Source organism: Pseudomonas sp. GL_091 (genome assembly GCF_057837725.1).
The window spans coordinates 5577223-5633150 of record NZ_CM174451.1 but is presented as its reverse complement, the minus strand read 5'-3'; the positions used below and the strand labels follow the sequence as shown (position 1 = coordinate 5633150).

Sequence of the window (55928 nt, the reverse complement as noted above, 5' to 3'; positions counted from 1 at the left end):
GCCCTCGCCAGCCAGCTTGCGGTTCAGCTGATACCGCCACCGCACATACAACAGCGCCGAGCAGAACACCGCCAGGCTCGCACCCATCTCCAGCAAACCGAAGATTTGCCGGTTCGGGTCATAGGCCGCCAATGCGCCCTTGATGAAATACAGGTTCACCACAAAGCACATCCACGAATGCCCGCGAGGGCTGCCGATGATCATCCCCGGCGCCAGAATCAGCAGTGGCACCAGTTCGATCAACAGGATCACCCAAGGGCGTGCCCCATGCAGGTCGGCAATCGCCAGGTAGTAAACACACAGCAATCCCACCAGGCCGAAAAAGCACAATAGGCTGATGGCGCGCATCGCCTTCACGCGTGGTTCGAGCCATTCGAGGGCGGGTAGAATCTTCGGCTTCTTGGCCACCTCAGCTCTCCAGTTTTTGTGCGGTCTTGGCCAGGCGCATACCCAGCGCGCGGCACAGCGCCACTTCATGGGCATCCAGACCGCTTTTGCCGTCGGCACCAGCGTGGTGGCTGGCGCCGTAAGGCGTGCCGCCGCCCTGGGTTTCCAGCAGCGCCGATTCGCTGTACGGCAGGCCGGTGATCAGCATGCCGTGGTGCAGCAACGGCAGCATCATCGACAGCAGCGTGGTTTCCTGGCCGCCGTGCAGGCTCGCGGTGGAGGTGAACACACCCGCCGGTTTGCCCACCAGGGCGCCGGTCAGCCACAGGTTGCTGGTGCCGTCGAGAAAGTACTTGAGCGGCGCCGCCATGTTGCCGAAGCGGGTCGGGCTGCCGAGCGCCAGGCCGGCGCAGTTCTTCAGGTCGTCGAGGCTGGCATACAGCGCGCCTTCGTCGGGAATCTCCGGCGAAACGGCTTCGCACTCGCTGGAAATCGCCGGCACCGTGCGCAGGCGCGCTTCAAGCCCGGCCTGTTCGACGCCACGGGCGATCTGCCGGGCCATTTCGTTGGTCGAGCCGCTGCGGCTGTAGTACAGAACCAGAATGTACGGTGCACTCATGGCAACAGTTCCAGGATCTGTTCCGGTGGGCGGCCGATGATGGCCTTGTCGCCGACTTCGAGAATCGGTCGCTCCATCAGTTTCGGGTGGGCGGCGATGGCGGCGATCAATTGCGCTTCGCTCAGGCTGTTGTCAGCCAGGTCGAGGGTCTTGTACTCGTCCTCGCCGGTGCGCAGCAATTGCCGGGCGCTGATCCCGAGTTTGCCCAGCAGGCTCTGAATCTGCGCGGCGTCCAGCGGGGTTTCCAGGTAGCGGACCACGGTCGGCGTCAGGCCACGGGCTTCAAGCAGTTCGAGCGCACCGCGGGATTTCGAGCAGCGCGGGTTGTGATAAAGCGTCAGATCGGTCATGAGCGGGTCGCATCTTGCGTAAGGTGGCGGCTATTCTAACTGTGCAGCGCGCAATCCAGAACCGTGAGAGGCGATGGGTCGCAGGCGCAATCAATTTTTGACAAGGAACACGACATGACAAGGCGACTGGCAGCAGCATTGACGATCATCGGAGCGTTGATGCTGGGGGGCTGCGGTAATGACTATGGCATCGACCAGGACGGTCATAAAATCGCCTCTGACCGCCTGGACGGCAAATGGCTGGTGCTTAACTACTGGGCAGAATGGTGCGGGCCTTGCCGTACCGAGATCCCGGAATTGAACACCCTGGCAGAGCAACTCAAGGACAAGAAAATCGGTGTGTTCGGGGTCAACTTCGACAATGTCCAGGGGCAAGAGCTGAAGGGCGCGAGCGAGAAATTGGGGATCAGGTTCACCGTGCTGGCCCAGGACCCTTCCGAACTGTTCGAGTTGCCGCGCAGCGAGGCGTTGCCGGTGACGTACATCATCGATAACAAGGGCAAGGTACGTGAGCAGTTGATGGGTGAACAGACGGCGGCGGGGGTGATGGCGAAGCTTGAGGCGTTGCAGGCGAAAAACTGATCAGATGATCGATTTCACTGTAGCCAGGGGCTTTTTGTGGTGAGGGGGCTTGCCCCCTCGCCACAGGTTTCTCGGGATACCCAGTAAGGATCAACCCTCCTCAAGCCACCAACGCAGCGGCTTGCCTTCGGCTGGCCAGAAGCGCATCTGCTCGATCGGGGAGACGTCCCAGCGCTGGACGTTTTCCAGGGCCTGGAGGAAGCGTTTTTCCTGTTCCATCAGCGCAGGCGCGCACAGTTTGCGGGTGCTGCCGATTTTGCCAAAAGTCAGTTTGTCGCCATCGAGGGTGTAAGGCGCGAACCAGTGGTTGCATCCGCCATTGCCGTAGGCCCGGCCGTCTTCGCCGAGGGTGATGGTCAGGTGGCTGTAGTCCATCAACGGCCGCTCGCCGATCCACTCCAGAATGTAGCTGCGGTTCTGTTGCAGTTGCACCGGCTCGGAGGCGCAACCCAGCAGGCTGGCGCCGACCATAGTGGTCAGAGCGAGGCGTTTCATCACGCAGGCTCCTGGCATTTCGGGCACAGGTGTTTCTCGCCAGCGGTGGTCCAGCCCAGCTCGGCAATCCGCGCGGTGGCGGCAGGTTTTTCGGCCTTGTTGCCCAGCTTGGCATCGAAGGCGAACTCGAAGCTCAGCGCTTTGGCGCAGCTGTCACAGTTCACTTGCCAGGTGTGGATGGCCAGTTCGCCGAACACCGGGCCACTGGCCACCGCGACCCATTGGCCGGGCGGGTTGATCAGGTGGCGAACCGTTTCGACGGTCAGGCGCATGGACAAGTCCTTGGCACCCTTGAGGGTCACGACCAGCACGTCGTTGTTGCGAATCGAGCCACCGTTGCCGGTGACTTGATAGCGCCCCGGCACCAGGGCGCGGCATTCAGTGAGGGTGTGTTGCGGGTTCATCAGGCTGTAGCGGAAATCGTGTTCGACCATGGGTCCTCCAAATATGCGCGATATGCTATCACGGGCTTGCACGCCGCATCGCGCAGGCAGATGACCTTCGATCCGTTTCAGTCTCCCGTCACCTGGTTTTCCGGTGTGCCCGCCGTCCAGGCTGCAATGTTGCGCAATGTGGTGGTGGCAATCGCGTCCAGCGCTTCGCGGGTCAGAAAGGCCTGGTGCGCGGTGACGATCACGTTGGGGAAGGTCAGCAGCCGTGCCAGCACATCGTCTTGCAGCGGCAGGCCGGAGCGGTCCTCGAAGAACAACTGCGCCTCTTCCTCATACACATCCAGCCCCAGGTAACCCAGGCGACCGTCTTTCAAGGCATCGATCAGCGCCGGGGTGTCCACCAGGCCGCCACGTCCGGTATTGATCAGCATCGCGCCCGGTTGCATGTGCGCCAGGGATTGGCGGTTGATCAAGTGCTTGCTCTGCTCGTTGAGCGGGCAGTGCAGGCTGATGATCTGCGATTCGGCCAGCAGCTGCGGCAGGCTCAGGTAGCGCGCGCCGAGGGCTTCGACCTGCGGGTTGGGACAGGGGTCGTAGGCCAGTAGCTTGCAGCCGAAACCGTTCATGATTTTGGCGAAGGTGGCGCCAATCTGACCGGTGCCGACCACGCCGACGGTCTTGCCCACCAGATCGAAACCGGTCAGCCCCTGCAGCCTGAAATCCCCATCGCGGGTGCGGTTATAGGCTCGGGGCAAGCGGCGGTTGAGTGCGAGGATCAGCGCCACTGCATGTTCGGCCACCGCGTGGGGCGAATAGGCCGGGACGCGCACGATGGCCAGTCCCAGACGTTTTGCCGTCGGCAAGTCGACATGGTTGTAACCGGCCGAGCGCAGGGCGATCAGGCGTGTGCCACCGGCGGCGAGGCGTTCGAGTACCGCCGCGCCGAGGTCATCATTGATGAACGCACAGACCGCTTCATATCCCTGGGCGAGCGCCACTGTGTCGAGGTTCAGGCGCGCAGGCTGAAATTGCAGCTCGATGCCGGCAGGTTGTTCGGCAGCGAGAAAACTGTCGCGGTCGTAGTTCTGGCTGCTGAAAAGAATCGTACGCATGCAGTGCTCCTTGAAGGTGGCCTGCACCGTTGAGCAAGCCGGCATTCGACAGTCGTCAGGTTAGCTCGCCGGCAGCCCTTCGCGATTGCGCTGCATCAAGCATTAATGCGCGCCTGGGCTGCCAGGCGATTGATTGCCCGGTCGAGCTCTTCCAGTGCCACGCTGGCTTTCGGGTCCTGTTGCTTGAGCAGGGTTTCGCTGCGTTGGCAGGCCGCACGCAATTGCGGTACGCCGCAGTAACGCGTCGCACCATGCAGGCGATGGACCCGTTCGATCAAGGCGTTGTGGTCGTTGCTTTGTTGAGCGAGGCGGATGGCTTCGCGGTCAGCCTCCAGGGATGCGAGCAACATTGCCAGCATGTCCGCCGCCAGATCAGCCTTGCCGGCGGCCAGGCGCAATCCTTCGTCGTGGTCGAGCACCAATAGGTCATGGGCACCAGCATGCCCATCGCCGGAGCGCTCCGGGCTGTGATTGCGCAGCGCCAGGCCGCTCCATTTCAGCACCACCTGCGCCAATTGCCGCTCGCTGATCGGTTTTGTCAGGTAGTCGTCCATGCCGCTTTGCAGCAGCGCGCGTTTTTCGTTGGCCATGGCGTGGGCGGTGAGGGCCACGATCGGCAGCGGCGTGCAATGGCGTTCGCTTTCCCATTGGCGGATCGCCTCGGTGCTCTGGCGGCCGTCCATGCCGGGCATCTGTACGTCCATCAATACCAGATCGAATGTCTCGTTCTGCACCGCCTTGATGGCGGCATAACCGCTTTCCACCGCGAGCACCTTGGCGCCCATGTCTTCGAGCAGGGTCTGCACCAGCATCAGGTTGGCCGGATTGTCGTCGACGCAAAGCACCTTCGGGGCACGGCTGGACACCGGTTCGCCCGGCTCGCTGCGCATCGGGCGCGGGTTGACCAGGTCCGACAGGGAGCGTCGCAGCTTGCGGGTGCAGGCCGGTTTCGCCTGGAGCTGGCTGTGGGGGTTGGGCACGGAAAGATGGAACAGCGTCTGTTCCGTGGTCGGGCACAGCACCAACACTTTGCAGCCAAGATGCTCGAGGTCCCAGATGTGCTGGTTGAGGCGTTCCGGCGGCATGTCGTTGCTGGTGATGCCGAGCACTGCAAGGTCGATCGCCTGATCGGTCTGATGGGCGGCGGTGACGCCATTGGTCAGGCTTTCCAAGGTGTTGAACGGTGTGGTGCTGAGGCCGCAGTCTTCCAGTTGGTGCTGCAACGCCTGCCGGGCCAGTTCGTGGTTTTCCAGCACCGCCACCCGGCGCCCGAGCAGCGGCGCGGCGGGCAGGTCTTCGGCATCGTCGCGGGTTTTCGGCAGGCTCAGGCTGATCCAGAATTCCGACCCTTCCCCCGGCGTGCTGTCGACGCCGATCTCGCCGCCCATCTGTTCGATCAAGCGTTTGGAAATCACCAGGCCCAGGCCCGTGCCGCCGGGTTGCCGCGACAGCGAGTTGTCGGCCTGACTGAAGGCCTGGAACAGGGCGCGCACGTCCTGGTTCGACAGGCCGATGCCGGTGTCCTGAATGCTGATGCGCAGCTGCACGGTGTCTTCGTGTTCTTCTTCGAGCATGGCGCGGGCGACGACAGTGCCTTCTCGGGTGAACTTGATCGCATTGCTCACCAGGTTCGTCAGGATCTGCTTGAGCCGCAGCGGGTCGCCCACCAGTGACAGCGGCGTGTCCCGATACACCAGGCTCACCAGTTCCAGCTGCTTGGCGTGGGCGGCCGGGGCAAGGATGGTCAGGGTGTCCTGGAGCAGGTCGCGCAGGTTGAACGGAATATGGTCGAGCACCAGCTTGCCGGCTTCGATTTTCGAGAAATCGAGAATCTCGTTGATGATCCCCAGCAGGCTGTCGGCGGATTTTTCGATGGTGCCCAGGTAGTCGAGCTGGCGTGGGGTGAGCTCGCTTTTTTGCAACAGGTGGGTGAAGCCGAGAATGCCATTGAGCGGCGTGCGGATTTCATGGCTCATGTTGGCCAGGAATTCGGACTTGATCCGGCTCGCTTCCAGGGCTTCCTTGCGCGCCAGGTCCAGCTCGATGTTCTGGATCTCGATGGTTTCCAGGTTCTGGCGCACGTCCTCGGTGGCCTGGTCGATGCTGTGCTGCAATTCTTCCTGGGCATTTTGCAGGGTGCCGGCCATGCGGTTGATGCCGGAAGCCAGTTCATCCAGTTCCTGGCTGCCGAGGGGCGGCAAGCGGGTTTCCAGGTGGCCGTCCTTGAGTTGGGCCACGGCCTGCTTGATCTGGCTCAATGGCCGATTGATCGTGCGGCCCATGCGTACGGCCAGCAGTGCCGCACCCGTCAGTCCCGCAGCGATCAGCATCAGGCTGGCGAACAGGCTGCGGTAACCGCGCAACAGCATGCTGTTGTGGGACAGTTCGAGCTCGACCCAGCCGAGCAGGCGGTCGGCTTCTTCGGGAATCACGTCCCCGGCCAGGTTGCGGTGTTTGCCGAATACCGGCAGCAGATAGCGGGTCGCATCGCTGCCACTGCGGCGCAGCATTTGCGTGCCACTGCCGGAGGGCGTCTGATTGAGCATGGTCGGGCCGGCGTGGGCCAGCAACGTGCGGTTGGGAGCCAGGAAGGTCACGGCCCGTACGTCGGTTTGTTCCAGGGCCTGGGTGGCGATGCGTTCGAGCAGTTCGTTGTCCTGATGGCCCATGGCTGGTGCCACCAGTGGAGCCAGTTGCTCGGCGATCATTTCGCCGCGCTGCATGAGTTGGGTTTGCAGGTCAGCCTGTTGCATCCAGGTAAAATAACCCCCCAGCACCAACGCCATCAGGCTGGTTGGCAACAGGGTCAGCAATAGCACGCGGCCTTTGATTCCCAGTTTCTTGAGCACGCATCTCTCCTGCATCCCGCTATTTATAGGCCTGCACATGCATCCGCCATGCACCACTTGCGCAGTGTAGCGATTTGCTCGCGGGCAATCCTCGTAAAAATGGTGCCGTCTTTCGTCGGCCCGGACGACTCAATGGCGATACGGACAAACGGTGGGTTGCCCCGGGCGAGGCAATCTTGAATAATCGCTCAACTGAGAATTATTTGCAGATAGTCATGGCTCCCATCACTGCTGGCCTCCCCCGAATCCTGTCCATCGAAGACGACCTTGTGCTCGGAGCCTACGTTCATGAGCATCTGGACCGCAGCGGCTTCCAGGTGACCTGGTGCCAGAACGGCCAGGAAGGCCTGGACATTGCCCGCCGGCAACCGTTCGACGTGGTGTTGATGGATATTCTGCTGCCGGGAATGGACGGCCTGGCGGTACTGACCCAATTGCGCCAGAGCCATTCCACCCCGGTGTTGCTGATGTCGGCCCTTGGTGCCGAGGCCGATCGCATCAGCGGCTTTCGCCTGGGGGCCGATGATTACCTGCCAAAGCCCTTCAGCATGGTGGAGTTGCGGGTGCGCATCGAAGCCATTCTACGGCGGGTGGCACTCGACCGCCGGCCCGTACCCGCAGTGCCAGCCCCGTCGATGGGCAGCCTGCGTTTCGACGATGAAAACTTCGAGGTCTTTTACGGGGAACAGGCCGGTGGCATGACCCGCAGCGAGTATCGGTTGCTGGAGACGCTGCACCGCAGCGCCGACGAAGTACTGAGCAAAGCCTTCCTTTATCAACAGGTGCTGCAACGCGGTTACGCGGCCCATGACCGCAGCCTGGACATGCACATCAGCCAGATCCGCCGCAAGCTCAAGGCCATTGGCTACACCGAGCGCGAAGTGCGTACGGTATGGGGCAAGGGTTACATCCTGAGCGCCGCCGATGAAATGTAACTTGCCGGGCAGGCATTCGCTGTTCTGGAAGCTGGCTTGTCTATTGGTCGCATTCTGCCTGCTGATGATCTGGTTGAGTTGGTCCTGGGGGCGTTACATGGAGCAGCGCAACCAGTTCCTCTCCGATGAGGCCCGCGGCACCCTGATGCGCTACGCCGCCGAGGCCGAAAGGGCCTGGCAGCAGCGCCAGAGCGCCGGCATCGATGACTGGCTGCAGAGCATTCATCAGCGGGAAAAAGGCTGGGTCGGTGTCATCGGCGGTGATTTGCAGTCCTTGAGCAACCAATCGCTGACGGACAAGGAAGTCGAGCGCCTGACTTTTTTGCGCGGCCTCGATTGGCCCATCCACAAGAAAGGCCGGCCGTGGATACGCATACCGTTTCCCGGCGACCCGTCCGCCGGCAGCCTGGTGATCGAACTGCCCGAACGCTTTCTGCCTGGGCAATACCGGGTGTTCTGGCGGGTGATTACCAACGGCGTGATTCCGGGGTTGTTCACCTTGCTGCTGTGCGTCGGGCTCTACCGTTTGCTGGTGGTGCCGCTCAACCACTTGCGTGAGCAGGCCAACGCCTGGCGTGCCGATCAACTGAATGTGCGCCTATCGAGCCGCACCACCAATCGTTCGGATGAACTGGGCGAGTTGGGCAGGGCGTTCGATCACATGTCCGAGCGCCTGCAAAGCACCGTGGCCTTGCAGCAGCAACTGCTGCGCGACTTGTCCCACGAATTGCGTACGCCTTTGAGCCGCCTGCGGGTGGCCAGTGAAAGCGAGCAGGGGCTGGAGCCATTGCGCGAACGCATCGGCCGTGAAGTCGATGGCATGCAGCGCTTGGTGGATGACACGCTGCAACTGGCGTGGCTCGATACCGAGCGCACCCGATTGCCCGACGAAGCGATCCAGATCCAGGCCCTGTGGGAAATGCTCACGGAGAACGCCTGCTATGAAAGTGGCTGGCCCGATACGCAGTTGCAATGCACGGTGGATTCATCCTGCTGGGTTCGCGGTCATCTCAACACCCTGGCCCAGGCATTGGAAAACATTCTGCGCAATGCGATTCGTCATTCGCCGGCGGGAGGCATTGTCCAATTGGGCGGACGTCGTGATGGCGATTTCTGGCATCTGTGGCTGGAGGATCAGGGCGGCGGTGTGGCAGAAGCTGATCTGGAGCGGATCTTCCTGCCGTTCACCCGACTCGACGGTTCGCGGCCGGGGGATGGTGGGTTTGGGTTGGGGTTGAGCATCGCCAGGAACGCAGTGCAGCGTCAGGGCGGGCAACTTTGGGCGCAGAACACCGGGACCGGGTTGCGGCTGAATATGCGGTTGTTGGCGGATGTTAATAGCGCCAGTGCCGACGCCTTCGCGAGCAAGCCCGCTCCCACATTGGCCGTGTTTCAACCGCAAAACGTATGATCACCCCCGGTACCCTGTGGAAGCGGGCTTGCCCGCGAAGAGGCCCTCATGTTCACCGCAAAATATCTGCTTATTCCCATAAACCATAAGCACCACACTTTGCGTGATATGGCCTGCGAACGTTTGCCGGTATGATAGGCACCCCCGCAGTCTGGATTGCGAATACGCCATGACCTTGCAGTACCCAACCATCGCCGATTGCGTCGGCAACACTCCGCTGGTCCGTTTGCAGCGCCTGCCCGGCGCCACCAGCAATACCCTTTTGCTCAAGCTCGAAGGGAACAACCCGGCGGGTTCGGTCAAGGACCGTCCGGCGCTGTCGATGATCACCCGCGCCGAACTGCGCGGGCAGATCCACGCTGGCGATACGTTGATCGAGGCGACCTCGGGCAACACCGGGATCGCCTTGGCCATGGCCGCTGCGATCAAGGGTTACAGGATGATCCTGATCATGCCGGACAACTCCAGCGCTGAGCGCAAGGCAGCCATGACGGCCTATGGCGCCGAACTGATTCTGGTCAGCCAGGAGCAGGGCATGGAAGGCGCCCGTGACCTGGCGCAGAAAATGGAAGCCGAAGGTCGCGGCAAGGTGCTGGATCAGTTCGCCAACGGTGATAACCCCGAGGCGCACTACACCACCACCGGTCCGGAAATCTGGCGCCAGACCCAGGGCACCATCACCCATTTCGTCAGCTCCATGGGCACCACCGGCACCATTATGGGCGTGTCGCGCTACTTGAAAGAGCAGAACGACAACGTGCAGATCATCGGCCTGCAACCGATGGAAGGCTCGGCGATCCCGGGTATCCGCCGCTGGCCTCAGGAATATCTGCCGAAGATCTACCAGGCCGACCGTGTGGACCGTATCGTCGACATGGCCCAAAGCGAAGCCGAAGACGTGACCCGTCGTCTGGCCCGCGAAGAAGGCATTTTCTGTGGCGTGTCCTCGGGCGGTGCCGTGGCGGCGATGTTGCGCCTGTCCAAAGAAGTTGAAAACGCGGTGATCGTCGCGATCATCTGCGACCGCGGCGACCGTTACCTGTCGACCGGCATTTTCGACGCGCCCAACTGATGGCCAAACATGAAAGAGGCCTGCGCTTCCAGCCCACCGGCGGCAGCAAGGCCCCGCAAGTCCCGACCGGCAAAAAGCAGCGCCTGACCATCGAGCGCCTGGCCAATGACGGTCGCGGTATCGCGTTTTTCGAAGGTCGCACCTGGTTCGTCATCGGCGCATTGGCCGGTGAAGAGATCGAGGCGCGGGTGCTCGGTGCCCACGGCAAAGTGGTCGAGGCACGCACTGAACGGGTGTTCAAGGCCAGCGAATTACGCCGCCCGGCACCGTGTGCCCATGCCGGCCGCTGCGGCGGTTGCAGCGTGCAGCATCTGCCCCACAACGAACAGCTTGCCCTGAAACAGCGCATGCTCGCCGAGCAGCTGTCGAGGGTCGCGGGCGTCGAACCCGAAGAGTGGGCGGTGCCATTGAGCGGTGCGGAATTCGCGTACCGGCGTCGCGCCCGCGTGGCGGTGCGCTGGGACATGAAGGCGAAAAAACTCGAAGTCGGTTTCCGTGCCGCCGGCAGCCAGGACATCGTTGGTATCGATGACTGCCCGGTGCTGGTACAGCCCTTGCAACCGATCATGAGCCGTTTGCCGGAGATGCTGCGGCGCTTGAGCAAACCCCAGGCACTCGGGCATGTGGAGTTGTTCAGCGGCTCGACGCTGGCCGTGTTGCTGCGGCACATGGCACCGCTGTCCGACGCCGACCTGACGATCCTCAAGGATTTCTGCGCGTTCCACGAAGCCCAATTGTGGCTGCATGGCGACGGCGAACCGCAACCGGTCGAGGCCGGTCAGTCGTTGGGTTATCGCCTGGAACAGTGGGATCTGGAACTGGCTTACCGGCCAGGGGATTTCATCCAGGTCAACGCCGCAGTCAACGAAGCGATGGTCGCCCAAGCGCTGGACTGGTTGAAGCCGACAGCTGATGAACGTGTACTCGATCTGTTCTGCGGCCTGGGCAACTTTGCCTTGCCGCTGGCCAAGGCCGCTCGTGAAGTGGTGGCGGTCGAAGGCGTGCAGGTGATGGTCGATCGGGCAGCGGCAAATGCGGCTAGCAACAATTTGCATAACGCGAAGTTTTTTCAGGCCGATTTATCCCAGCCTTTGACGGACGCTGAATGGGCCGCTGAAGGCTTTTGTGCGGTACTCTTGGACCCACCGCGTGACGGTGCTTTCGAGGTCGTGCGCAAGCTCAAGACCCTGGGCGCCGAACGATTGGTGTATGTGTCGTGCAACCCGGCAACTCTGGCGCGCGACACGGCCGAATTGATCAAGCAGGGCTACCGGTTAAAACGTGCCGGGATTCTCGATATGTTTCCTCAAACGGCACATGTCGAGGCCATGGCGTTATTTGAAGCGAGCTAGGATGCTCGTCTGGTCCGACTGGCCCGCCCGTGCAGCCGCGCACCCAGCCCGACGTGGGCGCACGGGCAACGAAGGTCAGCGATTTGACGCATTGAATCTGCGTCGTAGGGAAGGTAAGCAAGATGGTACAGGTGAGAGCACACCAGCCGATCAACACCGACGGCAGTATCAATCTCGAGGCTTGGCTCGATCACGCGGTCAGTGTCGATCTGGCACTGGATCGCGAAGCCTTGAAAGAGGCCTGCGAGTACGCTCGCGAGGCCGAACAACAAGCCAATGCGGCACAGAATCTGTGGTCGGAAGGTAACTCGACTTTCCGTACCGGGCTTGAGATCGCCGAGATTCTCGCCGACCTCAAACTCGACCAGGACTCTTTGGTCGCCGCGATCCTGTATCGAGGCGTGCGCGAAAATCAGATCAAGTTGCCGGCGGTCAGCCAGCGCTTCGGTCCGCTGGTGGCCAAGCTCATCGACGGCGTGCAGCGCATGGCCGCGATCAGCGACAGCCTGAGCCCGCGCAAATCCCTGGTGCTGGGCACCCAGGGCCAGGTGGAAAACCTGCGCAAGATGCTGGTAGCCATGGTCGACGACGTTCGCGTCGCCCTGATCAAGCTGGCTGAACGCACTTGCGCAATACGTGCGGTGAAGACCGCCGACGACGAAAAGCGCAACCGCGTGGCCCGTGAAGTCTTCGACATCTACGCGCCACTGGCCCATCGCCTGGGCATCGGTCACATCAAGTGGGAGCTGGAGGACTTGTCCTTCCGTTACCTGGAGCCGGACCAGTACAAGCAGATTGCCAAGTTGCTCCATGAGCGGCGACTGGATCGCGAGCGTTTCATCAGCGACGTGATGAACCAGCTGAAAAACGAATTGCAGGCCACCGGCGTCGATGCCGACATCAGCGGCCGGGCCAAACACATCTATTCGATCTGGCGCAAAATGCAGCGCAAGGGTCTGGAGTTCAGCCAGATCTACGACGTGCGTGCCGTGCGCGTGCTGGTGCCGGAAATGCGCGATTGCTACACCGCGCTCGGCATCGTCCACACCCTGTGGCGGCACATCCCGAAAGAGTTCGACGACTACATCGCCAACCCCAAGGAAAACGGCTATCGCTCGCTGCACACGGCGGTGATCGGGCCTGAGGGCAAGGTGCTGGAAGTGCAGATTCGCACCCACGCGATGCACGAAGAAGCTGAACTCGGCGTGTGCGCGCACTGGCGCTACAAGGGCACCGACGTCAAGTCCGGTTCCAATCACTACGAAGAGAAAATCTCCTGGCTGCGTCAGGTGCTCGAATGGCACGAAGAGCTGGGCGACATCGGTGGCCTGGCGGAACAGCTGCGGGTGGATATCGAGCCGGACCGGGTCTACATCTTCACCCCGGACGGTCACGCCATCGACTTGCCGAAGGGCGCGACACCGCTGGACTTCGCCTACCGCGTCCACACCGAAATCGGTCACAACTGCCGTGGCGCCAAGATCAACGGGCGCATCGTACCGCTCAACTACAGCCTGCAAACCGGTGAACAGGTCGAGATCATCACCAGCAAGCACGGCACCCCGAGCCGCGACTGGCTGAACCCGAACCTGGGATACGTCACCACGTCGCGGGCACGGGCGAAGATCGTTCACTGGTTCAAGCTGCAGGCTCGCGACCAGAACGTCGCGGCCGGTAAAACCCTGCTTGAGCGCGAGCTCAATCGCCTCGGTCTGCCGGCGGTGGATTTCGACAAGCTGGCCGACAAGGCCAACATGAAAACCGCCGAAGACCTGTTCGCCGCCCTCGGCGCCGGGGATTTGCGCCTGGCGCAACTGGTCAACCTGGCGCAGCAATTGGTCGAGCCGGAGCGTGGCAACGAACAGCTTGAACTCATACCGCGCAAGGCCACCGGCTACAAACCAGGCAAGCGCGGCGATATCCAGATCCAGGGCGTCGGCAACCTGATGACCCAGATGGCCGGCTGCTGTCAGCCGCTGCCGGGGGATGCCATCGTCGGTTACATCACCCAAGGCCGTGGCGTGAGCATTCACCGCCAGGACTGCGCCTCGGTGCTGCAACTGAGCGGGCGAGAGCCGGAGCGAATCATCCAGGTCAGCTGGGGCCCGGTACCGGTGCTCACCTACCCGGTGGACATCGTCATCCGCGCCTACGACCGTTCCGGTTTGCTGCGTGACGTCTCGCAGGTTTTGCTCAACGAGCGGATCAACGTGCTGGCGGTCAACACCCGCTCGAACAAGGAGGACAACACCGCGTTGATGTCCCTGACCATCGAGATTCCGGGGCTGGATGCATTGGGGCGGTTGCTGGGGCGGATTTCCCAGTTGCCGAACATCATCGAAACCCGGCGTAACCGGACGCCGTGAGGCGAGAGGGCTTTTACTGTAGGAGCGAGCTTGCTTGCGAAAAACCTGAGGGCGACGCGTTCATTCAGACAGTACGCGTCATCGTTAACGTCCATCGCGAGCAAGCTCGCTCCTACAGAGAGCAAGCAGAGACAGATTGATGTATTCACTTGAAGATTTATTGCACCTGATGAACCGCCTGCGCGACCCGCAATACGGTTGCCCGTGGGACATCAAGCAAACTTACGCCACCATCGTCCCGCACACCCTTGAGGAAGCCTATGAAGTCGCCGACGCCATCGAACGCGGTGACTTCGATCACTTGCAGGGTGAGCTGGGCGATCTGCTGTTCCAGGTGGTGTACTACAGCCAGTTGGCCCGGGAAGAAGGACGCTTCGAGTTCGCAGGCGTGGTCGACAGCATCACCCGCAAGCTGATTCGGCGTCATCCCCATGTGTTCCCCACCGGCGATCTGTACGCACCGCTGGATGTCCCGCGCCTGAGTGAGGAGCAGGTCAAGCAGCGTTGGGAAGAGATCAAGGCCGAGGAGCGCGCGGAGAAATCTTCAGCCCCCGAACAGCTGTCATTGCTTGATGACGTCCCCGCGGCATTACCGGCGCTGTCACGCTCGGCCAAGTTGCAGAAGCGCGCGGGGCAGGTCGGCTTCGACTGGCCGGACGCCTTGCCAGTGCTCGATAAAGTGCGTGAAGAGCTCGATGAAGTCCTCGAAGCCATGTCGCAAAACGATCCCGAGGCCGTGGCCGACGAGATCGGCGACCTGCTGTTTTCCGTGGTCAACCTGGCGCGTCATCTCAAGGTTGATCCGGAAACCGCACTGCGTGGCGCTAACGGCAAGTTTGAAAGACGCTTTCGTTTTATCGAACAGGCATTGCGCGACACCCGCCGTCCCATGGAAGATTGCACCCTCGAAGAGTTGGACGCCTTGTGGGGCGAAGCCAAACGTCAGGAAAAGAATTTGCCCAGCTGCGGTTGAGCAGTGGCCTAAGTGAGTAATAAGCACCATGAGCATTTCCCTTCGCGACCAGTTGCTCAAAGCAGGGCTGGTCAACCAGAAGCAGGCCAAGCAGGTCAGCAAAGACAAACAGAAACAGCAACGCCTGGCCCACAAAGGCCAGATCGAGCTGGATGACTCCCAGCAGCGTGCGGCGCAGGAAGCCATGGCCGAGAAGGTCAAGCGCGACCAGGAACTCAACCGCCAGCAGCAGGAAAAGGCTGAGGCCAAGGCCCGTGCCGCGCAGGTCAAGCAATTGATCGAAGTCTCGCGCCTGCCGAAATTGACGACCGAGGATTACTACAACTTCGTCGACGACAAGAAGGTCAAGCGCATCTCCGTCAATACCCTGATGCGCAACAAGCTCAGCAGCGGTTCGCTGGCCATCGTGCATCACGCTGGCGGCTACGAAGTGATTCCGCGCGAGGCGGCATTGAAGATTCAGGAGCGCGACCCGCAACGCATCGTGCAGCTGAATGTGCAGACCGAAGAAGTCAGTACCGAGGACGATCCGTACGCCGCCTATAAGATCCCTGATGATCTGATGTGGTAATCGCTCCGCTGATGGTACATGTTTACTAGTACTTTTCCGGATTAATCAATTGAACCCGAAAGATCGTGTCGATACGATCTTTCGGGTTTTCTTTTGCTGAAATTAATCTCATTTTGAATGAGCGGTTAAATACCTTTCTGGTGTGCTGTTGTTCGTTTTGAGCGTGTTTATTGTTGAAGGAAAACGAATGGAATGAATTTTAATGGATAAGGATATCTTCAATGCTGGTAAGTATCGCTTCGTTGCGCCAACCCACTTTCACGTCGCCGTTATCACAGCCGCGACAGCCCGATCAAACCATTCACGATTACTTGGACGATGAGCTGGCCGTGCGTGCTGAGCTTGTACGCCGAAAAATAAAGATCGCTGCAAAGGCCGCCCGTGAGGATCATGGCGGGTCCGCTTGTGTGTTCTTTACCCTGCCTGAGTTTTTCTGGAACATTCCCTGGCGCGAAGTCCGCAGTGAGGAAGAACTCCACGAGTTGAACTCTGCCTATCTGCAAAAGGTGCCCGAGTGTGTGGCGTTGTTGATGAGCGATCTGCCAATGGAGCAGTACGGCAAGATCGTCTTGCTGGCGGGAAGTTGTGCGACGCTTATCAAAGTGGGAGAAGGGGAATCGAGTTATTACGATGTTATTAATTATTTGCTGACGGTTACCAATAAGGAATATGAAGTTGATGTGCCGCTGAAGTCAATGTGGCCGAAGCGCCATGTATCACGAATCGATTTCGGAAGGCACGTAGGGGTTGAAGGTGAGTACTGGTTATTTAAGTTGTTTGATGAAGTTGCAATGAAAGTTAAAAGGGTCAGTAGTGTACGGGCCGAGCACAGTTACTTTGGTGGTTACGAAGGAACGTTTATCAACAGTCTGGTTCCGGGCTGCCCATTCGGCATCAACTTGTGCCTCGATTATGCGGTGTTGAAAGACGGTGAGCGGGACAAGGAAGTTGAACTGGCGGGGGCGAAAATCGATTTTCTGATTGCTTGTGGCATGGACTTCGATTACGGCAAGCGACATCCATCTTCGCTCCAGTTTGCCATCCGCAATGACGGCATGGGCGATGGTGAGTGTGAGGTGGTGAAACTTGAGGCGGGCTGGATTGTCGGTGTTGTCCCTTCGGTGGAGATCGACGACTCCCTTTATTTAACGGCCATTCAGATTGCCTGAGTCGGGTGATCCGGTCGCAGCCTGCCCGTGCGGGAAGGGGCAGGCTGCGCGGTGGTGGAGTCTGTCTTCAACCGGTTGCGAGCTCGCGTTTGCGCTCGAGCATTTCCAGTTCGGCCCTGTAGTTTTGCGCGTCGGTCTCGGAATGAAACATCCCGACCAGCAGGTCTTGTTGATGCACGTCCCAGATGCGGATACCGGCGGCTACACCCTCGTGGGATTTATGTGAATCGTCGCGTTCAGTTACTTTTACAGTCATCTGCTAGCTCCAATCTCTGTTATCTGCAGCAAGGCGTGTGCAGGCCTTTGTTATATGTTTTGTTAGCTTGCTAAGTAAACGACTGAGTTTGGTAACGGTTTTTTGCAAAAACGGAAACAGTCCTGCAGCCCGCTAAACGCGCGACATTCAGTCGCAGGGCTTTTGGTTTCATGACAAAAGCTTCATCTTCAGAACGCACCGCAGACCCTTGTAGGAGTGAGCCTGCTCGCGATTGCGGTGGGTCAGTTACCAGTGATGTCGACTGGAATACCTCTATCGCGAGCAGGCTCACTCCTACAGAGGATTTGTGTGTGTCTTGAGGTTTTTCTTAAGGCAAAAAAAACGCCCCGAACCAGTCGGGGCGTTTTCTTGTGCGGCGTTATGGCGGGGGTATTACTTACCCTGCCAGCGCTTCAGTACCAGGGTTGCGTTGGTGCCACCGAAACCGAAGCTGTTGCTCATCACGGTGTTGATAGTGGCGTTTTCGCGGGTCTTGGTCAGCACCGGCAGGTCGGCCACTTCAGGGTCGAGCTCGTCGATGTTGGCGGAGCCGGCAATGAAGTTGCCTTCCATCATCAGCATGCAGTAGATCGCTTCGTGAACGCCGGCGGCGCCCAGTGAGTGACCCGACAGGCTCTTGGTGGAGCTGATGGCCGGAGCCTTGTCGCCGAACACTTCACGCACACCTTTCATTTCCGCGACGTCGCCGACCGGGGTCGAGGTGCCGTGGGTGTTCAGGTAGTCGATCGGAGTATCGACGGTGGACAGCGCCTGCTGCATGCAGCGGATCGCGCCTTCGCCGCTCGGGGCGACCATGTCGTAGCCGTCAGAGGTCGCGCCGTAGCCGACGATTTCCGCGTAGATCTTCGCGCCGCGGGCCAGAGCGTGTTCCAGCTCTTCAACCACGACCATGCCGCCACCGCCGGCGATGACGAAACCGTCACGGTCAGCGTCGTAGGCACGGGAGGCTTTTTCCGGGGTGTCGTTGCGCTTGCTGGACAGGGCGCCCATGGCGTCGAACAGGAACGACTGGCTCCAGTGCTCTTCTTCACCGCCGCCGGCGAAGACGATGTCCTGCTTGCCCATCTGGATCTGTTCCATGGCGGTACCGATGCAGTGAGCACTGGTGGCGCAGGCAGAAGCGATGGAGTAGTTCAGGCCCTTGATTTTGAACGGAGTGGCCAGGCAAGCGGAAACGGTGCTGCTCATGGTCCGCGTTACACGGTATGGGCCGACGCGCTTGACGCCTTTCTCGCGCAGGATGTCCAGCGCTTCCATCTGGTTCAGGGTCGATGCGCCACCGGAACCGGCGATCAGGCCGGTACGCGGGTTGGAAACCTGCTCTTCGGTCAGGCCCGAGTCGGTGATGGCGTCTTTCATGGCCAGGTAGGCATAAGCTGCCGCGTGGCCGACGAAGCGATAGATCTTGCGATCGATCAGTTCTTCAAGGTTGAGGTCGATGGAGCCGGAAACCTGGCTACGCAGACCCATTTCGGCATATTCCGGGTTGAACCGGATGCCAGGGCGGCTTGCACGCAGGTTAGCGGAGACGGTCTCTTTGTCATTGCCCAGGCAAGAAACGATGCCCAGACCAGTGATAACGACGCGGCGCATGCGGATAACCCTTAGAAGTTGTCAGTGGAGGTGAACACGCCGACCCGGAGGCCTTCGGCGGTGTAGATTTCGCGACCGTCGACAGTCACCGAACCGTCGGCGATGGCCAGGTTCAGCTTGCCCTTGAGGACGCGCTTGATATGAATGTTATAGGTGACTTTCTTGGCGGTCGGCAGAACCTGGCCGAAGAATTTCACTTCGCCCGAACCCAGCGCACGGCCACGGCCCGGCAGGCCTTGCCAGCCCAGGAAGAAGCCGACCAGTTGCCACATGGCGTCGAGGCCCAGGCAGCCCGGCATCACCGGATCGCCTTCGAAGTGGCAGGCGAAGAACCACAGGTCCGGATTGATATCCAGCTCGGCGACCAATTCACCTTTGCCGTACTTGCCACCTTCTTCGCTGATCAGGGTGATGCGATCAACCATCAGCATGTTCGGGGCGGGCAGTTGCGCGTTACCAGGGCCGAACAGCTCACCGCGACTGCAGCGCAGCAGGTCTTCCCGGGTAAAGGCGTTTTGTTTGGTCATGCGAGCTCCTCAATAGTCCCATGCGGCAGGTGGGGCAAATCTTCCCGGCCGATCGAAGCGTTCATGCCTCGAACCGGCAGCCTACTCATAGACTATTGCGTTGTGGTGAAAGTCACAGCACCAAGGACATGAATGTACACTTGTGCACTGAAATTATTATTCAAGCCCCTTTTCGGGCCTGTTCGGGTGCCTAAGACTGCCGCACTTTCGCCTTTCACGCCAGTCGCAGATGCTCGAAAGGCCTGTACTACTGCACCCATCGCTGCAGAATTTGCTGCAGATCAGTCCGTTTGAACGGCTTGGCCAGGTAATCGTTCATCCCCGCCGACAAACAGGCTTCGCGGTCACCCTGCAAGGCATTGGCGGTCAGGGCGATGATCGGCAGGTCGGTGCAACCGGGTAGCTTGCGGATTTGTCGGGTGGCTGCATAGCCATCGATGATCGGCAAGCGGCAATCCATCAGGATCGCTTCGAAAATCAGGCTCTCGGCACTGCGTACCGCCTGCGCGCCGTCGGCGGCGACACTGACCTTGAAGCCCAGGCTGCGCAACATGGCTTCGATGACCGTCTGGTTGACCGGGTTGTCTTCGACCAGCAGCACATTGCGCCCTTCGCCGTCGCTGTTGCCGGTTTGCGTGCGTGGGGGCAACAGTGGCTGCGCCTGCTGGTGCAGTGCCAGGGGAATTTCCAGGGTGAATACCGAACCGCGGCCTTCCTCACTCTGCGCGCGCAAAGTGCCACCCATGCGCTCGGCGAGGGTACGGGCAATCGGCAGGCCCAGCCCTGTGCCGCCGTAACGCCTTGAAATGGAACTGTCGGCCTGCTGGAAAGCGTTGAACATCAATTCCAGGCTTTGCGCCGGGATACCGATGCCGCTGTCGCGCACGGTGCAGGTGAACCACAGCAACTCGTGGTCCAGCGACTGCCACTGCGCCTCGATGGTGACGCGGCCTTGTTCAGTGAACTTCAGCGCATTGCCGATCAGGTTGACCAGTATCTGCCGGATACGCGTCGGGTCGCCCTTGACCTGCAAGCCGCGCATGTCATCGGGGACCATCAGTTGCAGGTCGAGACCGCGTTGCGCGGCGCTGTGCTGGAACGACTGGGCGCAACTGCCGATCAGTTCGACGAGGTTGAACGCAATGTGCTCCAGTTCCAGCTCCGAACGTTCGATCCGCGAGAAATCCAGGATGTCGTTGATGACCTTGAGCAAGTGCTCGGTGGATTCCGAGGCCAGCGCTGCGTACTCCAGCTGTTCCTCGGTCATGTCGGTGGTTTCCAGCAACTGCAGCATGCCCAGTACGCCATTCATTGGCGTGCGCAGTTCATGGCTCATCATGGCGAGGAAGTCGGATTTGGCGTTGTTGGCCTTTTCCGCTTCTTCGCGGGTCTGGATCAACTGCGCCATGGCCTGATGCTGTTCGCGGCTGGCCTGCTCGAGACCGCTGGCGAGGTTGTTGATATGTTGCGACAGCGCCCCCAGCTCGGTGTCGTCGACAATCGGCAGCGGTGTTTTGTAGTCGCCGTCCTGGATCGCCTTGACCGCATTGCCGATATCACGGATCGGTCGCGACAGGCTGCCCGCCAGACGCCGGGCCACGAAGAAGGTAAACAGCAGGGCAAACAGTGCCAGAATGGCGGCCTTGAGCATGATTTCCTGTTGGCGCCGGCTGAAGGCATCGTTGGACAGCCCGACGATCACCCGGCCGAGATAGTCTTCGGTGGGGGCCGCGCTGGCGGTTTTGCTGCTCTGGAAAAAATCATTGTGCAACGCGATGCGCTGGAGCCGTATCGGTGCCTGGAACACTTCGAGCTGTTGCGCGCGATTGTGGTGTTCGCTCGGTTGTTCGACGTACACCAGAACCCGGCTGGCGCTGTCCTGGATTTCCAGAAAGCTCACGTTGGGCGTGGCCAGCGTGGCCTTGAGCAAAGTTTCGAGCACTTCGATGTTGCCCGAAATCACTCCGTACTCGGTGGCCGGAGCCAGTTGATTGGCGATCAACTGGCCGGTGTGGGTGATTTCCTGACGCAGATCCTGGATGCGCACGAACGTGAAGAAGCTGATCAGTAACAAGGTCAGCAGCAGAGCAGGGCCGAGGCTGATGAGTTGGGTGCGAGTATTGATGTCCCAGCGACGGCGCAGGTTCATGGGCGGCGTTCTCCTTCAGCCAGCAATGTGGCGACCGACGCGTCGTTTATCTCTTCGATACCCAATGAACGTGCCACCTGCGGATTGCTCGCGACTTTGAATCGATGGGGATAGTGCGTGCGCGGCCAGGTGGCCGGTGGCCGGTCAAGCAATTCGTCGAGGATCGCCAGCCAGTCGCTCTGATCGCTGTAGGTGCTGGCCAGGCTTCCGGCCTTGACGAAACCTGCGTTGGGTCCGATCAGCGCCATTTGCCGTGAGTAGCTGCTCAGCAGCAGGTTCTTTGCGGTTTGCGGGTTGTACAGGTCGGCATCGTCCAGGCCCAGCAACACGTCGCTGTTATTCAGCAGGGCATGTAATGGACGACTGTCGTGAATGTTGTCCCAGCGCTGGGTGACCACTTCCAGACCCAAGGGGAGGGCGGCCTGACGCAGCTCATTCAAGAGGAATTCACTGTGGGTGTCGTAGAGCACGCCGATGCGTCTGGCTTGGGGCAACAGCGTGCGGGTCAAGCGCAACTGGCGGTCCAGTGGTGGATCGCTCCATAGCAGGGAAAGGCGCGCAGGCAGGGTGTTGTTCAAGCGTTGCCGGGCTTGCAGGCGGCTGATGCGCAACACCAGTGTCGCCGGGCCCTGGGGGGCCTGCAGGCGCCAGTCGAGGCTGGGCAGGTCGAGCAGTATCAAGCGGATGTTTTCCGGCAGTTTGTCCGGTATCGGCAAACTGGCCAGTGTCTGGAATCGTACGGTATCGCGTGGGCGCAATTCGCTCAGGGCCTGGGTAAACGCTCGCACACCGGGGCTGTCTTCGGCCCCCGTGAGCAAAATGTCGGCCGCGTTACTCGCCAGGCTGCCCAGCAGGCCGCTTAGCAACAGGCAAAGTCCTGCCAGCAGCCGGCCCAGGGTCGGCATTGTGCAGGCTGGACGATACGGCATCTTAAAGCTCCAGCTCTGTGCTGAAATACATCACGTGGCGCTGGTCATAATTGTTGTCGATGAAGGTGGTTGGCTGATTGTCCAGCCGTTGCTGGAGCACTCCGGCCAGTTCCAGGCTGGCCTTGCCCAAGGCGATACGTTTGGCGAGGCGCGCATCTACCCGTTCGAAGCGGTAGCCGTTGAGGGTGTCATCGCCATAATAGAAAAGCGCACTGTTCCAGCCTTGGCCCCAATCCCGCAGCCATCCGGCCGAACCACTGTTGCTTGCAGTCTGTCTGGCATCCAGCGGGTTGCTGGCGTCGGCATCGACGTAGGCATAGGTCAATCGCAGGCGATCGAGGCTGCCGACACGCCAGTCGAGCTGGGCTTCGGCTCCCGTAAAACGCGCTTTGTTGGCGTTGCTGGCGATGTACTGATTGTTGCGCAGGGGTTCACTGATCATGCCGGTGATTTCGTCGTCGAACAGCTTCACGTCGAGCGCCAGCCCCGGTTCGGGAAAATAACCGTTGTAGCCCAGCTCCCGGGAGCGCATGCGCTCTTGATCGAGGTCGCCGGGGCCACGGGTCTTGACGAAATAGCGGGCGCTGGACTGGCCAAAGGCACCGGGCCTGAGGTTGGTGACCTGATAACTCCAGTTGACGTTGTTCTCGAACATGTCCGGCGAACGGATGGCCTCGGAGTACACCGCACGCAGGCCGTTGCGCGGATTGATCAGGTAGTTGACCGCCATGCGAGGTGTCAGCGAGCTGCCGGTCAACCGGCTGTCCTCGAACATGGCACCGCCTTGCAGCAGCCAGTGTTCGCTGGCACGCCACTCGAACTGGCCGAACGCCCGCCAGATCGTGTCATCGAGAGTGCCATTGAAGTAGGTCTCGGAATCCGCCCGGTCGTAACGATAGTTCATCCCGCTGACCAGTCGCAGGTTATCGGCAAGGCTCAGGGTGTCCTGCAGTTCGAGGTCGTAGCGCGATTCCCGGGTGCTCTGGTCGATGTCGCCGCAAACGGTCTGGCTCGCGCCGTTGCGCCATTGATCGAGTACCTGGTTGGCCAGCGCCTGCTCGGCGGGCGTGCCGGCCGGCGCACCAGGACCGATGAAGCGCGTGATGTTGCGGGCCAGGCGTCCGGTGTAGTTCGGGTTCAATTGCCAGAGTTCGGTCAGTTGCGGACTGAACGAAATTTCAGCGTCGCAGGCGCGCCAGGTTTGCTGGCGATCCCAGTGTTGGGCCGAACCCTGGATATAAAGGCTGTGATCGGGATCGATATCCAGGTTCCAGCGCAATGACCCGGCGTAGTCCTTGGCGGTGACATCGGAATTGTCACCCGCACGGGTGATCCCCGAGAACACCGGGCGGTAGGTATAGGGCCGCTGGTTGGTGCCGTCCTTGGCATTCAATTGCCAATCGAGGCTTTGCCGTTCGTCAAGGCTCTGGCTGACGGCGAGATTGAAGCGATCGAGGCGACGACTGTCATGGTAGTGCGCGCCGGTTCGGTCGGTGTCGAAGCCATCGTCTTGCTGGCCAGACAGGGACAGGCGCATGTCACCATCCTCCCAGCCCGTGCCCTGGCTGGCGTAAAAATCGTTGATGCCGCGCTGGCCCTGGGTGACCTTCATGCGCGTACCGTGACTGTCGGCCGGCCGCCGGGTAATGATGTTGACTACCGCCATCAGGGCATTGGCGCCGTAGCTGACGGTATTCGGCCCACGGAAGACTTCGATGCGCTCGATGTCTTCCATGGCCACCGGAATGTCGCTCCAGTCGACGGTGGCCAGGCCGGCGCGATACACCGAGCGCCCGTCGATCAGCACTTGCATGCGCCGCGCTTCAGTAGCGTTGGTGCCGTGGTAGTTCACCGTCGCTTGATTGCCACTGATGTTGCCGACCATCATCCCCGGCACCAGGCGTAGCAGTTCACTGATGTCGCGGGCACCGCTGGCGTGGATCAGGGCGCTGTCGATCACCGTCATGCTTCCCGGAACGGCCGCCGGCGACTGCTTCAGGCGCGTGGCCGTGAGCACTTGTGGCAGCGGTTCGCTGTCAAGGAACAAGTCGTCGGCCAGCACCGGCGAGCTGAAAATCAGCGCCAGTACCAGAGGCGAATGCGGTGAAGGAGAGCCCGGAGACACAACACATCCCTGTCAGTGATTGATGGCGCGCATGTTAACCGAGCTGAATGACTTTTCCATTCACGATGTCTGCATTTTCCTCGGTTTTATTGGTCTTCTTCCTACGGGTGCAGGTATTTGATGTCGGGGCTGGCCGCCGATGGGCTGCCCCGTATAATGCCGACATCGCCACTGGTATGGATTAACGGATTGCATATGACTGAACAGCGCCCGATTGCGGTCCTGGGAGGCGGAAGTTTTGGAACCGCCGTGGCTAATCTGCTGGCCGAGAACGGGCATCAGGTCCTTCAGTGGATGCGTGACCCCGAACAGGCCGAGGCCATTCGGGTCAATCGCGAGAACCCGCGTTACCTCAAAGGCATCAAGATTCTGCCCGGCGTCACGCCGGTCACCGACCTGCAAGCCACCCTGGACGCCTGCGACCTGTGTTTCGTCGCATTGCCCTCCAGCGCGCTGCGCTCAGTGCTGGTGCCGTACGCCGAACGCTTGACCGGCAAATTGCTGGTGAGCCTGACCAAAGGCATCGAAGCCCACACGTTCAAGTTGATGAGCGAGATCCTCGAAGAGATCGCCCCACAGGCGCGTATCGGCGTCCTGTCCGGGCCCAACCTGGCCCGTGAAATCGCCGAACATGCACTGACTGCCACGGTGGTCGCCAGTGAAGACGAAGAACTCTGCCAGCAGGTTCAGGCCGCACTGCACGGCCGTACCTTTCGTGTGTACGCCAGCGCCGACCGTTTCGGCGTCGAACTGGGCGGGGCGTTGAAAAACGTCTACGCGATCATCGCTGGCATGGCAGTGGCGCTGGGCATGGGCGAAAATACCAAGAGCATGCTGATCACCCGGGCATTGGCGGAAATGACCCGCTTCGCGGTGAATCAGGGCGCCAACCCGATGACCTTCCTGGGGCTGGCGGGCGTGGGCGATCTGATCGTGACCTGTTCGTCGCCCAAGAGCCGCAACTATCAGGTCGGCTTCGCCCTCGGCCAGGGCCTGAGCCTGGACGAGGCCGTCACACGCCTGGGCGAAGTCGCCGAAGGGGTCAACACCCTTAAGGTGCTCAAGGCCAAGGCCCAGGAGGTTGGCGTGTACATGCCGCTGGTCGCCGGGCTGCACGCGATCCTGTTCGAGGGGCGCACGCTGGAGCAGGTCATCGGCCTGTTAATGCGTGGCGAGCCGAAAACCGACGTCGACTTTATTTCCACCAGTGGTTTCAACTAATCACGCTTGCCAGAAAAGCAGGGAGTTGCGCATGAACGATCCAAAAGTAGAAGCCAAGTACGAGTCCATCCTGCTGCGGGTGCTGTGGATGATCGTCTTCGTGCTGGTGTGGCAAGTGGCGCAGTTCATCCTCGGCGCTGTCGTGCTGGTGCAGTTGATCTATCGTTTGTTCTATGGCGCCCCAAGCGCCAGCTTGATGAATTTCGGCGACAGCCTGAGCCAGTTTCTGGCGCAGATCGGTCGTTTCGGCAGCTTTCACAGCGACCAGAAGCCCTGGCCGTTCGCCGACTGGCCGACGCCGCGTACACCGGAAGGTGAGGCGCCGCATGTCGTGGCACCGGCACCGCATCCGGCCCGAGATGAGGAACCCAAGCTATGAAACTCTGGGTATTGCGTCATGGTGAAGCCGAGCCTTACGGCACGCGACCCGATTCCGAGCGGGCACTGACCGACCACGGCCGCAAGGAAGTATTGAGCAGCGCGGCGCGGTTGATGGGCCAGCCGCTGACGGCGATCTATGCCAGCCCCTACCTGCGTGCACAGCAGACGGCGCAACTGGTGCGCGAGGCATTGGGCTTCGAGCCCGAGATCCGCACCGTAGATTGGCTGACCCCGGACACCGACCCGGACAAAGTGGCCGAGCAACTTGTATCGGTGAGCAACGTCCTATTGGTCAGCCACAACCCGCTGGTGGGGCATTTGTTGAGTTACCTGCAACATGGTGCCGGGCATCCGCCGGAAAAAGTCAGCACCGCCGGGTTGGCCGAACTCAAGGGCGATGAGTTACTGATCGGGTCGATGAAGCTCGACAGCATCAAGCACCCTTAACACCGCTTTTCTGTGGGAGCGTGGCTTGCCCGCGAAGGCATCGACTCGGTTTACCTGATAAACCGCGGCGCCTGCATCGCGGGCAAGCCACGCTCCCACAGGCACGTCATAACCCGAAAAGTTTTGTATGAAATAGTCAACCAAGCACTTGCTTGGTTGACTACGCTTGCTCCAGAGCAAAATCACAGGAGCGAGTCGCATGTCTGCTGCCTTTCGTTTGCCACTGGACGTTTTCTACGAGCGTGAGGCCCGTCATCCCCGCCAGCGCTTTCTGGTCCAGCCTGTCGGAGGCGGCCAGGTCGAGACCTTGACCTGGGCGGACGTCGGCCACCAGGCCCGTTGCGCGGCCCATTGGTTGCGAGCGCGGGAACTGCCGCAGGGCAGCCATATCGCCCTGATCTCGAAGAACTGTGCGCACTGGATCATTGCCGACCTGGCGATCTGGATGGCCGGGCATGTCTCGGTGCCGTTGTACCCCAACCTCACCGCCGAGACCGTTGCCCAGGTACTCGAACATTCGGAAGCGGCGCTGGCATTCATCGGCAAGCTCGATGACTGGCCGGGCATGTCCCGTGGCATCAGCCCTGACCTGTCGACCATCAGCCTGCCGCTGCATCCTCCCGGCGACTTTGATTTCAGCTGGGCCGACCTGCAACTCAGATCGCCGATCCAGGACGATCCGAAACCTGCCGCCGATCAACTGGCGACCATCATTTACACATCCGGCACCACGGGTATGCCCAAGGGCGTGATGCACAGCTTCGGCAATCTGGGGTTCGCCACCACACGCGGCACTGCGTTGTTCGGCCTCAACGAGTCGGACCGGTTGTTGTCCTACCTGCCACTGTGCCACGTTGCCGAGCGGATGTTCGTCGAACTGGCGTCGATCTATACCGGCCAAACGGTGTTTTTCGCCGAGAGCCTGGATACCTTCCTCACCGATCTGCAGCGTGCGCGGCCGACCGCACTGTTTGGCGTGCCGCGTATCTGGACCAAATTCCAGATGGGTGTGTACAGCAAGATCCCTGCAAAACGCCTCGACTTCCTGCTCGGCCTGCCGATCATCGGTAAACGGGTCGGGCATAAAGTCCTCGCCGGGTTGGGGCTGGATGCGTTGCGTATTGCGCTGTCCGGCGCAGCTCCGGTGCCGCAGACCTTGCTGCAGTGGTACCGCAAACTGGGACTTGATGTGCTGGAGGTCTACGGCATGACCGAGAGTTGTGGTTACTCCCACATCGGCATCCCGGGCCAGAACAAACCGGGCTGGATCGGCAAGCCGTGTCCGGAGGTCGAAGTGCGGATCGCCGAGACGGGGGAGGTCATGGTGCGCAGTGGTGCGACCATGCTCGGGTATTACAGGGAGCCGGAAAAAACCGCCGACACCATTACCGAGGACGGCTTCCTGCGTACCGGCGACAAGGGCGAGGAGGACGCCGAAGGCAATCTGCGCCTGACCGGGCGCCTGAAGGAAATCTTCAAGACCAGCAGAGGCAAGTACGTGGCCCCGGCACCGATTGAAAATCGCCTGGCCGTGCATTCGCGCATCGAACAGGTCTGCGTGGTGGGCGATGGCTTGAGTGCGCCGCTGGGCTTGTGCGTGTTGTCGGCGGTCGGCCAGCAGGACGCTGGCGGGGCCGCGCGCGCCGGCCTGCATTCGAGCCTGGAAAAACTGCTGGAGGAGGTCAACGGCGCCCTCGACAAGCATGAACAACTGCGGCGCCTGGTGGTGGTCAAGGACAGTTGGGCCGTGGAAAACGGTTTTCTCACCCCGACCTTGAAAATCAAGCGCAACGTGATCGAGGCGGCCTACGGTGAGCGCTTTGAGGAATGGAGCGAGCGCAGCGAAGCGGTGCTGTGGCAGGATTGATTCACCAACAAAACCAACTAGGAAACCCTGCGATGAGCCTGTGGCGCACCACTCCCAACATCGAGCAGTTGAACGCAATCCAGAAAAACACCATCGGCGAAGTACTGGACATCCGTTTCGAAACCTTTGACGACGAGTCCCTGACCGCCAGCATGGTCGTCGATCACCGCACCCATCAGCCCTACGGCTTGCTGCATGGCGGTGCCTCGGTGGTGCTGGCCGAATCGGTCGGCTCCATGGCCAGCTACCTGTGCATCGATGCCAGCAAATTCTATTGCGTGGGCCTGGAAATCAACGCCAACCATTTGCGCGGTTTGCGCAGCGGACGGGTGACGGCGGTGGCCAAACCGATTCACATCGGCCGCACGACCCATGTCTGGGACATTCGCCTGACCAGCGATGAGGGTAAGGCCAGCTGCGTGTCGCGACTGACCATGGCGGTGGTGCCGTTGGGGGAGAAGCCGCCGGCACGTTGAACCAAAGCCATAGCTTTGACCGGACTGTCATCATTCCTGTCAGTTACGGTCATTGCTGTAGGACGCGGTCTTGCGGACAATCAACGCCTGTTCTCGCTCATGGATTTGCAGGTATGTCGCAACAGATCTTTTTCGCCCACGCCAATGGTTTTCCTTCGGGAACCTACGGCAAGTTGTTTGCGGCGCTGGCACCCGAGTTTCAGGTGACACATCTGGAGCAGCACGCCCACGACCCGCGTTTCCCGGCGGACGACAACTGGTACAACCTGGTGGATGAGCTGATCCATCACCTGCAACAACAGGCCGAGCCCGTGTGGGGCGTCGGTCACTCCTTCGGTGGCGTGTTGCACCTGCATGCGGCCTTGCGCTGCCCCGAGTTGTATCGCGGGGTGGTGATGCTCGACTCGCCGGTGCTGACCCGAACCGATCAATGGGTGATTCGTGCGGCCAAACGCTTCGGTTTCATCGACCGCTTGACGCCGGCCGGGCGTACCCTGGGTCGCCGTGAAGAATTCGCCGACCTGGAAAGCGCCAGGAAGTATTTCGCCGGTAAAACCCTGTTTCGCGGCTTCGACCCGGAATGCTTCGATGCCTACCTGCAACATGGCTTGCATCAGGTCGGCGACAAGCTGCGCCTGCGCTTCGACCCGGCCACGGAAATCAGCATCTATCGCGGCGTGCCGCACACCAGCCCGGGCAGCACCCGGCAGTTGCAAGTACCACTGGCGGTGGTTCGCGGGCACAACAGCCGCGTGGTGATGCGCCATCACGCCAGTTCGGTCGACCGCCTGCCGCTGGGCGAGTCGTTGACCATGCCCGGCGGCCACATGTTTCCGCTGGAACGTCCCCTTGATACCGCTGACATGCTCAAAGGCCTGTTCTACCGCTGGGACGGCCGTCGTCAACAGGATTGCGCATGAGCCACGTCGTCGAAGAGGTCCGCCTGAGCCTGCCGCACATCGAACTGGCGGCGCACCTGTTCGGTCCCGAAGACGGTTTGCCGGTGATTGCCCTGCATGGCTGGCTGGACAACGCCAACAGCTTTGCCCGTCTGGCACCCAAACTCAAAGGCCTGCGCATCATCGCGCTGGACATGGCCGGTCACGGTCATTCCGGGCATCGTCCGCCGGGAGCCGGTTACGCCATGTGGGACTATGCCCACGATGTGCTGCAAGTCGCCGAACAGCTTGGACTGCGCAAATTTGCGTTGATGGGGCATTCGATGGGCGCCATTGCTTCGTTGATCATCGCCGGGTCGATGCCCGAGCGGGTCACCCACCTGGCGTTGATCGACGGCATCATTCCTCCTACAGACAAAGCTGAAAACGCTGCCGAGCGGATGGGCATGGCCCTGCAAGCGCAACTGGATCTGCGGGAAAAGCGCAAACCGGTCTACGACACCCTCGACCGTGCCATCGAAGCGCGCATGAAGGGCCTGGTGGCGGTCAGCCGCGAGGCCGCTGAGCTGCTGGCGCAGCGTGGTCTGATGCCGGTGCCGGGCGGTTACACCTGGCGCACCGACAATCGCCTCACGCTGCCATCGCCGCTGCGTCTTACAACCGAACAGGCCATGGCCTTCGTCCAGCGGATCAAGTGTCCTGCAACACTGGTGGTTGCCGCCGACGGCATGCTCGCCAAACACCCGGAATTGCTGGAGCGTCTACCCTTTAGCCGGGAACAGCTGCCAGGCGGCCACCATTTGCACCTGAATGACGAGTCCGGTGCCGATCTTGTCGCAGACTGTTTCAATCGGTTTTTCGCCATTCCTTGACTTGCGCCGGGCAACTGTCGAGGCTTGGCGGGTTGAAAAGGGAGACAACCATGATAGATCTCTACACCGCTGCGACCCCGAATGGCCACAAGGTCTCTATCGTGCTCGAGGAACTCGGCCTGCCTTACACGGTGCATGCCTTGAGTTTCGACAAAAAGGAGCAGAAGTCCGCGGACTTCCTCAAGATCAACCCCAATGGCCGGATTCCGGCGATTGTCGACCGCGCCAACGGCGATTTCGCCGTGTTCGAATCTGGCGCCATCCTGATTTACCTCGCTGAACAGACTGGCAAACTGATGCCTTCCGATCCGAAGGGACGTTCGCTGGTATTGCAGTGGCTGATGTTCCAGATGGGGGGCATCGGCCCGATGCAGGGTCAGGCCAACGTGTTCTTCCGCTACTTTCCGGAAAAACTCCAGGGCGCCATCGACCGCTATCAGCATGAAACCCGTCGCCTCTACGAAGTGCTCGACACGCGTTTGCAAAGCGTGGAGTTCCTCGCCGGCGAGTACAGCATTGCCGACATCGCCACCTTTCCCTGGGTGCGTGGCTACGAGTGGTCGGGCGTCTCGGTGGAGGGCTTGACGGCGTTGCAACGCTGGATGGCAACCCTGGAGGCCCGGCCGGCGGTGCAGCGTGGTCTGCAGATACCGATACGCGCCGATGAAGCCAGTGTCATCAAGGGTGCCCAGGCCATGCTGATCCGATGAGTCTATCCATGCGTTCATTCAGTTTGCTGGTGCTGTGCAGTTTCAGTCCCTTGTTATTCGCCGCTGATATTCCGGGCAGTCAGGACCTGCCGATAGTGCCGCGCATGACCGACGCCCAGATTGTCGACTATCGCCCCGCCGCCGAGCTGGAGCGGATCTATCCCTTGGGCTCGATCCGTAAAATCAGTGGCCAGTTACGTTTCGACGGCCAGGTCAGCGCTCGCGGCAACGTCACTTCGGTGACCTACGAGTTGCCGCCGGAGCATTCATCCATCGAGGCGTTCACCGCTGCCCGCGAGGCTTTGCAACAGCAGGACGCCGGGTTGCTCTTTTGGTGCCAGGCGCGCGATTGCGGCGAAAGCAGCCTCTGGGCCAATGAAGTCTTCGGCAACGCCAAGCTGTACGGCGCCGACGATCAACAGGCCTATCTGCTGCTGCGACTTGCCGCTCCACGGGACAACACGCTCGTCGCGCTGTACAGCATCACCCGGGGGAATCGCAAAGCCTACCTGCATGTCGAGCAGTTCGACGCTTCGGCACCGCTGGGCGAGTTGTTGCCGACCTCCGCGACCTTGCTGCGTGAACTCAAGAGCACCGGCGAGCTCGATTTTCCCACGTTGAACAGCGCACCTGACGAGACCTGGCTACGCCTGATTTCTCGCGGACTGAATCTGGACACCACCTTGCGGGTCAGTATTTCCGGCGCGAACGCCGAAGCCTGGCGTCAGGCACTGATTGCCCAGGGCGTGCGTGCCGCGCGGATGGAAACCGGCAGTGCCGAAGGCTCTGGCCTGCACATCGAGCTATTGCGCTAGGCTGTACCGGGCGAACGTGCACGCTGCGTTCGCCTACTCTTTTGCTGACTGACTTTTTCGAGACTTTTGATGATCAATAACGATCGCCTGTTGGTGCAGATCCTGCTCGTGGTGTTGTTCGGCGCGAGCTTCTGGGTGATGGCGCCGTTCTGGTCGGCGATGTTCTGGGGCGCGGTCCTGGCATTTGCCAGTTGGCCGCTGATGCGCTTGCTGACCCGTTGGCTCAACGGTCGCGAGTCGCTGGCGGCGGCATTGCTGACGCTGGGCTGGATGGTGCTGGTAGCGGCACCGCTGGTGTGGCTGGGTTTCAACCTTGCCGATCATGTGCGCGATGCCACCGCATTCATCAAGGATGCGCAGGTCGAGGGGCTGCCCGAAGCACCGGTGTGGCTGGGTTCGATTCCCTTTGTGGGCGAGCGGCTGGTAGGCATCTGGAACAGCATCGATGAGCAGGGCGCGGCGATGATGATGTCGCTCAAACCTTATCTGGGGCAGGTGGGTAACTGGTTGCTGGCGCGCAGTGCGCAGATCGGCGGCGGTATTCTCGAGCTGACCCTGAGCATCGTCTTCGTGTTCTTTTTCTATCGTGACGGGCCGCGTCTGGCGGCGTTTGTACACACGTTGCTGGAGCGGCTGATCGGTCAACGGGCCGGCTACTACATTGAACTGGTAGCGGGCACGGTACAGCGGGTGGTGAACGGTGTGATCGGTACAGCGGCGGCCCAGGCGATCCTGGCGCTGATCGGGTTCCTGATAGCCGGCGTGCCGGGAGCGTTGGTGCTCGGTATCGTGACGTTCATGCTCAGCCTGATCCCGATGGGCCCGCCGTTGGTATGGATTCCGGCGACCGCGTGGCTGGCCTGGAAAGGCGAGTACGGGCTGGCCATATTCCTCGGGATCTGGGGCACATTCGTCATCAGCGGTGTCGACAACGTGCTCAAACCGTACCTGATCAGCCGTGGCGGTAACCTGCCGCTGGTCATTGTGCTACTTGGGGTGTTTGGCGGGTTGATTGCCTTTGGCTTTATCGGTCTGTTCATTGGCCCGACATTGCTGGCAGTGGCCTACAGCCTGTTGATCGACTGGAGCAAGACTCAGGCGCGGGTCGAAGATCGTCGGCCCTGAATACCTCGCCACATCCATTGTAGGAGCCGGCTTGCCGGCGATAGGCCCTTGAACATGTATGGAGCTTCAAGACCGCCATCGCCAGCAAGCCGGCTCCTACAATCTGACTCGCGAGCTTTTTGAATCAGGTCGCCACGTTCAGGTGCTTGCCCACGCTCGCCACGTTTTCGAGTGAATACTGCTTGCTCAGGTTGGCGATCATTTTCTGCAATGCGTCGTTGACGCTCGATGAGTCGGAAGTGCTGCCGGAGTTCTGCTCGCGACCGGCCTGCAGGGCCGCCTTGAGTTCATTACTGCTCACGCTACCGCTGCTGTCGCTGTCGAGTGCCTTGAGCAGCGCGGCACTGGTGTCGGTGGTGGTCGACGAGTTGCTGTTGCTGTCCTGCAACGCGCTGCTCAGTTCGGTCGCGCTGACGCTGCCATCACTGTCGGCATCGAGCTGGCTGAACAGTTCGTCGCTGGACGCCTGTTGTGGCGGTGGCGGCGGTGGCGCCAGGCTGGCGACCAACTCGTCCTGGCTGACGGTACCGTCCTTGTTCTTGTCCAGGGCCGAGAAGATTTGCGAACTGTCGGCGCTACTGCCCGCGCTGCTCAGGCCGTTACTCAGTTCATCACTGCTGATGGCGCCATCGCCGTCGGCGTCCAGCGCGCTGATCAGTGCGTCAGCGAGGTCGGTGTTGGGTGCCTCATCGCCTGGTGGTGGCGGGGGAGCCATCGCGGCCATTTCTTCGCCGCTCAGGCTGCCACTGCCATCACTGTCGAGGTCGGCGAAATTCTTGCTCAGGCTGACGAGTAAACCGTCGTCGGATTTCTGCGACAAGGCGCTCTTGAGTTCATCCTGACCGACCGTACCGTCGCTGTTGCTGTCGAGTTTGGCCAGCAGCTCCTTCTGGAATTGCTGGCTACGGGCACTATTGGTCGTGGTGCTGCTGATGCTGGTGCTGGTGTAGTTCGAGTAATTGCTGCTGATGCTACCGATCATCGGGCTCACTCCCTGGAAAGATAAACCGGTGGTGTACCGGCTTATGCAGACTCAAGGGGCGAGTTGTCGCGGGTATGTGGAGTTTGTACCGAGTGATACACATGGCTGTCAGCCACACCAACACCCCTGTGGGAGCTGGTGTGGCTTTCAGGTGCGCGGCAGGCGGATAACCGCAGTCAGGCCACCACCCGGGGTTTCTTCCAGTGTCAGCTGCCCGCCCATTCGTTGCGCGGCCTCGCGGGCAATGGTCATGCCCAGGCCAACGCCGCCGGAATTGCGATTGCGTGAGCCTTCAAGGCGAAAGAAGGGTTCGAACACCGCTTCGCGCTGTTCTGCGGCGATGCCCGGGCCATGGTCGATGACCCGAATCACCAGTTGTTGACGATGGTCTTGCAGGGTAATCAGCGCCTGTCCGGCGTAGCGTAGGGCATTGTCCATCAGGTTGTTGATGCAAGAGCGCAAGGCCATCGGCTGCACCTGCAAGGGAGCGCAGTGACCGCTGGCCTGGACGTTCGCGCCCTGGTCCTGGGCATTTTCGCTCAGGGATTCCACCAACGCCTGCACGTCCATCCACAGCGGGGCTTCGCTGGTGCGTTGTTCATGCAGATAGGTGAGGGTGGCATCGAGCATGCTGATCATGTCGTCGAGGTCTTGGCGCATCTGGCCTTGCAGCTTGTCGTCGTCGATTTTCTCCAGCCGCAGCTTGAGCCGCGACAGCGGCGTGCGCAGGTCGTGGGACACGGCGCCGAGCATGCGCGAGCGCTGCTTGACCTGTTCCAGGATGCGGCGCTGCATTTTGTTGAACGTGTGCGCCGCTTGCCGTGCTTCCCGTGGTCCCGATTCATCCAGTGGCGGGCTGTCAAGGTCTTCACTCAAGCGCTCGGCCGCGTCGCTCAGGCGCTGGATCGGCCGGCTCAGCAGCTTGGCGCCATACCAGGCGGCAATGATCAGTGAGACCAATTGAAACGTCAGGGGCACCAAGGGGCCGCCGAACCACGGTCGAGGCGGCCGTTTCTCGAAACGCGGGTCCAGTGGCGGGCGTGGCCCGTCCAGGCCTTCGGAAAACTCCGGTGGAGGCGGCGGAGGCGGCGGCCCGTAATGGTGGAACCAGGCAAAGGCCAGCAGGTGCGCGAGGATAATCGCCAGCAACAGCACGCCAAACAGGCGGCCGAACAGCGTATCGAAGCGCCCTCGCATCAGCCGATGTCTCGGGCATCGAACAGGTAACCCTCACCGCGAACGGTCTTGATCAACTGCGGAGCCTTAGGATCGTCGCCGAGCTTCTGGCGCAGGCGCGACACCAGCAGGTCGATGCTGCGATCAAAGGCTTCGATCGAACGACCGCGAGCGGCGTCCAGCAGTTGTTCACGGCTGAGCACGCGGCGCGGACGTTCGATAAACACCCAGAGTAGGCGGAATTCGGCGTTGGACAGCGGCACCACCAGGCCATCGTCGGCAATCAGTTGCCGCAGCACGCTGTTCAGGCGCCAATTGTCGAAACGAATGTTCGCCCGCTGTTCGCTGCGGTCATCGCGTACCCGACGCAGGATGGTCTGGATCCGCGCTACCAGTTCGCGGGGCTCGAACGGCTTGGCCATGTAGTCGTCGGCACCGAGTTCGAGGCCGATGATCCGGTCGGTGGGTTCGCAACGGGCGGTGAGCATCAGGATCGGGATGTCCGACTCGGCGCGCAGCCAGCGGCACAGCGACAGACCGTCTTCACCGGGCAGCATCAGGTCGAGTACCACCACGTCGAAATGCTCCGCCTGCATCGCCAGGCGCATCGCGGCGCCATCGGTGACGCCGCTGGCGTGGATGTTGAACCGGGCCAGGTAGTCGATCATCAATTCGCGGATCGGGACGTCATCGTCGACGATCAGGGCACGAATGCTCCAGCGCTTGTCGTCACCGGGCGTCTTTTGGTCGTCGTTCACGGGTGCTTGGGTGTTGTGCATGCGTGCGTTCATCTGCCAGGTAGGCTGCCAACCACAAAGATAGGCTGCGAGGTTGTGGTTCCAGCATAGGCGTCCGGCCCAGAGGCGGGAAGTGCTGTTGCAAGGACCTGTTGCGGGTGCCGAGGGTAGCGGGCCGGGGTATTGCGGGCGTGTCGTGTGTGTATCGAACTCGACACAATGGCCTCAAGGGCTAGTCTTGCCTGAGCCGTCGCGACGATTTACCGATCATCGGGTCCCGCAGCGGCGCTGGTTCCGCTACAATGCGCGCCGATTTCGACTTGCCTGAGAGCCCACTCATGTCCGCCTGCCAGACTCCCATCATCGTCGCCCTGGATTTCCCTACCCGTGACGCCGCACTGAAGCTGGCCGATCAGTTGGACCCGAAGCTGTGCCGGGTCAAAGTCGGCAAGGAACTGTTCACCAGCTGCGCCTCGGAAATCGTCGGCACCCTGCGCGACAAGGGTTTCGAAGTGTTCCTGGACCTCAAGTTCCACGACATCCCGAACACCACCGCGATGGCCGTCAAGGCAGCTGCAGAAATGGGCGTGTGGATGGTCAACGTACATTGCTCCGGCGGTCTGCGCATGATGGCCGCGTGCCGTGAAGTGCTGGATCAGCGTACCGGTCCTAAACCACTGCTGATCGGCGTGACCGTGTTGACCAGCATGGAGCGTGAGGATCTGGCGGGCATCGGTCTGGACATTGAGCCCCAGGAGCAGGTGCTGCGTCTGGCCGCCCTGGCGGAAAAAGCCGGGATGGACGGCCTGGTGTGTTCGGCCCTGGAAGCCCAGGCCCTGAAAACGGCGCACCCGTCGCTGCAACTGGTGACCCCGGGGATTCGTCCGGCGGGCAGCGCCCAGGACGATCAGCGCCGCATTCTGACCCCGCGTCAGGCGCTGGATGCCGGTTCCGACTATCTGGTGATCGGCCGTCCGATCAGCCAGGCGGCGGATCCAGCGAAGGCATTGGCTTCGGTTGTGGCTGAACTGGCCTGATCTGACAACGCAGAACCCATTGTAGGAGCGAGCTTGCTCGCGATGGTCGTCAACGATAGCGCGCGTATTATGGATAAACGTGGTGTCATTGAGTTCTTCGCGAGCAAGCTCGCTCCTACATTCGGGTCAAACCTTCAACACCAACTTCCCGAAATTCTCGCCGTTGAACAATTTCATCAGCGTCTCCGGGAAAGTCTCCAGTCCTTCGACGATGTCTTCCTTGCTCTTGAGCTGCCCCTTGGCCATCCAACCGGCCATTTCCTGGGCGGCGCTGGCGTACTGGGCGGCGTAGTCCATCACCACAAAACCTTCCATGCGCGCCCGGTTGACCAGCAGTGACAGGTAGTTGGCCGGTCCCTTGACCGCTTCCTTGTTGTTGTACTGGCTGATGGCACCGCAAATCACCACCCGCGCCTTCATGTTCAGGCGGCTCAACACTGCGTCGAGAATGTCGCCACCCACGTTATCGAAATACACGTCGACGCCTTTCGGGCACTCGCGCTTGAGGCCGGCGAGGACGTCTTCGCTCTTGTAGTCGATAGCGCCATCGAAACCCAGTTCATCGATCAGGAACTTGCACTTGTCGGCGCCGCCGGCGATGCCAACCACCCGGCAGCCTTTGATCTTGGCGATCTGCCCGGCAATGCTGCCCACGGCACCGGCTGCGCCCGACAGCACCACGGTGTCACCGGCCTTCGGAGCGCCGACGTCGAGCAGGGCGAAGTACGCCGTCATCCCGGTCATGCCCAGTGCGGACAAGTAACGTGGCAGCGGTGCCAGTTTCGGATCGACTTTATAGAAGTCTCGCGGCTCGCCGAGGAAGAAATCCTGTACGCCCAGGGCGCCGTTGACGTAATCCCCGACCGCGAACCCGGGGATGTTCGAGGCAATGACTTTGCCCACACCCAAGGCGCGCATGACTTCGCCGAGCCCGACCGGCGGGATGTAGGACTTGCCCTCGTTCATCCAGCCACGCATGGCCGGGTCCAGGGACAGGTATTGGTTTTGAACCAGGATCTGACCCGCCGCCGGTTCGCCGACCGGTACTTCCTGGTAGGTGAATGTCTCACGGGTCGCCGCGCCAACCGGACGTTTGGCGAGCAGGAATTGGCGATTGGTCTGGGAGGTCATGGCAGGCACTCAAGATGAATGAAGCTTTGTTGATAGCCGGTCAGCGACGAAGCCGCAAGTTCGGCTGATGCGGCGAATGCAGGTTGATCCAGTGCAGTGATAGTTGGTACGGCAGTTCCATCACTGCAACTCATGGGTGCCCAACCGGAGCCTTGATAGTGCTGCCGTGTTCAAGACCTCCATGGCTAGACTGGTCCTACGCGATTCCCCGCATTCTTCTTTTCGAGGACCTAACAATGAGCATGACGTTTTCCGGCCAGGTGGTTGTGGTGACAGGCGGGGCGGCCGGTATTGGCCGCGCGACCGCCCAGGCATTTGCCGCCGAAGGCCTGAAGGTCGTGGTGGCCGATATGGACGTGGCGGGCGGCGAGGGCACGGTGGCGCTGATTCGTACCGCCGGTGGCGAAGCGACCTTCGTGCGCTGCAACGTTACCCTGGAAAGCGAGGTAAAAAATCTGATGGATGAGGTGATCAATACTTACGGTCGCCTCGACTATGCCTTCAACAATGCCGGCATCGAAATCGAGAAAGGCAAACTGGCCGAAGGCACGCTCGACGAGTTCGACGCGATCATGGGCGTCAACGTCAAAGGTGTCTGGCTGTGCATGAAATACCAGTTGCCGCTGCTACTGGCGCAAGGAGGCGGCGCGATCGTCAATACGGCATCGGTGGCCGGCCTCGGGGCCGCGCCGAAAATGAGCATCTATGCAGCCTCTAAACACGCAGTGATCGGCCTGACCAAGTCGGCGGCCATTGAATACGCCAAGAAGAAGATCCGGGTCAACGCCGTGTGCCCGGCGGTGATCGACACGGATATGTTCCGCCGCGCTTATGAAGCCGACCCGAAAAAAGGCGAGTTCGCCAACGCCATGCATCCGGTCGGTCGCATCGGCAAGGTCGAAGAGATCGCCAGCGCGGTGCTGTACCTGTGCAGCGATGGCGCGGCATTCACTACCGGCCATTCGCTGGCGGTGGATGGCGGCGTTACTGCGTTTTAAAAGGCGACGCACAGATTCACGAGTACACACGAAACCTGTGGGATCGCCACACCGCCGCTCCCACAGGTTTTTGGTTCCACAAAGGGACCGGGCAATGTGTTTCAAATGATTAGAACAAAGGGTTTTGGCGGCGTTGTCGCACATGTCTTCGAACACTCCTGTGATTAACTGCTTCTCGCAAAATCAACAGGAGTTTGCTTGCTCATGGAATTGAGAATCGACCGACAGGCGCTGGTGCCCGTCGTACAGCAAATTGTTGACGCGCTGACCTGCTGGCTTCATTCCAGTGGGGTATCGCCCGGTACTCGCCTGCCTTCGGTGCGACAGATCGCGCGGATCAATTTGCTCAGTCAGTTAAGTGTCGCTCAGGCCTGCGAACGCCTGGTGACGCAGGGGATGCTGGTGTCAGGCAATGGGGCCGGCTATACGGTTGCCGACCCGGCCTTGGCCGCGGGTGCAAAGCATGAGCCGGCGTGGTTCGAGGGTGCTGAGCCCGAGTACGGGCCCTGTTCGAGTGAGTTGAGGCTGGGCTGTGGCGGGCTGCCTGAAAGCTGGCGCGAGACCGACGATCTGATTTACGCGATTCGGCAAGTCAGTCGTACCGATACGGCCAGCCTGTTCAACTACAGCACGCCGCTGGGTTTGCCGGCCTTGCGACAACAGATACTCAAGCGCCTCAGGCAACTGGATATCCCGGTGCAGGACAACCGGATCATGACCACGGCGGGTGCCAGTCAGGGACTCGACCTGATTGTGCGGACACTGTTCAAGGCCGGTGACTGTGTGGTCGTGGAGAGTCCCGGTTATCCGGTACTGTTCGATCTGCTCAGGCTGCACGGCATCCACATGGTCGAGGTGCCGCGAACACCGCGCGGGCCGGACGTGAACGTGCTCGAATCGGTGCTGGTCAAACACCGGCCTCAAGGGCTGCTCGTCAATAGCTTCTATCACAACCCGACCGGCAGCAGCCTTGCACCGGTGGTGGCGCGCCGCGTGCTGCAGCTGGCCAGGACTTTTGGCGTGCAGGTGATCGAAGACGACGTTTATGCGGATTTGCACAGCGGTTCCGGTATGCGACTGGCTGCGCTGGACGACAACGTGATCTACGTGGGCAGCTACTCCAAGACCCTCAGCAGTTCCTTGCGGGTCGGCTTCGTAGTGGCCGGTTCCGAAGTCATTACGCGTCTGGCCGAGGTCAAAATGATCAGTGGCATGGGCGCCTCGCGATTTTGCGAGTCGGTGCTGGCGTGCCTGTTGGCTAACGGTGCCTACGGCAAGCTGGTGCAGCGTCAGCGCCAACGCTTGAACAGCGGCCGGCTGGCGGTGTTGCAATTGCTCGAAGATGCCGAGTGGGAGGTTTTCGGCAAGCCGACGGGAGGCCTGTTCATCTGGGCGCGATCACCAATCTCCGACTTCGATCAGGTGCGGACCCAGGCACGGCGTCTGGGTGTACTGCTGTCATCGAAGACCGCCTTCAACCCCTCGGGCGAGGCCAGTGACTGGCAGCGTATCAACGTGGCTTATGCCTGCGACCCGCGGGCCCGTGCGCTCTTTCAGGCCACTGCCCGGGATCGACCTCAAGCGTTCTGAAAACGACGTTGGTGTAGCTTTTTGCCATTATTCAGGCGCCAGAGCCTTGTGTTGCTACTGGCCCGTTGCGAATCTGCGTCTACAGACTTTGGCAGGGGACTAAGTGCAATGAATTCGGCCGTGCAAGGACGTTTTGCCAACCTCGGTATGGCGAAAAAACTGGGTGTCGGGTTTGTCCTGGTGTTGTTGTTGACGGCGCTGGTGGCGGGGATTGGCGTTTGGTCCCTGCAAACCATCAGCCAGCGCTTCGACGGGCTCAAGCAAATGTCATCGCTCAACAGCGGTTTGCTCAAGGTGCGGCTGCTGGAACAGGAGTACGCCTTGCACAGCAATGCGAAAACCGTCGATGCCCTGCACGAGGGCGTCGATGGCCTGATCGCCCTGGCCGGCCAGCTCAAGGCCGCGTCTGCGGCCAACGTGCCGGTGATGAATGATGTCGAACAGTCCCTGGGGGCCTATCGCAAGGCCTTCGACGAGTTTGTCTCGCTCACCCAGGCCAAGGACCTGGCGCTGGAAATGGCCAGTTGGTCGGTGTCCAGCGTGGCCAATAATCTTGATGTATTGCAATCCGGGCTCGCCGATGACGGCGCCTATACGCTGAAAGATTCTGAAGGCAAGGACGGTGCGCAATTCATCGAGCAGGCCAGTCAGGTCAGCCAGGTTTCACGCTTGATGCTGCAAGCCATGAATGAAGCACGCGTGCGTCTGGATCAAAGCCGCAAAGGCGACGACAGCGCGGGACAGGGCAAGATCGAACAGGCCAGCCAGGCACTGGCCCAGGCCGAGCAGCTCAAGACCACGGTCAAGGATGAGGGGTACCAGACCGTCCTCAATGAGGTGGCGGGCCATATCGCCAGTTTCAGTGACAAGCTCACCGAGTACACCGGCTTGCTGGAACAGGAAAAAACCGTCTATCAACAATTGCATCAACGTGCTGCCCAAGTGGTCGAGCGGGTGGATCAGGCTTATGTCGCGCAAGACCAGGCGATGCAGGCTGAACTGAAAAAGAACTCGCTGTTGATCATTGGCTCCTCGGCCCTGGCCTTGCTGGTTGGGCTGGTTGCCTCGTGGTTCATCACCCGGTTGATCGTGGCACCGCTGCGCAGCGTGATTCAGGTGGCGCAGCAGATTGCCTCGGGGGATTTGAGTGCGACCATTGATGTAACCCGCCGTGACGAAATCGGTCAGTTGATGCAGGCAATGCAGCAAATGGGCGCGGGGCTCAGCCATATAGTCAGCGGCTTGCAGTCGGGTATCGAGCAGTTGGCGACTTCCGCCCAATCGTTGTCGGCGGTGACTGAACAGACCAATCTCGAAGTCAGCACGCAGAAGGAGGAAACCGAACAGGTCGCCACCGCAATGAATCAGATGACGGCCACGGTGCATGATGTCGCGCGCAATGCGGAAGAAGCGGCCCAGGCTGCGCAAACGGCTGATGGCAAGGTTGAAAGCGGTCAGCAGGTGGTGCGCCAGAGCATGGCGCGGATCGAGCAGTTGGCGGATTCGGCCACTTCCGCCAGTTCGAGCATCGAAAGCCTGAGTGCGGAAATCCAGAACATCGGCACAGTGTTGAGTGTGATCAAGAGCGTGGCGGAGCAGACCAACCTGCTGGCGTTGAACGCGGCGATCGAGGCGGCCCGGGCCGGAGAGCAGGGCAGGGGCTTTGCGGTGGTGGCCGATGAAGTGCGTGCGTTGGCCAAGCGAACCCAGCAATCGACCGAGGAAATCGAACGCCTGGTCAGCGCCTTGCGCTCGGCGGCGCAGTCGTCGGTGCAGCAGATCCAGAGCAGTGGCGAGTTGGTGAAGCTGGCGGTCAGCGACGCCTTGCAGACCGAGAGTGCGCTGGGAAGTATTGCCGCGGCGGTGTCGTTGATCCAGCAGATGAACCAGCAGATCGCCGCAGCGGCCGAGGAACAGAGCTCGGTGGCCGAGGAGATCAACCGCAGTGTCACCAGTATTCGCGCCAGTGCCGACCAGTCATCGCTGGCGATGCAGGGCAATGCAGCGTCCAGTATTCAACTGGCGCAACTGGGGGTTGAGCTGAAGGGGATGGTGGGGCATTTCAGGCTTTGAAAGCTTCCTGTAGGAGCGAGCTTGCTCCGGGCGGCGTTCCGACGATGGTCGCAAAAGATAACGCGCGGTTACGGGTTGAACGCGGCGATCTGGAGTCCATCGCGAGCTAGCTCGCTCCTACAGTGGTTTTCGCTGATCAGTCGTAGATCACTTTCTTTTTCCAGTCTGCATCGGCCTCGACGTCCTTGAGGCCTTCGGTCAACTGGTTGACCTCGCCTTCGACCGGCGCGATGCGATCCATGACCTGGTCGTTGGCGCGGGCCAGGAGTTTTTCCAGGTATTCCAGTTGCTCGGCGTAGACCTGTGGTTCCTGTTGTTTGCGCAGGTATTGCACGCCACGCTCGAACGCCAGGCGAGCCTGCCCGGGCTGGTTCTGTTGCAGGGAGTGCTGGCCGAGGTTGTTGAAGAACTCGATGTGCAGCAACACGAGGATGTGGCGCACTTCACGAATCCAGCGCTTGGCTTCGTTGGGTGGCAAGAAGCCGTCCTGTGCCGCGCGGGTAATCTGGCCGTGCAGGGCTTCGAGCAGGAAGCGTACATCCTTGGCCTTGGCTTCGGTCTGGATCGGTGCTGGCGGATTGTTGACCGGGATGGATTCACCCTGGCCGACAAGGGCTTCCAGTTCGGCGATCCGAGCCTTGAGGTTGGCGCTGGATTTTTCCAGGTTAAGCAGGCGCTGGCAGACGTTCAGTTCCAGGCGGGCCAACAGCAGCTTGAGTGTCGGGGTCATCAGCTGGCCGGGGAACGTCTCGGTGATTTCGCCGCAGCGTCGCAGGCGATCGTTGAGCTCAATCTTGGTACGGGCCTTTTCCAGCTTGTTGTTTTCCACCACATGGTTCATGTAGCTAATGGCGATCAACAGGGCGATCCCGGCTACGACTAGCAGGGTGATCATGAGTGGCGTCACCGGTAAGACCTCTTTATAGGTTACGCATGCGAGTCTGGTGGCTTGGCATTTGAGCGCCCAGGCCCGCACGACGGGTTGGATCGGACATGCTTGTGCTTATATCGGCCGGAGCCCCGTTTCTATGAATGATGGCACTCGATACGCATAGTGCCATCATTGGATGGACTATAACGTCTTGGCGGGTGCCAGAATATAAGCGTCAAACGCCGGGCAGCGGAAAACCGCAACGGCTCCCAAAAGCAGGGTGAAGTCATTGATTTAAATAAATTTATATCAGGGGGTTGACGACCTCTCAATCCATCCATAGAATGCGCGCCACTTGCAGCGTAAAGCACACAGCGAAACGAAGCAGGGAGTGAATGTAGTATGTGTGTCCCCTTCGTCTAGTGGCCTAGGACACCGCCCTTTCACGGCGGTAACAGGGGTTCGAGTCCCCTAGGGGACGCCAATGCGGGAATAGCTCAGTTGGTAGAGCACGACCTTGCCAAGGTCGGGGTCGCGAGTTCGAGTCTCGTTTCCCGCTCCAATTTTAAACAGCGTTGCTTTCGGGCAGGGCTGAGTGAAACCAGAACCAAGTCTTCGGATGCGGCTCTGGACACCGAAACACACACCATGTGTTCCGGGTAGCGTGTCCCCTTCGTCTAGTGGCCTAGGACACCGCCCTTTCACGGCGGTAACAGGGGTTCGAGTCCCCTAGGGGACGCCATTTGCGGGAATAGCTCAGTTGGTAGAGCACGACCTTGCCAAGGTCGGGGTCGCGAGTTCGAGTCTCGTTTCCCGCTCCATATTTAACAAAAACGCCGCTCATTGAGCGGCGTTTTTGTGTGCGCGTAAAAAACCGGATCAACCGCTGAGGGTTTGTACGAGGCTTTCGAGCGCTTCAATGGTTTTTTCATCCTGCACCGGTTGCGTAGCGGCAGCCGCTTTGAGTTGGCGTGCCAGGCGGTATTCGCTGGGCGTGCAGTTGGCGAACTGCTTGAAGGCACGTGCGAAGTAGGAAGGATCCTTGAAGCCGGCCTCATAGCCGATGCTGGTAATCGGCATCTGGCTGTTGTCGAGCAGTTCTTTGGCGAAGTTCATGCGCTTGTCCAGGATGTAATCCGTGAAGCCAAGCCCATTGGCTTCCTTGAACAGGCGGCTGAAGCGAAATGTCGTCATGCCGCAGCGCTGCGCCAATTCCCTCTGATCGATGCTGTCTCGAAAGTGCTGTTCGATGTACAGCATGACATTGCTCAGCGCCTGGTGTTTTTGGTGTCCTGAGGTCCGACGGATGCTGTCCGGTAGGGTCGGGGAGTGGTCGATCTGCGATGACTTGCCCCGGCCGTGGGCATTTCGGCGCAGCTCGCAGAGCTGCACCACCGCCGTCAGGTAACGCTTCCTCTCGGTGGTCGAGAGCGGGAGCACCATGTATTCCCAGACGCTGGAGCGCATGGCCCATACGGCCAGTTCCTCTGAGTGCTGCACGGTGAACATGGTGATCGGGATGCTGGGGGTGGTGTGTTTGATCTCCAGCAATAGCCTCAAACCTGGGGTGTCGGGGCGATCAAAATGGATGCAGATCATGTCTGCCGGTTCCGCGATGGGCAACACGGAGTTTTTCGCCAGTCTGCAGTCGCAGGTACTCTCGAACTGCGCGACGAGTTCTTTCGTGGACCGATCATGAGTCAGATCGAACCACAGGAGCGATGGCCTTTTGGTCAAGTTGGACGTCATGTCTCTACTCTGGGGTTCTTGGTGACTCTCTTCGCTAAGGAGTATTGCCAAGGTGCCATCACTTTGCAGATTTAATCCTGATAGGAAAGGCGGTTTTTAGTTCTATTCGCTCTATGGGTTACCTGGAAGGCAGCCCCGGGCGAGTGTTTGTTGGTGTGTTATCGACGAACCCGGCTCGAACCGTTTGTCGCTTGTTAATCAATGACAATTGCCTTTGGTTTTCAACGCCTTGGTTTATCCCTCCCCGTGACTTCTGCAAAGGCCAATGACCCGTATTTGGCCAGCCCGCAAAAAAGTCCTAACGATGTGCAAAATCTTCCTAACGCCCATGCCTTGCCACTGACTAGGGTTGCATCAGGCAGCGCAGAAAGTACTGCCTCAGAAAAAACAACATTCGAGTGAGGTGGGCAAAATGATCATGCAAACAATCAAGGCTTCGGTAGTGAAGTTCGCCAAAGACGAAGATGGTCTGACCATTGTGGAGTATGCGGTGGCCGGTGGGCTTATAACCCTGGCGGTTGTCACTGCTTTTACCACGTTGGGCACCGCCATTATCGCCAAGCTCGGTAAGCTAGCGGCTTGTATGGGTGCCACGGTCGCGGGGCAGACTTGCACGTAAGCCTATTCCCAGTGAGAGATGCAGCGATGCCTATTGAGCAGATGTTTACATCAATAGTTCTGTTAGGGCTGCTAGGTATTGCGGTGGTGAGCGACCTTCGTCGCCACCGCATCCCCAACCTGCTGGTTCTTTTAGGACTTGTTTTGGGTTTGACCAGTCAGGCTTACGCAAGCGGAGTTGAGGGGCTTGGTAATGCTGTGCTGGCCATGCTGATCGGCTTTGCAGTGTTTCTACCCTTGTACGCCCTGGGCGGTATGGCCGCCGGGGACGTCAAGTTGATGGCCATGGTCGGATGTTTTTTTACACCGCATGACGCGTTGTGGACGGCGCTTTTCAGTCTGGCGGCCGGTGGTTTGTGCGGTTTATTGATCATCCTTTTTCATGGCCAGCTGCTGCAAACCTTAGCGCGCTACTGGTTGATATTAAGGGCGCGAACCTACTTGGTTCCGGCGGTAGATGAAGTGGCCGGAAAGCCTTTCCCATACACTGTCGCAATTTTGCTCGGAACCTTGGCCAGTGGCTATTGGCTGCAGATCGGCCCGTAGCCCAGGAGGCTAGTCATGCATGTCATCGTCGAAAGTGATGCCTACCCCAGCGATCGGAGCGCGGTGCAACGTCTGGCTCCTCAGCCCTGCACTATCCGCGAAACCGGCCTGACGGACAGTTTTCTCGGCGAGTTGGTGTGCAAGCATTTGTTTGATGCCGGTGTGCTGGACATGTCGCGGCTGGTGGACCGCCTGGCGCTGACCGGCGCGGTACTTGAAGAGGTCCTGGCGTTTCTGCGCAAGGATGGCCGTGTCGAAGTGCTTGGCCAGGGGAGTCAAACGGGCGGGCAGATGTTGCGTTATGGCCTGACCGAACGTGGTCGCAGTGTCGCCCGCGATGCCCTGTCGCGCAGTGGCTATATCGGTGCGGCACCTTTCCCGGTGAGTACCTACCGCTCCCTGATCAAACTGCAGACCATTCACCATGGTCGCATCAACGCCAACGATATGCGCAATGCCCTGGCTGGCGTAGTGCTCACGGAGGAGATGCTCGATCAGTTGGGTGTGGCGATGAATTCCGGGCGCGCGATCATGATTTATGGCCCCGCGGGTACCGGCAAGACTTATGTCAGCAGTCGGCTGATCCGTCTGTTCGCCGAGGCCATCTGGGTCCCTCATGCCATCGTCATCAACGAGGCGGTGATCGAGATCTATGACCCGCAGGTGCATCAGCGGCTCGATGAAAACGCTCAACAGAACAACCTGATGCTCAACGAAGGGATCGACCGTCGACTGCTGCGCTGCAAACGCCCGATCGTCATCACGGGCGGTGAGTTGAGCATGGAGCAACTGGACGTTCGCTATGACCCCTTCACCCGTCAATACCAGGCCGCCTTGCAGCTCAAGGCCAGCAATGGCCTGTTCATCATCGACGACATGGGGCGCCAGCGCATGGCCCCCGCCGAGCTGTTCAATCGCTGGATCGTCCCGATGGAAGAGAAACGCGACTTCCTCAACCTGGGCGGCGGTCGGCATTGCGAGTTGCCGTTCGATCTGATTCTGGTGTTTTCCACCAACCTCAACCCCCTGGAGCTGGCCGATGAGGCCTTCCTGCGCCGGATTGGCTACAAGCTGCAGTTTGGTTACCTGAAGCCCGAGCAGTACGAAAAGATCTGGCGTATGGAAAGCGAGCGTCTGGGCATTTCCTATGACCCGCTGCTGGTGCGTTACGCGTTGCAAAGGCTTTATGCAAACGAAGGCATGCCCCTGGTGCCCTGCCATCCCCGCGATCTCCTGAACATGGCACTCGATCGCCAGCGTTATATGGGCGGTTCCGGACCACTGTCACCGAAAGAGTTGGAATGGGCCTGGCGCAACTACTTCGTCCAGCTCGACTTTCTTTGATACGGAGATACTGACATGAGCTCTCGTACGCTTACCCTGATAGGTGTTTCTCTGGCCATGGGCCTTGGGGCTGCATGGATGGCCGACTCCTGGCTGAGCGCGCGGCTCAATGCCAGCCCGGATGACCACCTTCGAAATGTGGTGGTCGCCACGGTCGAGATTCCATTCGGGCAGATGGTCGAGGCCCAGCAGCTCACGACAGTACGCATGCCCATGGATACGATCCCGGACGATGCCTTCGATGCCAGCGAAAAAGCCGTGGGCAAGATCGCCACGTTCGACATTCTGCGGGGCGACATCGTGCGTGGTGCACGTCTGAGCGAGCACCTGGGGGGCAGCACCCTGGCCTCTTTGATTGCCCCCGACAAACGCGCCATATCGGTACGCGTGGACGATGTGGTCGGCGTGGGCGGATTCCTGTTGCCGGGTAACCGGGTGGACGTACTGGCGACCAAATCCACCAATGCCGGCAGTAACAGCGCCTCCTCCAGGACCATCCTCGAGAACTTGCGGGTGTTGGCGGTGGATCAGACCGCGGGTACCGACAAAACCCAACCGGTCGTGGTGCGCGCCGTGACACTGGAGATGTCGGCCGCTGAAGCGGAAGCCCTGGTCACCGCGCAGACGGAAGGCAAGTTGCAACTGGCGCTGCGTAACCCACTGAACCTCGAGAAGAAAAGCCCGGCCGTTGCGCCAGCTACGCCTTTTGCACCTGCTGCCCCGGCCATGGCTGTGGCCACCGTTGAGGCACCAAAACGCGTGGTACATCGCAGCAGTGGCGAGGGCGCGGGCATCACCGTTATCCGCGGGATCGAAGCCAAAGTAGTCAACATTCGCTGACAAGGCGCAACCGGTATCTGGACATCAGGGTATTGGCGGAGCCGATCCGGATCAGTATCGGCAATCGAGGGCTTGATGATGAATCTTCGTATTCAGCGGCCGTTCACTTCGACGCCAAGGCGCCAGGAAGGATCGGTGAGTGCATTGATGGTGATCGCGATGGCGGCGATGGCCATGATGGCGGCGTTGGCCTTGGATGGCGGGCATATGATGCTGAACAAAACGCGCCTGCAGAATGCGGTGGACGCCGCCGCCCTGAGTGGCGCCAAAACCCTGAGTCAGGTAGAGGGGGGCGTCAACAGTGTCAGCGCGGCCAACGCGACGCGTACCGCCGCGCTCAATACGCTGACACAAAATGCCAATGCCACAGGCAACAACGAATTGGCCACGGCGGTCGGCGGCAACGCCGGTGCATTTGCAGTGGTGGAACTGGCAAGCAGCGTCTATGGCCCGTTCACCTTTCCCGGGCCGACGGATGCCAAATACGTTCGGGTATCGGTAGCGAGTTATGGCCTGACGGGATTTTTCTGGAGCTTCGCCCAGTCATTGGGCGCCCTGGGGAACAAGGCGGTGGGGGCGATCGCCACCGCGGGACCCAGCCCTACCAGCCCCTGCGATCTCGCGCCTTTGATGGTCTGTGGCGATCCGGCTCAATACAACCCGGGCACCGGTATGTTCTGGGGCTTCCAGTTTGGTGATTTGAAGGTATTGAAGACGGCTTCCGGCAATCAGTCGCCTATTGGTCCAGGCAACTTTCAGTTGCTCGATTTTGGCTCGGGTGGCAATGCGGTCAGGGAGGAGATGGCCGGAGGCGGCAAGGTCTGCCGCAATGTGGGAGACAACGTCGCGACCGAGCCTGGCAACAAGGTCGGCCCTGCGTCTCAAGGCCTGAATACACGCTTCGGCATCTACGACGGCCCGGTCAGTGCCTCGGACTATCCGCCGGACCTGGTAACCACGTCCAGTAATCCCCCCATCACTGACGACGGCACAGGCCCGAAGTACCAAGGGCAAACCATCACCTCGAACAATGGCACTCTCACGGCAGGCGGCAACCCGATACTGGACTACAACGACTGGCGTACGAGCGTTGCTGCGTGTGTGGCAGGGGGCAGTGACTGTCAGGGCAATGGGGTGTTCGAGCGCCGGATGCTGAAAATCGTGGTGGGCAACTGCGCCGGGAAAAATAGTGGTTCAACCTCGATCCCGGTCCTCGGTTTTGGCTGTTATTTCGTGGTGCAGCCCATGGATGGCGGCGGCGGGGAAGCGGAGATCTTCGGCCAGTTCGTGAAGGAGTGCGAAGGCGACAATGTGGCCGGCCCCTCGCCGTCCACCGATTCCGGCCCGCAGATCATTCAGCTCTACAAAACCTATCTCAACGGCAGTGGCACTCCGAGCACTGACTCGTAGGGGGCGTCATGAGACATCATAGATTTAAACATCGGCAGCGCCAGCAAGGTCTGGCCATTGTGGAATTCACCCTCGTGTTGCCGGTGTTGCTGTTGCTGTTACTGGCCTTCGGTGAATTCGGCCGCATGTTCTATCAGTACAACTTGTTACTGCAGGCCAGCCGCGATGCCGACCGTTTTGTTGCCAGCCAGGCCTGGGACTCGACGCTGGGGGCGGTCGCTCTGAGCAATACGCTGCAGACCCAGACGAAAAACGTTGCGGTGTATGGCGTGCCGGCCAACACCGGGACCGCTGTGGTGTCAGGGCTGACGACTGGCAACGTGGTCGTTGCCGCCGTGGGCACCGACCATGTGCGGGTAACCATCACTTACACGTTCTGCCCGGTGATTGGCGCTGGCAATTGCACCGGATCGCTTCCCGGTTTTTTTGGCAATTCGATTGCACTGGGCATTCCGCTGGTCGCCACTACCGTGATGAGGGCCCTGTGATGAATAGAAAATACATGCGCGGCACCTATGTGGTGGAGTTCGCCATCGTTGGTCTGCTGGTGTTCACGCTGTTGTTCGGCGTAGTGGAAATGGGCCGCCTGTACTTCACGGTCAATGCGCTGGATGAAGCCGTACGCCGTGGTACGCGCCTGGCGGCGGTGTGCAATATCAGCGATCCGGTGGTGTTGCGGCGGGCGATCTTCAACGCGGCGGGCGATGCAGGTAATAGCCAGCTGATCGGCAATCTGGCCACCACCCATCTGACGCTGACCTATCTGGACGTAAACGGTGCTGTGGTGGCCAACCCCGCTGACACGGTCAGCGCCACCGGTTTTCGTGCTATCCGCTATGTCCGGTTGAGTCTGCAAAACTTCGTTTTCAATCTGTTTATTCCCGGGTTCGGTGTGCCCTTTACGCTGCCTACATTCAGAGCAACGTTGCCACGTGAAAGCCTCGGGCGTCATTCCGATTCCGGGGAGATCACGCCATGCTGAATACCAAGGAAAATCCACTCTCTACCTCGACCGGCAAAGCCGGGCTACGGTTGCTGATCAGCAGCCGTGATGCCACGTCGTTGCGCGACCTGCAGAGCGTCTGCCAACGCATGCCCAGCCTGGAGGTCAGCACTCGCCTGGTGAGCAATGGGCATGTCGACCCGCTCTACGGCCTGGACCGGATGCCCGATCTGTTGCTGTTGCGCGTCAGCCACCTGTGGCGTGAAGAGCTGTCGGCACTGTTGCAGCGCCCGGCCCATGAACGTCCGCCGATGTTGGTGTGCGGACTGCTGAGCGAACAGGAAGGCATGCGCCTGGCGATGCAGGCCGGCGCCCGTGACGTGCTGCCGGAGCCCGTCGCCGAGACAGAACTGGTTGCTGCCTTGAATCGGCTGGTCATGGAGGTTCGGACTGGCAGTGGGACAGAAGGGAAATTGCTCGCCGTGATCAGCGCCAAGGGCGGATCCGGCGGCACCATGCTGGCCTGCAACCTGGCTCAGCAGCTCAGCATGAAGGGTGGCAGTACCCTGTTGCTGGACATGGACCTGCAATTTGGCAGCGTGACGCATTACCTGGATGTGGCGCAAACCCACAGCCACCTGGAGGTGTTGCATCAGATCGACGGCATGGACAGTGTTGCGCTACGGGGTTTTTGCAGCCACTTCAGCCCGACCTTGCATGTGCTGGGTGGCCGGGCCGGTGAGCTGTGCCTGCCGCAGGATGCCCAACCCGAGCAACTTGACACCCTGATGCAGTTGGCCCGCGCCAGCTATGACTGGGTAGTGATCGATCTGCCACGGCAAATCGACCACCTCACCGGCTCTGTGCTGGAACAGGTGGATCGGGTGTACGTGGTGGTGCAGCAGAGCGTCAGCCATCTGCGCGATGCCAGCTCTCTGGTGCGGATTCTTCGCGAAGACCTGGGCGTGCGTGGGGATCAATTGCAGATAGTGGTCAATCGCTATGACAAGTCGGCAGCGGTCAGCCTCAAGGATATCGGCGAGGCGCTGCGCTGCACGAACCTGGCGAAGTTACCCAACGACTTCAACCTGGTCAGCCAGAGTCAGAACACGGGTGTGCCGTTGGCTCTGCATGCGCCGAAGGCGGCGATCACCGTTGCCCTGCGCAACGTGGCCGAGGAACTGGCCGGCAAGCAGATGGCTGGAAAAAAAAGCGTGCTCAAACGCGCCTTCAACCGTTTTTTCGGGGGGTGACCCATGATCAGCGACTTTCGTAACCGCTTGCGCAAACAGGCTGGTAAATCCGCCTCGTCGCAGGCTAACCAGCCGGGTGACGACCAACTGGATCCGGCAGAGGAAGTGATGGCGTGGGAGCGTGCAACGCCGGACGTTCTTTACGAAACCAAAAGTCAGGTCACCCCGGTGGAGGCCGAGTGGCGAGAAAAGATCTACCAGCAGTTGCTCAAGGTCATGGACCTGTCCTTGCTGGACTCCCTTGAACAGGCAGAGGCCGCGCGGCAGATTCGCGAAATTTGCCAGCGTCTGCTCGATGAACACTCGGCACCGGTGAGTACTTCCAGCCGCCAGTTGATCATCAAGCAGATCACCGACGAGGTACTCGGTCTGGGGCCGCTGGAACCGCTGCTGGCCGATCACAGTGTGTCCGACATTTTGGTCAACCGGCATGACTCAGTGTATGTCGAGCGCTTCGGCAAGCTGCAACGCACCGATGTGCGTTTTCGCGATGATCAGCATTTGCTGAACATCATTGACCGCATTGTCTCCAGCCTGGGTCGGCGTATCGACGAGTCTTCGCCATTGGTGGATGCGCGGCTCAAGGACGGTTCGCGGGTCAACGCGATTATTCCGCCGCTGGCCATCGACGGCCCGAGCATGTCGATCCGGCGCTTTGCGGTGGACCTGCTCAATACCGACAGCCTGATCCAGGTGGGGGCGTTGACCCCGGCCATTGCCCTGCTGCTCAAGGCGATTGTCCGTGGGCGCTTGAACGTGCTGATTTCCGGCGGTACCGGCAGCGGCAAGACCACCATGCTCAATGTGCTGTCCAGTTTCATTCCGCACAACGAGCGGATCGTCACCATCGAGGATTCGGCTGAACTGCAACTGCAGCAGCCCCATGTGGTGCGCCTGGAAACCCGGCCTTCGAATATCGAGGGGCGCGGCGAGGTGAGCCAGCGGGAGTTGGTGCGCAACAGCCTGCGGATGCGGCCGGACCGCATCGTGATCGGCGAAGTGCGCGGCGCCGAGGCGCTGGACATGCTGACAGCGATGAACACCGGTCACGACGGCTCGCTGACCACGATCCACGCCAACACCGCGCGCGATGCATTGGGGCGAATCGAGAATATGGTGTCGATGACCGGGGCGACCTTTCCGATCAAGGCCATGCGCCAACAGATCGCTTCGGCCATTGGAGTGGTCATCCAGCTGGAACGCCAGGAGGACGGCAAGCGCCGCCTGGTCAGCGTGCAGGAGATCAACGGCATGGAGGGCGAGATCATCACCATGACCGAAATCTTCTCCTTCATGCGCCACGGCGTGGGCGAAAACGGCGAAGTACTCGGTGAGTTTCGGCCCAGCGGCATGATCCCCGCCTTCCGCGATGTGCTGGCCAAGCGCGGTATCGAGCTGCCGCTTGCAATGTTCAGGCCTGAGTGGATGGAGGCACGGCAATCATGAACCAGGTTCCTGGTGAATTCATTCTGATGTTCCTCGGCATGGTGTTTATTGCCGTCTTCCTCCTGTCCCAGGGCGTGGCGGTGCCGGTATTCGGCGAGGCCGGCAAGATGCGCAAGCGTATTCGTGGCCGCTTGCATGTACTGGAGAAAGCCAACAATCAGTCCAGTATGCAGACCGTGTTGCGACAGAAATACCTGACGCGTTTGTCGCCATTGGAGGCCAGGCTTGAGCAGCTGCCTTTAATGGAGGCATTGACGCAAATGATTGAGCAGTCCGGGCACGAATACCGGGCCTATCGGGTATTGCTGCTCGGGCTGGTGCTGGGAGTCTGGGCGGGTATCTTGATCTGGATGGTTTGGTCAGTCTGGTGGATGGCGCTGCTGGTGGGTTTCGCGGTCTTCTGGTTACCCATACTGAAAATCTCTCGCGACCGTGGCAAGCGTTTCGCTGAGTTCGAGGAAGGCCTGCCGGATGCGCTGGACGCGATGTGTCGCGCTTTGCGCGCCGGACACCCCTTCAACGAAACCCTGCGCCTGGTGGCCGAGGAACACAAGGGGCCGGTCGCTCATGAGTTCGGCCTGACGTTCGCCGATATCAACTATGGCAACGATGTGCGCCGGGCCATGCTCGGTCTGCTGGAGAGGATGCCAAGCATGACGGTGATGATGCTGGTGACCTCGCTCCTTATCCATCGCGAGACTGGCGGTAATCTGACCGAGGTGCTGGAGCGTCTGAGTCTGCTGATCCGCGGGCGCTTCCGCTTTCAGCGCAAGGTCAAAACCCTGTCGGCCGAAGGGCGGATGTCGGCCTGGATACTGGTGGCCATTCCCTTCGTACTGGCGGCTGTGATTTTGTTCATTACCCCTAAATACATGCCATTGCTGCTCAATGATCCGATGGGCCATAAGCTGATATTTTGGGCTTTTGGTGCCATGTTGGTCGGGATTTTCTGGATTCGCAAAATTATCCGGATTCAGGTTTAAGCGGTATTAGCTACCGGGAGGTACAGGCCATGGATTTTTTACTCGGGTTATTCAGTCGGGTCACGGGGAACGAGGAGATGGCGCGCCTGTTGTTCCTTGGCGCGATTGGTTTGAGTACGGTACTTGCGGTGGGTGCCGTGATCCTGCTGATGATGGGGCTTCAGGATCCCGTGCAGCGTCGTCTGGCGCTGATCAAGCGTGGTCATTTAGGCAACGCGACCGGGCAGGAAGCTCCGGGTAACCTGCAACTGTTGCTGGAGCGGGTCGGCCAGCGCTTTGCCTCGGCCGAGTCGGCTCAAACATCCGCCACCCAGACACTGTTGATGCATGCGGGGTACCGCTCCTCGTCGGCGGTGCAGATGTACTGGGCAGTGCGCTTGATGTTACCGCTGTTATTGATCGGTATTACGTTGCTGCTGTTGCCGATGATTCCCAAGGTTTCCCTGATCATGGGGCTGCTGTTGGTGGGCTTGGTGGCGGGTATCGGATGGTCGGTGCCAGCGCTGTATGTCGCCAAGCGCAAACAGAAGCGACAAGGCCGGCTGCGCGCCGCGTTTCCGGATGCGCTGGATCTGATGGTGGTGTGCGTGGAGTCGGGCCTGGCCTTGCCCGCGACCATCGAACGGGTGGCTGAGGAGATGTCGGTCAGTCAGGTCGAACTGGCTGAAGAGCTGGCCCTGGTCAATGCACAAATCCGCGCGGGTATTTCCAGTACCGCGGCGCTCAAGCAACTGGCTGTGCGCACTGGCCTGGATGACGTACAAGGTCTGGTCAGCCTGTTGGCGCAGAGTATCCGTTTTGGTACCAGCGTGGCCGACACCTTGCGCATCTATGCCGAAGAGTTCCGTGACCGGCGTACGCAGGCCGCCGAAGAGATGGGGGCGAAAATCGGTACCAAGCTCATATTTCCACTGATTTTCTGTCTATGGCCGAGTTTCTTTCTGGTCGCTATCGGCCCCGCCTTGATTGGGGTACTCAAAGCATTCGGGTGAGGTAAAACAGCCGGAGGCTGTCGAGTGCGATGGCCTTGCTACCCGAACCTGATCTGCACTTTCCTGCCATGGATCTACACCTCTGCTCCGGGGTAATCCGGCCAAGGTTAATTATGTGTAGATACCACTGCTTTTCCTGTACACGACATCAAGCCCGGCTT

At 60.4% G+C, this 55928-nt stretch carries 53 protein-coding genes, 4 tRNA genes and 1 pseudogene (1 of these 58 running past the window's edge); 39 read left to right on the top strand and 19 right to left on the bottom strand.

Going from position 1 to position 55928, the window contains the following annotated elements:
- The 3 genes in view from AC3ITY_RS25575 to arsC are tightly spaced (at most 1 nt apart) and all read right to left on the bottom strand, a layout consistent with a single transcriptional unit that may run on beyond the window.
- Positions 1-408, bottom strand: the 5' portion of a protein-coding gene (locus AC3ITY_RS25575) for a DUF2069 domain-containing protein (RefSeq protein ID WP_056728024.1). It extends 18 nt beyond the left edge of the window; 408 of the gene's 426 nt are visible here — the first part of the coding sequence; its start codon is at positions 406-408; the stop codon falls past the left edge of the window.
- A 1-nt stretch (position 409) separates the two neighbouring features.
- Positions 410-1006, bottom strand: coding sequence for an NAD(P)H:quinone oxidoreductase (gene wrbA, locus AC3ITY_RS25570; protein WP_095942677.1), 597 nt, complete (start codon positions 1004-1006; stop codon positions 410-412).
- Positions 1003-1356 carry an arsenate reductase (glutaredoxin) gene (gene arsC / locus AC3ITY_RS25565; RefSeq protein ID WP_085724786.1) on the bottom strand — a complete coding sequence of 118 codons (354 nt, stop codon included), beginning with the start codon at positions 1354-1356 and terminating at the stop codon, positions 1003-1005. Before arsC ends, wrbA begins: the two co-directional genes overlap by 4 nt.
- A 114-nt stretch (positions 1357-1470) precedes the next feature.
- Between arsC and AC3ITY_RS25560 the strand changes: the two genes are divergently transcribed.
- The gene (locus tag AC3ITY_RS25560; RefSeq protein ID WP_150726121.1) at positions 1471-1938 is read left to right on the top strand and encodes a TlpA disulfide reductase family protein; all 468 of its coding nucleotides are present in this window, start codon (positions 1471-1473) and stop codon (positions 1936-1938) included.
- 90 nt (positions 1939-2028) lie between these two features.
- Here the strand turns inward: AC3ITY_RS25560 and AC3ITY_RS25555 are convergent, their stop codons facing one another.
- The 4 genes from AC3ITY_RS25555 to AC3ITY_RS25540 form a co-directional block, all read right to left on the bottom strand.
- Positions 2029-2433 (bottom strand): META domain-containing protein, encoded by a 405-nt coding sequence (locus tag AC3ITY_RS25555; RefSeq protein WP_223456104.1) that lies wholly within the window; start codon positions 2431-2433, stop codon positions 2029-2031.
- A complete protein-coding gene (locus tag AC3ITY_RS25550) occupies positions 2433-2867 on the bottom strand; it encodes a hypothetical protein (protein WP_489305732.1) in 435 nt (144 codons plus the stop codon). Before AC3ITY_RS25550 ends, AC3ITY_RS25555 begins: the two co-directional genes overlap by 1 nt.
- A gap of 77 nt (positions 2868-2944) precedes the next feature.
- Complete coding sequence (locus AC3ITY_RS25545) at positions 2945-3937, bottom strand: 2-hydroxyacid dehydrogenase (protein ID WP_489305731.1); 993 nt, start codon at positions 3935-3937, stop codon at positions 2945-2947.
- Positions 3938-4032: 95 nt separating this feature from the next.
- Positions 4033-6786: a response regulator gene (locus AC3ITY_RS25540; RefSeq protein ID WP_489305729.1), complete on the bottom strand. Its 2754-nt coding sequence runs from the start codon at positions 6784-6786 to the stop codon at positions 4033-4035.
- Positions 6787-7001: 215 nt separating this feature from the next.
- Here AC3ITY_RS25540 and AC3ITY_RS25535 point away from each other — a divergent pair, with 215 nt between their 5' ends.
- The 8 genes from AC3ITY_RS25535 to AC3ITY_RS25500 all read left to right on the top strand — a co-directional run bounded on the left by AC3ITY_RS25535 (position 7002) and on the right by AC3ITY_RS25500 (position 16635).
- On the top strand, positions 7002-7721 hold the full coding sequence (locus AC3ITY_RS25535; RefSeq protein ID WP_489305727.1) for a response regulator transcription factor: 720 nt from the start codon (positions 7002-7004) through the stop codon (positions 7719-7721).
- Positions 7711-9132 carry a histidine kinase sensor domain-containing protein gene (locus AC3ITY_RS25530; protein ID WP_489305725.1) on the top strand — a complete coding sequence of 474 codons (1422 nt, stop codon included), beginning with the start codon at positions 7711-7713 and terminating at the stop codon, positions 9130-9132. Before AC3ITY_RS25535 ends, AC3ITY_RS25530 begins: the two co-directional genes overlap by 11 nt.
- 169 nt (positions 9133-9301) lie before the next feature.
- Complete coding sequence (cysM, locus tag AC3ITY_RS25525) at positions 9302-10204, top strand: cysteine synthase CysM (RefSeq protein WP_046043004.1); 903 nt, start codon at positions 9302-9304, stop codon at positions 10202-10204.
- The gene (gene rlmD, locus AC3ITY_RS25520) at positions 10204-11556 is read left to right on the top strand and encodes a 23S rRNA (uracil(1939)-C(5))-methyltransferase RlmD (RefSeq protein ID WP_223456115.1); all 1353 of its coding nucleotides are present in this window, start codon (positions 10204-10206) and stop codon (positions 11554-11556) included. Before cysM ends, rlmD begins: the two co-directional genes overlap by 1 nt.
- A gap of 122 nt (positions 11557-11678) precedes the next feature.
- Complete coding sequence (relA, locus tag AC3ITY_RS25515) at positions 11679-13922, top strand: GTP diphosphokinase (protein ID WP_489305722.1); 2244 nt, start codon at positions 11679-11681, stop codon at positions 13920-13922.
- 139 nt (positions 13923-14061) lie between these two features.
- Complete coding sequence (gene mazG / locus AC3ITY_RS25510) at positions 14062-14895, top strand: nucleoside triphosphate pyrophosphohydrolase (RefSeq protein WP_489305720.1); 834 nt, start codon at positions 14062-14064, stop codon at positions 14893-14895.
- Positions 14896-14923: 28 nt separating this feature from the next.
- Positions 14924-15466 (top strand): DUF2058 domain-containing protein, encoded by a 543-nt coding sequence (locus tag AC3ITY_RS25505; protein ID WP_223533029.1) that lies wholly within the window; start codon positions 14924-14926, stop codon positions 15464-15466.
- Positions 15467-15687: 221 nt separating this feature from the next.
- On the top strand, positions 15688-16635 hold the full coding sequence (locus AC3ITY_RS25500) for a hypothetical protein (protein WP_489305718.1): 948 nt from the start codon (positions 15688-15690) through the stop codon (positions 16633-16635).
- Positions 16636-16702: 67 nt separating this feature from the next.
- Here the strand turns inward: AC3ITY_RS25500 and AC3ITY_RS25495 are convergent, their stop codons facing one another.
- From AC3ITY_RS25495 to AC3ITY_RS25470, 6 genes are all read right to left on the bottom strand, one after another.
- Positions 16703-16891 carry a hypothetical protein gene (locus AC3ITY_RS25495; RefSeq protein WP_056728002.1) on the bottom strand — a complete coding sequence of 63 codons (189 nt, stop codon included), beginning with the start codon at positions 16889-16891 and terminating at the stop codon, positions 16703-16705.
- Between the two features lie 393 nt (positions 16892-17284).
- On the bottom strand, positions 17285-18505 hold the full coding sequence (fabB, locus tag AC3ITY_RS25490) for a beta-ketoacyl-ACP synthase I (RefSeq protein WP_046042997.1): 1221 nt from the start codon (positions 18503-18505) through the stop codon (positions 17285-17287).
- Positions 18506-18516: 11 nt separating this feature from the next.
- On the bottom strand, positions 18517-19032 hold the full coding sequence (gene fabA / locus AC3ITY_RS25485; protein ID WP_003227150.1) for a 3-hydroxyacyl-[acyl-carrier-protein] dehydratase FabA: 516 nt from the start codon (positions 19030-19032) through the stop codon (positions 18517-18519).
- 247 nt (positions 19033-19279) lie between these two features.
- Entirely contained in the window at positions 19280-21181 is a 1902-nt protein-coding gene (locus tag AC3ITY_RS25480) for an ATP-binding protein (RefSeq protein WP_489305715.1), read from the bottom strand.
- Positions 21178-22110: an ABC transporter substrate-binding protein gene (locus tag AC3ITY_RS25475; protein ID WP_489305713.1), complete on the bottom strand. Its 933-nt coding sequence runs from the start codon at positions 22108-22110 to the stop codon at positions 21178-21180. The genes AC3ITY_RS25480 and AC3ITY_RS25475 overlap by 4 nt, the downstream gene beginning before the upstream one ends.
- A 1-nt stretch (position 22111) precedes the next feature.
- Entirely contained in the window at positions 22112-24235 is a 2124-nt protein-coding gene (locus AC3ITY_RS25470) for a TonB-dependent receptor plug domain-containing protein (RefSeq protein ID WP_489305711.1), read from the bottom strand.
- A gap of 195 nt (positions 24236-24430) precedes the next feature.
- On the opposite strand from AC3ITY_RS25470, the gene AC3ITY_RS25465 reads away from it, so the two are divergent.
- The 10 genes from AC3ITY_RS25465 (at position 24431) to AC3ITY_RS25420 (ending at position 33048) form a co-directional block, all read left to right on the top strand.
- Positions 24431-25456: an NAD(P)H-dependent glycerol-3-phosphate dehydrogenase gene (locus tag AC3ITY_RS25465; RefSeq protein WP_489305709.1), complete on the top strand. Its 1026-nt coding sequence runs from the start codon at positions 24431-24433 to the stop codon at positions 25454-25456.
- A 31-nt stretch (positions 25457-25487) separates the two neighbouring features.
- Complete coding sequence (locus tag AC3ITY_RS25460) at positions 25488-25835, top strand: DUF4389 domain-containing protein (RefSeq protein ID WP_007974561.1); 348 nt, start codon at positions 25488-25490, stop codon at positions 25833-25835.
- Positions 25832-26284, top strand: coding sequence for a phosphohistidine phosphatase SixA (gene sixA / locus AC3ITY_RS25455; protein ID WP_489305707.1), 453 nt, complete (start codon positions 25832-25834; stop codon positions 26282-26284). Before AC3ITY_RS25460 ends, sixA begins: the two co-directional genes overlap by 4 nt.
- Positions 26285-26483: 199 nt before the next feature.
- Entirely contained in the window at positions 26484-28151 is a 1668-nt protein-coding gene (locus AC3ITY_RS25450) for an AMP-binding protein (RefSeq protein ID WP_489305705.1), read from the top strand.
- A gap of 32 nt (positions 28152-28183) precedes the next feature.
- The gene (locus AC3ITY_RS25445) at positions 28184-28627 is read left to right on the top strand and encodes a hotdog fold thioesterase (RefSeq protein ID WP_489305703.1); all 444 of its coding nucleotides are present in this window, start codon (positions 28184-28186) and stop codon (positions 28625-28627) included.
- Positions 28628-28740: 113 nt separating this feature from the next.
- Complete coding sequence (locus AC3ITY_RS25440; protein ID WP_150754038.1) at positions 28741-29547, top strand: alpha/beta fold hydrolase; 807 nt, start codon at positions 28741-28743, stop codon at positions 29545-29547.
- On the top strand, positions 29544-30398 hold the full coding sequence (locus tag AC3ITY_RS25435; protein WP_489305701.1) for an alpha/beta hydrolase: 855 nt from the start codon (positions 29544-29546) through the stop codon (positions 30396-30398). The genes AC3ITY_RS25440 and AC3ITY_RS25435 overlap by 4 nt, the downstream gene beginning before the upstream one ends.
- A gap of 50 nt (positions 30399-30448) precedes the next feature.
- On the top strand, positions 30449-31108 hold the full coding sequence (locus tag AC3ITY_RS25430) for a glutathione S-transferase family protein (RefSeq protein ID WP_489305699.1): 660 nt from the start codon (positions 30449-30451) through the stop codon (positions 31106-31108).
- An 8-nt stretch (positions 31109-31116) separates the two neighbouring features.
- Positions 31117-31923, top strand: a complete 807-nt coding sequence (locus tag AC3ITY_RS25425) for a DUF4892 domain-containing protein (protein ID WP_489305698.1) — start codon at positions 31117-31119, stop codon at positions 31921-31923.
- 69 nt (positions 31924-31992) lie between these two features.
- The gene (locus tag AC3ITY_RS25420) at positions 31993-33048 is read left to right on the top strand and encodes an AI-2E family transporter (protein ID WP_489305697.1); all 1056 of its coding nucleotides are present in this window, start codon (positions 31993-31995) and stop codon (positions 33046-33048) included.
- A 124-nt stretch (positions 33049-33172) separates the two neighbouring features.
- Here the strand turns inward: AC3ITY_RS25420 and xopAW are convergent, their stop codons facing one another.
- The 3 genes from xopAW to AC3ITY_RS25405 all read right to left on the bottom strand — a co-directional run bounded on the left by xopAW (position 33173) and on the right by AC3ITY_RS25405 (position 35985).
- A complete protein-coding gene (xopAW, locus tag AC3ITY_RS25415; RefSeq protein ID WP_489305696.1) occupies positions 33173-34030 on the bottom strand; it encodes a XopAW family type III secretion system calcium-binding effector in 858 nt (285 codons plus the stop codon).
- A 147-nt stretch (positions 34031-34177) separates the two neighbouring features.
- Positions 34178-35227: a sensor histidine kinase gene (locus AC3ITY_RS25410; RefSeq protein WP_489305695.1), complete on the bottom strand. Its 1050-nt coding sequence runs from the start codon at positions 35225-35227 to the stop codon at positions 34178-34180.
- Positions 35227-35985 carry a response regulator gene (locus tag AC3ITY_RS25405; RefSeq protein ID WP_150754032.1) on the bottom strand — a complete coding sequence of 253 codons (759 nt, stop codon included), beginning with the start codon at positions 35983-35985 and terminating at the stop codon, positions 35227-35229. Before AC3ITY_RS25405 ends, AC3ITY_RS25410 begins: the two co-directional genes overlap by 1 nt.
- Before the next feature lie 296 nt (positions 35986-36281).
- On the opposite strand from AC3ITY_RS25405, the gene pyrF reads away from it, so the two are divergent.
- Entirely contained in the window at positions 36282-36980 is a 699-nt protein-coding gene (pyrF, locus tag AC3ITY_RS25400) for an orotidine-5'-phosphate decarboxylase (RefSeq protein WP_173677935.1), read from the top strand.
- Positions 36981-37106: 126 nt separating this feature from the next.
- Here the strand turns inward: pyrF and AC3ITY_RS25395 are convergent, their stop codons facing one another.
- The gene (locus AC3ITY_RS25395) at positions 37107-38111 is read right to left on the bottom strand and encodes an NADP-dependent oxidoreductase (protein WP_489305694.1); all 1005 of its coding nucleotides are present in this window, start codon (positions 38109-38111) and stop codon (positions 37107-37109) included.
- Between the two features lie 236 nt (positions 38112-38347).
- Here AC3ITY_RS25395 and AC3ITY_RS25390 point away from each other — a divergent pair, with 236 nt between their 5' ends.
- The 4 genes and pseudogenes from AC3ITY_RS25390 (at position 38348) to AC3ITY_RS25375 (ending at position 42772) form a co-directional block, all read left to right on the top strand.
- On the top strand, positions 38348-39109 hold the full coding sequence (locus AC3ITY_RS25390) for an SDR family oxidoreductase (protein ID WP_489305693.1): 762 nt from the start codon (positions 38348-38350) through the stop codon (positions 39107-39109).
- 204 nt (positions 39110-39313) lie between these two features.
- The gene (locus AC3ITY_RS25385; RefSeq protein ID WP_489305692.1) at positions 39314-40699 is read left to right on the top strand and encodes an aminotransferase-like domain-containing protein; all 1386 of its coding nucleotides are present in this window, start codon (positions 39314-39316) and stop codon (positions 40697-40699) included.
- Positions 40700-40807: 108 nt separating this feature from the next.
- Positions 40808-41911 (top strand): annotated as a pseudogene (locus AC3ITY_RS25380) (HAMP domain-containing protein); the annotation flags it as partial.
- The gene (locus AC3ITY_RS25375; protein ID WP_489310994.1) at positions 41891-42772 is read left to right on the top strand and encodes a methyl-accepting chemotaxis protein; all 882 of its coding nucleotides are present in this window, start codon (positions 41891-41893) and stop codon (positions 42770-42772) included. The pseudogene AC3ITY_RS25380 and the gene AC3ITY_RS25375, both read left to right, overlap by 21 nt.
- 136 nt (positions 42773-42908) lie before the next feature.
- Here the strand turns inward: AC3ITY_RS25375 and AC3ITY_RS25370 are convergent, their stop codons facing one another.
- Positions 42909-43667, bottom strand: a complete 759-nt coding sequence (locus AC3ITY_RS25370) for a hypothetical protein (RefSeq protein ID WP_489305691.1) — start codon at positions 43665-43667, stop codon at positions 42909-42911.
- Between the two features lie 384 nt (positions 43668-44051).
- Between AC3ITY_RS25370 and AC3ITY_RS25365 the strand changes: the two genes are divergently transcribed.
- From AC3ITY_RS25365 to AC3ITY_RS25350, 4 genes are all read left to right on the top strand, one after another.
- A tRNA-Glu gene (locus AC3ITY_RS25365) sits at positions 44052-44127 on the top strand.
- 2 nt (positions 44128-44129) lie between these two features.
- A tRNA-Gly gene (locus tag AC3ITY_RS25360) sits at positions 44130-44205 on the top strand.
- Between the two features lie 104 nt (positions 44206-44309).
- Positions 44310-44385: transfer RNA gene (locus AC3ITY_RS25355), tRNA-Glu, on the top strand.
- 3 nt (positions 44386-44388) lie between these two features.
- A tRNA-Gly gene (locus AC3ITY_RS25350) sits at positions 44389-44464 on the top strand.
- A gap of 58 nt (positions 44465-44522) precedes the next feature.
- On the opposite strand, the gene AC3ITY_RS25345 is transcribed toward AC3ITY_RS25350, so the two are convergent.
- Positions 44523-45392: an AraC family transcriptional regulator gene (locus AC3ITY_RS25345; RefSeq protein ID WP_489310992.1), complete on the bottom strand. Its 870-nt coding sequence runs from the start codon at positions 45390-45392 to the stop codon at positions 44523-44525.
- 412 nt (positions 45393-45804) lie between these two features.
- On the opposite strand from AC3ITY_RS25345, the gene AC3ITY_RS25340 reads away from it, so the two are divergent.
- The 11 genes from AC3ITY_RS25340 to AC3ITY_RS25290 all read left to right on the top strand — a co-directional run bounded on the left by AC3ITY_RS25340 (position 45805) and on the right by AC3ITY_RS25290 (position 55767).
- Positions 45805-46011 carry a Flp family type IVb pilin gene (locus AC3ITY_RS25340; RefSeq protein WP_154860345.1) on the top strand — a complete coding sequence of 69 codons (207 nt, stop codon included), beginning with the start codon at positions 45805-45807 and terminating at the stop codon, positions 46009-46011.
- A 26-nt stretch (positions 46012-46037) separates the two neighbouring features.
- Positions 46038-46556, top strand: a complete 519-nt coding sequence (locus AC3ITY_RS25335) for an A24 family peptidase (RefSeq protein WP_489305689.1) — start codon at positions 46038-46040, stop codon at positions 46554-46556.
- A 15-nt stretch (positions 46557-46571) separates the two neighbouring features.
- Positions 46572-47900, top strand: coding sequence for a DUF8689 domain-containing protein (locus AC3ITY_RS25330; protein ID WP_489305688.1), 1329 nt, complete (start codon positions 46572-46574; stop codon positions 47898-47900).
- Between the two features lie 15 nt (positions 47901-47915).
- Positions 47916-48740: a Flp pilus assembly protein CpaB gene (cpaB, locus tag AC3ITY_RS25325; protein ID WP_489305687.1), complete on the top strand. Its 825-nt coding sequence runs from the start codon at positions 47916-47918 to the stop codon at positions 48738-48740.
- Between the two features lie 75 nt (positions 48741-48815).
- Positions 48816-50150, top strand: coding sequence for a Tad domain-containing protein (locus tag AC3ITY_RS25320; protein ID WP_489305686.1), 1335 nt, complete (start codon positions 48816-48818; stop codon positions 50148-50150).
- A gap of 8 nt (positions 50151-50158) precedes the next feature.
- Positions 50159-50638 carry a TadE/TadG family type IV pilus assembly protein gene (locus tag AC3ITY_RS25315; RefSeq protein ID WP_489305685.1) on the top strand — a complete coding sequence of 160 codons (480 nt, stop codon included), beginning with the start codon at positions 50159-50161 and terminating at the stop codon, positions 50636-50638.
- A complete protein-coding gene (locus tag AC3ITY_RS25310; RefSeq protein ID WP_489305684.1) occupies positions 50638-51132 on the top strand; it encodes a TadE/TadG family type IV pilus assembly protein in 495 nt (164 codons plus the stop codon). The genes AC3ITY_RS25315 and AC3ITY_RS25310 overlap by 1 nt, the downstream gene beginning before the upstream one ends.
- The gene (locus tag AC3ITY_RS25305) at positions 51126-52346 is read left to right on the top strand and encodes an AAA family ATPase (protein ID WP_489305683.1); all 1221 of its coding nucleotides are present in this window, start codon (positions 51126-51128) and stop codon (positions 52344-52346) included. Before AC3ITY_RS25310 ends, AC3ITY_RS25305 begins: the two co-directional genes overlap by 7 nt.
- Before the next feature lie 3 nt (positions 52347-52349).
- The gene (locus tag AC3ITY_RS25300; RefSeq protein ID WP_489305682.1) at positions 52350-53792 is read left to right on the top strand and encodes a TadA family conjugal transfer-associated ATPase; all 1443 of its coding nucleotides are present in this window, start codon (positions 52350-52352) and stop codon (positions 53790-53792) included.
- Positions 53789-54775, top strand: coding sequence for a type II secretion system F family protein (locus tag AC3ITY_RS25295; RefSeq protein WP_154860336.1), 987 nt, complete (start codon positions 53789-53791; stop codon positions 54773-54775). The genes AC3ITY_RS25300 and AC3ITY_RS25295 overlap by 4 nt, the downstream gene beginning before the upstream one ends.
- Before the next feature lie 29 nt (positions 54776-54804).
- A complete protein-coding gene (locus AC3ITY_RS25290; RefSeq protein ID WP_154860335.1) occupies positions 54805-55767 on the top strand; it encodes a type II secretion system F family protein in 963 nt (320 codons plus the stop codon).
- Positions 55768-55928 lie beyond the last annotated feature (161 nt).

Bases quoted from the DNA above. Each gene is read 5' to 3' on its own strand.
- relA (WP_489305722.1), top strand. From the start codon at position 11,679: ATGGTACAGGTGAGAGCACACCAGCCGATCAACACCGACGGCAGTATC.
- fabB (WP_046042997.1), bottom strand. From the start codon at position 18,505: ATGCGCCGCGTCGTTATCACTGGTCTGGGCATCGTTTCTTGCCTGGGC.
- AC3ITY_RS25320 (WP_489305686.1), top strand. From the start codon at position 48,816: ATGATGAATCTTCGTATTCAGCGGCCGTTCACTTCGACGCCAAGGCGC.
- AC3ITY_RS25545 (WP_489305731.1), bottom strand. From the start codon at position 3,937: ATGCGTACGATTCTTTTCAGCAGCCAGAACTACGACCGCGACAGTTTT.
- xopAW (WP_489305696.1), bottom strand. From the start codon at position 34,030: ATGATCGGTAGCATCAGCAGCAATTACTCGAACTACACCAGCACCAGC.
- AC3ITY_RS25315 (WP_489305685.1), top strand. From the start codon at position 50,159: ATGAGACATCATAGATTTAAACATCGGCAGCGCCAGCAAGGTCTGGCC.
- AC3ITY_RS25310 (WP_489305684.1), top strand. From the start codon at position 50,638: ATGAATAGAAAATACATGCGCGGCACCTATGTGGTGGAGTTCGCCATC.
- mazG (WP_489305720.1), top strand. From the start codon at position 14,062: ATGTATTCACTTGAAGATTTATTGCACCTGATGAACCGCCTGCGCGAC.
- AC3ITY_RS25465 (WP_489305709.1), top strand. From the start codon at position 24,431: ATGACTGAACAGCGCCCGATTGCGGTCCTGGGAGGCGGAAGTTTTGGA.
- AC3ITY_RS25555 (WP_223456104.1), bottom strand. From the start codon at position 2,433: ATGAAACGCCTCGCTCTGACCACTATGGTCGGCGCCAGCCTGCTGGGT.
- AC3ITY_RS25295 (WP_154860336.1), top strand. From the start codon at position 53,789: ATGAACCAGGTTCCTGGTGAATTCATTCTGATGTTCCTCGGCATGGTG.
- AC3ITY_RS25395 (WP_489305694.1), bottom strand. From the start codon at position 38,111: ATGACCTCCCAGACCAATCGCCAATTCCTGCTCGCCAAACGTCCGGTT.
- AC3ITY_RS25305 (WP_489305683.1), top strand. From the start codon at position 51,126: ATGCTGAATACCAAGGAAAATCCACTCTCTACCTCGACCGGCAAAGCC.
- AC3ITY_RS25435 (WP_489305701.1), top strand. From the start codon at position 29,544: ATGAGCCACGTCGTCGAAGAGGTCCGCCTGAGCCTGCCGCACATCGAA.
- AC3ITY_RS25505 (WP_223533029.1), top strand. From the start codon at position 14,924: ATGAGCATTTCCCTTCGCGACCAGTTGCTCAAAGCAGGGCTGGTCAAC.
- sixA (WP_489305707.1), top strand. From the start codon at position 25,832: ATGAAACTCTGGGTATTGCGTCATGGTGAAGCCGAGCCTTACGGCACG.
- arsC (WP_085724786.1), bottom strand. From the start codon at position 1,356: ATGACCGATCTGACGCTTTATCACAACCCGCGCTGCTCGAAATCCCGC.
- fabA (WP_003227150.1), bottom strand. From the start codon at position 19,032: ATGACCAAACAAAACGCCTTTACCCGGGAAGACCTGCTGCGCTGCAGT.
- AC3ITY_RS25480 (WP_489305715.1), bottom strand. From the start codon at position 21,181: ATGAACCTGCGCCGTCGCTGGGACATCAATACTCGCACCCAACTCATC.
- AC3ITY_RS25370 (WP_489305691.1), bottom strand. From the start codon at position 43,667: ATGATCACCCTGCTAGTCGTAGCCGGGATCGCCCTGTTGATCGCCATT.
- AC3ITY_RS25375 (WP_489310994.1), top strand. From the start codon at position 41,891: ATGCAGGCAATGCAGCAAATGGGCGCGGGGCTCAGCCATATAGTCAGC.
- AC3ITY_RS25560 (WP_150726121.1), top strand. From the start codon at position 1,471: ATGACAAGGCGACTGGCAGCAGCATTGACGATCATCGGAGCGTTGATG.
- AC3ITY_RS25290 (WP_154860335.1), top strand. From the start codon at position 54,805: ATGGATTTTTTACTCGGGTTATTCAGTCGGGTCACGGGGAACGAGGAG.
- AC3ITY_RS25500 (WP_489305718.1), top strand. From the start codon at position 15,688: ATGCTGGTAAGTATCGCTTCGTTGCGCCAACCCACTTTCACGTCGCCG.
- cpaB (WP_489305687.1), top strand. From the start codon at position 47,916: ATGAGCTCTCGTACGCTTACCCTGATAGGTGTTTCTCTGGCCATGGGC.
- AC3ITY_RS25445 (WP_489305703.1), top strand. From the start codon at position 28,184: ATGAGCCTGTGGCGCACCACTCCCAACATCGAGCAGTTGAACGCAATC.
- AC3ITY_RS25460 (WP_007974561.1), top strand. From the start codon at position 25,488: ATGAACGATCCAAAAGTAGAAGCCAAGTACGAGTCCATCCTGCTGCGG.
- AC3ITY_RS25385 (WP_489305692.1), top strand. From the start codon at position 39,314: ATGGAATTGAGAATCGACCGACAGGCGCTGGTGCCCGTCGTACAGCAA.
- pyrF (WP_173677935.1), top strand. From the start codon at position 36,282: ATGTCCGCCTGCCAGACTCCCATCATCGTCGCCCTGGATTTCCCTACC.
- AC3ITY_RS25475 (WP_489305713.1), bottom strand. From the start codon at position 22,110: ATGCCGTATCGTCCAGCCTGCACAATGCCGACCCTGGGCCGGCTGCTG.
- AC3ITY_RS25425 (WP_489305698.1), top strand. From the start codon at position 31,117: ATGCGTTCATTCAGTTTGCTGGTGCTGTGCAGTTTCAGTCCCTTGTTA.
- AC3ITY_RS25330 (WP_489305688.1), top strand. From the start codon at position 46,572: ATGCATGTCATCGTCGAAAGTGATGCCTACCCCAGCGATCGGAGCGCG.
- AC3ITY_RS25530 (WP_489305725.1), top strand. From the start codon at position 7,711: ATGAAATGTAACTTGCCGGGCAGGCATTCGCTGTTCTGGAAGCTGGCT.
- AC3ITY_RS25300 (WP_489305682.1), top strand. From the start codon at position 52,350: ATGATCAGCGACTTTCGTAACCGCTTGCGCAAACAGGCTGGTAAATCC.
- AC3ITY_RS25420 (WP_489305697.1), top strand. From the start codon at position 31,993: ATGATCAATAACGATCGCCTGTTGGTGCAGATCCTGCTCGTGGTGTTG.
- AC3ITY_RS25495 (WP_056728002.1), bottom strand. From the start codon at position 16,891: ATGACTGTAAAAGTAACTGAACGCGACGATTCACATAAATCCCACGAG.
- AC3ITY_RS25440 (WP_150754038.1), top strand. From the start codon at position 28,741: ATGTCGCAACAGATCTTTTTCGCCCACGCCAATGGTTTTCCTTCGGGA.
- wrbA (WP_095942677.1), bottom strand. From the start codon at position 1,006: ATGAGTGCACCGTACATTCTGGTTCTGTACTACAGCCGCAGCGGCTCG.
- AC3ITY_RS25390 (WP_489305693.1), top strand. From the start codon at position 38,348: ATGAGCATGACGTTTTCCGGCCAGGTGGTTGTGGTGACAGGCGGGGCG.
- rlmD (WP_223456115.1), top strand. From the start codon at position 10,204: ATGGCCAAACATGAAAGAGGCCTGCGCTTCCAGCCCACCGGCGGCAGC.
- AC3ITY_RS25405 (WP_150754032.1), bottom strand. From the start codon at position 35,985: ATGCACAACACCCAAGCACCCGTGAACGACGACCAAAAGACGCCCGGT.
- AC3ITY_RS25550 (WP_489305732.1), bottom strand. From the start codon at position 2,867: ATGGTCGAACACGATTTCCGCTACAGCCTGATGAACCCGCAACACACC.
- AC3ITY_RS25345 (WP_489310992.1), bottom strand. From the start codon at position 45,392: ATGACGTCCAACTTGACCAAAAGGCCATCGCTCCTGTGGTTCGATCTG.
- cysM (WP_046043004.1), top strand. From the start codon at position 9,302: ATGACCTTGCAGTACCCAACCATCGCCGATTGCGTCGGCAACACTCCG.
- AC3ITY_RS25430 (WP_489305699.1), top strand. From the start codon at position 30,449: ATGATAGATCTCTACACCGCTGCGACCCCGAATGGCCACAAGGTCTCT.
- AC3ITY_RS25535 (WP_489305727.1), top strand. From the start codon at position 7,002: ATGGCTCCCATCACTGCTGGCCTCCCCCGAATCCTGTCCATCGAAGAC.
- AC3ITY_RS25335 (WP_489305689.1), top strand. From the start codon at position 46,038: ATGCCTATTGAGCAGATGTTTACATCAATAGTTCTGTTAGGGCTGCTA.
- AC3ITY_RS25340 (WP_154860345.1), top strand. From the start codon at position 45,805: ATGATCATGCAAACAATCAAGGCTTCGGTAGTGAAGTTCGCCAAAGAC.
- AC3ITY_RS25410 (WP_489305695.1), bottom strand. From the start codon at position 35,227: ATGCGAGGGCGCTTCGATACGCTGTTCGGCCGCCTGTTTGGCGTGCTG.
- AC3ITY_RS25450 (WP_489305705.1), top strand. From the start codon at position 26,484: ATGTCTGCTGCCTTTCGTTTGCCACTGGACGTTTTCTACGAGCGTGAG.